46 protein-coding genes are annotated in these 47811 nt (G+C 41.1%); 19 read left to right on the top strand and 27 right to left on the bottom strand.

All coding sequences use genetic code 11. The annotated features are described in order from the left end of the window. Positions 1-117 precede the first annotated feature (117 nt). The 6 genes from UYI_RS0129000 (at position 118) to ureC (ending at position 6087) form a co-directional block, all read left to right on the top strand. The gene (locus UYI_RS0129000) at positions 118-1038 is read left to right on the top strand and encodes an SDR family oxidoreductase (protein ID WP_016870194.1); all 921 of its coding nucleotides are present in this window, start codon (positions 118-120) and stop codon (positions 1036-1038) included. A gap of 293 nt (positions 1039-1331) precedes the next feature. Then, on the top strand, positions 1332-2063 hold the full coding sequence (gene aqpZ / locus UYI_RS0128995; protein ID WP_026086245.1) for an aquaporin Z: 732 nt from the start codon (positions 1332-1334) through the stop codon (positions 2061-2063). A gap of 323 nt (positions 2064-2386) precedes the next feature. Then, positions 2387-2938 carry a DUF421 domain-containing protein gene (locus tag UYI_RS0128990; RefSeq protein ID WP_016870192.1) on the top strand — a complete coding sequence of 184 codons (552 nt, stop codon included), beginning with the start codon at positions 2387-2389 and terminating at the stop codon, positions 2936-2938. A gap of 57 nt (positions 2939-2995) precedes the next feature. Continuing rightward, on the top strand, positions 2996-3301 hold the full coding sequence (locus tag UYI_RS0128985; RefSeq protein WP_026086244.1) for an urease subunit beta: 306 nt from the start codon (positions 2996-2998) through the stop codon (positions 3299-3301). Between the two features lie 80 nt (positions 3302-3381). Next, entirely contained in the window at positions 3382-4194 is an 813-nt protein-coding gene (locus tag UYI_RS0128980) for a DUF3800 domain-containing protein (RefSeq protein WP_016870190.1), read from the top strand. A 162-nt stretch (positions 4195-4356) separates the two neighbouring features. Then, positions 4357-6087 (top strand): urease subunit alpha, encoded by a 1731-nt coding sequence (gene ureC / locus UYI_RS0128975; RefSeq protein WP_026086242.1) that lies wholly within the window; start codon positions 4357-4359, stop codon positions 6085-6087. 32 nt (positions 6088-6119) lie between these two features. Here the strand turns inward: ureC and UYI_RS0128970 are convergent, their stop codons facing one another. Together UYI_RS0128970 and UYI_RS39355 are read right to left on the bottom strand one after the other, a co-directional pair. Beyond that, positions 6120-7262 (bottom strand): histidine decarboxylase, encoded by a 1143-nt coding sequence (locus UYI_RS0128970; protein ID WP_016870188.1) that lies wholly within the window; start codon positions 7260-7262, stop codon positions 6120-6122. A 478-nt stretch (positions 7263-7740) separates the two neighbouring features. After that, positions 7741-7947, bottom strand: coding sequence for a hypothetical protein (locus UYI_RS39355; RefSeq protein WP_016870187.1), 207 nt, complete (start codon positions 7945-7947; stop codon positions 7741-7743). 276 nt (positions 7948-8223) lie between these two features. On the opposite strand from UYI_RS39355, the gene UYI_RS0128960 reads away from it, so the two are divergent. Next, a complete protein-coding gene (locus tag UYI_RS0128960) occupies positions 8224-8424 on the top strand; it encodes a hypothetical protein (RefSeq protein WP_016870186.1) in 201 nt (66 codons plus the stop codon). A 56-nt stretch (positions 8425-8480) separates the two neighbouring features. Here UYI_RS0128960 and UYI_RS37840 read toward each other — a convergent pair whose 3' ends face one another. The 6 genes from UYI_RS37840 to UYI_RS0128930 all read right to left on the bottom strand — a co-directional run bounded on the left by UYI_RS37840 (position 8481) and on the right by UYI_RS0128930 (position 13475). Then, positions 8481-8687 carry a hypothetical protein gene (locus UYI_RS37840; RefSeq protein WP_016870185.1) on the bottom strand — a complete coding sequence of 69 codons (207 nt, stop codon included), beginning with the start codon at positions 8685-8687 and terminating at the stop codon, positions 8481-8483. Between the two features lie 127 nt (positions 8688-8814). Beyond that, positions 8815-9222 (bottom strand): hypothetical protein, encoded by a 408-nt coding sequence (locus UYI_RS0128950; protein ID WP_016870184.1) that lies wholly within the window; start codon positions 9220-9222, stop codon positions 8815-8817. Next, positions 9219-9488 carry a DUF2281 domain-containing protein gene (locus tag UYI_RS0128945; protein WP_016870183.1) on the bottom strand — a complete coding sequence of 90 codons (270 nt, stop codon included), beginning with the start codon at positions 9486-9488 and terminating at the stop codon, positions 9219-9221. The genes UYI_RS0128950 and UYI_RS0128945 overlap by 4 nt, the downstream gene beginning before the upstream one ends. Before the next feature lie 99 nt (positions 9489-9587). Then, positions 9588-9782, bottom strand: a complete 195-nt coding sequence (locus UYI_RS0128940) for a hypothetical protein (RefSeq protein ID WP_016870182.1) — start codon at positions 9780-9782, stop codon at positions 9588-9590. Positions 9783-9796: 14 nt separating this feature from the next. Next, entirely contained in the window at positions 9797-12712 is a 2916-nt protein-coding gene (gene uvrA / locus UYI_RS0128935) for an excinuclease ABC subunit UvrA (RefSeq protein WP_016870181.1), read from the bottom strand. Positions 12713-12935: 223 nt separating this feature from the next. Continuing rightward, a complete protein-coding gene (locus tag UYI_RS0128930) occupies positions 12936-13475 on the bottom strand; it encodes a DUF2267 domain-containing protein (RefSeq protein WP_016870180.1) in 540 nt (179 codons plus the stop codon). 1301 nt (positions 13476-14776) lie between these two features. On the opposite strand from UYI_RS0128930, the gene UYI_RS0128920 reads away from it, so the two are divergent. The 3 genes from UYI_RS0128920 to UYI_RS0128910 all read left to right on the top strand — a co-directional run bounded on the left by UYI_RS0128920 (position 14777) and on the right by UYI_RS0128910 (position 18273). Beyond that, the gene (locus tag UYI_RS0128920; protein WP_016870178.1) at positions 14777-15883 is read left to right on the top strand and encodes a septal ring lytic transglycosylase RlpA family protein; all 1107 of its coding nucleotides are present in this window, start codon (positions 14777-14779) and stop codon (positions 15881-15883) included. Between the two features lie 260 nt (positions 15884-16143). Continuing rightward, positions 16144-17748: a bifunctional pantoate--beta-alanine ligase/(d)CMP kinase gene (locus tag UYI_RS0128915; protein ID WP_016870177.1), complete on the top strand. Its 1605-nt coding sequence runs from the start codon at positions 16144-16146 to the stop codon at positions 17746-17748. Between the two features lie 153 nt (positions 17749-17901). Then, on the top strand, positions 17902-18273 hold the full coding sequence (locus UYI_RS0128910; protein ID WP_016870176.1) for a hypothetical protein: 372 nt from the start codon (positions 17902-17904) through the stop codon (positions 18271-18273). A 60-nt stretch (positions 18274-18333) separates the two neighbouring features. Here the strand turns inward: UYI_RS0128910 and UYI_RS0128905 are convergent, their stop codons facing one another. From UYI_RS0128905 to UYI_RS37320, 13 genes are all read right to left on the bottom strand, one after another. After that, positions 18334-19512, bottom strand: coding sequence for a response regulator (locus tag UYI_RS0128905; protein WP_026086241.1), 1179 nt, complete (start codon positions 19510-19512; stop codon positions 18334-18336). Positions 19513-20122: 610 nt separating this feature from the next. Next, positions 20123-21049, bottom strand: a complete 927-nt coding sequence (gene murQ / locus UYI_RS0128900) for an N-acetylmuramic acid 6-phosphate etherase (protein WP_016870174.1) — start codon at positions 21047-21049, stop codon at positions 20123-20125. A 141-nt stretch (positions 21050-21190) separates the two neighbouring features. After that, the gene (locus tag UYI_RS0128895) at positions 21191-21583 is read right to left on the bottom strand and encodes a DUF3110 domain-containing protein (protein ID WP_016870173.1); all 393 of its coding nucleotides are present in this window, start codon (positions 21581-21583) and stop codon (positions 21191-21193) included. Between the two features lie 246 nt (positions 21584-21829). Continuing rightward, positions 21830-22327, bottom strand: coding sequence for a hypothetical protein (locus UYI_RS0128890; protein ID WP_016870172.1), 498 nt, complete (start codon positions 22325-22327; stop codon positions 21830-21832). Between the two features lie 24 nt (positions 22328-22351). Continuing rightward, a complete protein-coding gene (gene csx2, locus UYI_RS0128885; protein WP_016870171.1) occupies positions 22352-23602 on the bottom strand; it encodes a TIGR02221 family CRISPR-associated protein in 1251 nt (416 codons plus the stop codon). A gap of 2 nt (positions 23603-23604) precedes the next feature. Then, the gene (gene cas6, locus UYI_RS0128880; RefSeq protein WP_016870170.1) at positions 23605-24375 is read right to left on the bottom strand and encodes a CRISPR system precrRNA processing endoribonuclease RAMP protein Cas6; all 771 of its coding nucleotides are present in this window, start codon (positions 24373-24375) and stop codon (positions 23605-23607) included. Then, positions 24375-25664: a type III-A CRISPR-associated RAMP protein Csm5 gene (gene csm5 / locus UYI_RS0128875; protein WP_016870169.1), complete on the bottom strand. Its 1290-nt coding sequence runs from the start codon at positions 25662-25664 to the stop codon at positions 24375-24377. Before csm5 ends, cas6 begins: the two co-directional genes overlap by 1 nt. Positions 25665-25668: 4 nt before the next feature. Beyond that, positions 25669-26721, bottom strand: coding sequence for a type III-A CRISPR-associated RAMP protein Csm4 (csm4, locus tag UYI_RS0128870; protein WP_016870168.1), 1053 nt, complete (start codon positions 26719-26721; stop codon positions 25669-25671). A gap of 1 nt (position 26722) precedes the next feature. Continuing rightward, complete coding sequence (gene csm3 / locus UYI_RS0128865) at positions 26723-27703, bottom strand: type III-A CRISPR-associated RAMP protein Csm3 (protein ID WP_016870167.1); 981 nt, start codon at positions 27701-27703, stop codon at positions 26723-26725. 2 nt (positions 27704-27705) lie between these two features. Next, positions 27706-28185 carry a type III-A CRISPR-associated protein Csm2 gene (csm2, locus tag UYI_RS0128860; protein ID WP_016870166.1) on the bottom strand — a complete coding sequence of 160 codons (480 nt, stop codon included), beginning with the start codon at positions 28183-28185 and terminating at the stop codon, positions 27706-27708. Positions 28186-28193: 8 nt separating this feature from the next. Next, positions 28194-30554 (bottom strand): type III-A CRISPR-associated protein Cas10/Csm1, encoded by a 2361-nt coding sequence (gene cas10, locus UYI_RS0128855; protein ID WP_016870165.1) that lies wholly within the window; start codon positions 30552-30554, stop codon positions 28194-28196. After that, complete coding sequence (locus UYI_RS0128850; RefSeq protein ID WP_016870164.1) at positions 30554-31471, bottom strand: hypothetical protein; 918 nt, start codon at positions 31469-31471, stop codon at positions 30554-30556. The genes cas10 and UYI_RS0128850 overlap by 1 nt, the downstream gene beginning before the upstream one ends. Positions 31472-31736: 265 nt before the next feature. Then, positions 31737-31895, bottom strand: a complete 159-nt coding sequence (locus UYI_RS37320; RefSeq protein ID WP_157226410.1) for a hypothetical protein — start codon at positions 31893-31895, stop codon at positions 31737-31739. Positions 31896-31973: 78 nt separating this feature from the next. Here UYI_RS37320 and UYI_RS0128845 point away from each other — a divergent pair, with 78 nt between their 5' ends. From UYI_RS0128845 to UYI_RS0128835, 3 genes are all read left to right on the top strand, one after another. Then, a complete protein-coding gene (locus tag UYI_RS0128845) occupies positions 31974-33353 on the top strand; it encodes a TIGR03985 family CRISPR-associated protein (RefSeq protein ID WP_016870163.1) in 1380 nt (459 codons plus the stop codon). Then, on the top strand, positions 33353-33922 hold the full coding sequence (locus UYI_RS0128840) for an HD domain-containing protein (RefSeq protein WP_016870162.1): 570 nt from the start codon (positions 33353-33355) through the stop codon (positions 33920-33922). The genes UYI_RS0128845 and UYI_RS0128840 overlap by 1 nt, the downstream gene beginning before the upstream one ends. 486 nt (positions 33923-34408) lie before the next feature. Continuing rightward, on the top strand, positions 34409-34603 hold the full coding sequence (locus tag UYI_RS0128835; protein ID WP_016870161.1) for a hypothetical protein: 195 nt from the start codon (positions 34409-34411) through the stop codon (positions 34601-34603). 29 nt (positions 34604-34632) lie between these two features. On the opposite strand, the gene UYI_RS0128830 is transcribed toward UYI_RS0128835, so the two are convergent. The 4 genes from UYI_RS0128830 to UYI_RS0128810 form a co-directional block, all read right to left on the bottom strand. Beyond that, positions 34633-35343, bottom strand: a complete 711-nt coding sequence (locus tag UYI_RS0128830) for a LapA family protein (protein WP_016870160.1) — start codon at positions 35341-35343, stop codon at positions 34633-34635. Between the two features lie 236 nt (positions 35344-35579). Beyond that, positions 35580-35885 carry a hypothetical protein gene (locus UYI_RS37835; protein ID WP_162140429.1) on the bottom strand — a complete coding sequence of 102 codons (306 nt, stop codon included), beginning with the start codon at positions 35883-35885 and terminating at the stop codon, positions 35580-35582. Then, positions 35882-36541 carry a flavin prenyltransferase UbiX gene (locus UYI_RS0128815; protein WP_016870157.1) on the bottom strand — a complete coding sequence of 220 codons (660 nt, stop codon included), beginning with the start codon at positions 36539-36541 and terminating at the stop codon, positions 35882-35884. The genes UYI_RS37835 and UYI_RS0128815 overlap by 4 nt, the downstream gene beginning before the upstream one ends. 186 nt (positions 36542-36727) lie before the next feature. Continuing rightward, complete coding sequence (locus tag UYI_RS0128810) at positions 36728-39076, bottom strand: ribonuclease R family protein (RefSeq protein ID WP_016870156.1); 2349 nt, start codon at positions 39074-39076, stop codon at positions 36728-36730. 1363 nt (positions 39077-40439) lie between these two features. Between UYI_RS0128810 and UYI_RS0128800 the strand changes: the two genes are divergently transcribed. Further along, positions 40440-41303, top strand: coding sequence for a hypothetical protein (locus UYI_RS0128800; protein ID WP_016870154.1), 864 nt, complete (start codon positions 40440-40442; stop codon positions 41301-41303). A 442-nt stretch (positions 41304-41745) separates the two neighbouring features. Here the strand turns inward: UYI_RS0128800 and clpP are convergent, their stop codons facing one another. After that, a complete protein-coding gene (gene clpP / locus UYI_RS0128795; protein WP_016870153.1) occupies positions 41746-42351 on the bottom strand; it encodes an ATP-dependent Clp endopeptidase proteolytic subunit ClpP in 606 nt (201 codons plus the stop codon). A 284-nt stretch (positions 42352-42635) separates the two neighbouring features. Between clpP and UYI_RS38185 the strand changes: the two genes are divergently transcribed. The 5 genes from UYI_RS38185 to ilvN all read left to right on the top strand — a co-directional run bounded on the left by UYI_RS38185 (position 42636) and on the right by ilvN (position 47114). After that, a complete protein-coding gene (locus UYI_RS38185) occupies positions 42636-42791 on the top strand; it encodes a hypothetical protein (protein WP_016870152.1) in 156 nt (51 codons plus the stop codon). Between the two features lie 149 nt (positions 42792-42940). Further along, positions 42941-44998, top strand: coding sequence for a thioredoxin domain-containing protein (locus UYI_RS0128785; protein ID WP_016870151.1), 2058 nt, complete (start codon positions 42941-42943; stop codon positions 44996-44998). Positions 44999-45336: 338 nt separating this feature from the next. Continuing rightward, positions 45337-45717: a bleomycin resistance protein gene (locus UYI_RS0128780; protein ID WP_026086239.1), complete on the top strand. Its 381-nt coding sequence runs from the start codon at positions 45337-45339 to the stop codon at positions 45715-45717. Then, positions 45701-46312, top strand: a complete 612-nt coding sequence (locus UYI_RS0128775; RefSeq protein WP_016870149.1) for a molybdenum cofactor guanylyltransferase — start codon at positions 45701-45703, stop codon at positions 46310-46312. The genes UYI_RS0128780 and UYI_RS0128775 overlap by 17 nt, the downstream gene beginning before the upstream one ends. Before the next feature lie 280 nt (positions 46313-46592). Further along, entirely contained in the window at positions 46593-47114 is a 522-nt protein-coding gene (gene ilvN, locus UYI_RS0128770) for an acetolactate synthase small subunit (protein WP_016870148.1), read from the top strand. A gap of 38 nt (positions 47115-47152) precedes the next feature. Here the strand turns inward: ilvN and UYI_RS0128765 are convergent. Beyond that, the coding region (locus UYI_RS0128765) for an RNA-guided endonuclease InsQ/TnpB family protein (protein WP_016870147.1) at positions 47153-47811 on the bottom strand (659 nt) is incomplete at its 5' end.

Genomic DNA, 47811 nt, shown 5'->3' with positions numbered 1-47811 from the left:
AAGGCACAAAGATACTAAGAAAAATAGTCAGATAATTGATAAACCCTGCGACTGATGAACCTCCGCGTTTGCTCTGACTTATTTGATTGGTAGGAGTAATAACAAGGAGTAGGAATCATGCAGATACAACTTAAGCCAATTAATCAGCAAGTCGTCGCGGTAGTTGGGGCTTCTAGTGGGATTGGGCGCAATGCGGCTTTGCAGTTTGCCAATCGAGGTGCAAAGGTAGTAGTTGCCGCTCGCAGTCAGCCTGGGTTAGAGTCTTTAGTGGCAGAAATCCGGGGTATGGGCGGCGATGCAACTGCGGTAGTCGCTGATGTGACGGTGTTAGAGCAAGTAAAAGCGATCGCAGATCAGGCTGTTGAGCAATACGGACGTCTTGATACCTGGGTACACAATGCAGCGGTGGAACTCTACGCTGCTTTTGAGGTGACAACACCAGAGGAATTTAAGCGCATTATTGATGTTAACTTAATGGGGCAGGTATATGGTGCGATGGCGGCGTTACCCCATCTCAAGCGTGAAGGACGTGGAGCATTGATTCATGTTACGTCAGTGGAGGCGCGGCGCAGTCTGCCGTTACAAAGTGCCTATGCTGCATCAAAACATGGTCTGGATGGCTTTTTGGAAACTCTGCGGGTGGAATTGATGCATGAGAAGCTACCTATTAGCGTTACTAATATAATGCCAGCTTCCATAAATACACCTATATTTAATAAGGCGCGTACCAAGTTGGGAGTCAAGCCTATGGGAGTACCGCCAATCTACGAACCTAGCTTGGTTGCTAAAGCGATTGTTGAGTGCGCCGAACGTCCAAAACGCGATGTTGTTGTTGGCGATGCTGGTAAGGCAATTCTTGCAGCTCAAAGAATCTCGCCGAGTCTGGTTGATGCTTATATGGTGCGTACTGCTTTTGATGGGCAGCGGACAAATGAGCCGAAGTCAGAAACTGCACCTGACAATCTTTACGAACCCATCGAAGGTTACGACAAAATACAGGGCGATTTTAGTGACCAATCACGGTCGTGGAGCTTTTAGATTAATGTTGGGATATTGTAGCGGTTTTCACTTCTTTTAATACACAACTTTTGGGACGGGCAAGATGCCCGTCCTAAAAGCAAATTATAAATTGAAGGCTTTTTCATTCAGAGTTGCTCAGAAGAAAATGTTTAATTTGTATACGATAATCAAAGTTTTGAATAGCCATCATAAAGAAATTTAGAACAAACTCATCAATATTGAATGCTCACTGGTAATATTCACTCATTCAAGCATTTACCGTGTTACCAGTTAAAAATATGTCACTTGTAAAACGTTGTTTAGCTTAGTTTATCGGTACATTCTGGCTGGTTTTTGGTGGTTGTGGCAGTGCGGTATTAGCAGCTGCATTTACAGCCGATGGCGCAAAAATAGCGGATGGTACAAAATTTCCTTTAGGTATCGGGTTAGTTGGAGTTTCTCTGGCGTTTGGTTTGACAGTCTTGACGATGGCTTATGCGATCGGTCATATTTCTGGCTGTCACCTCAACCCTGCTGTTTCCGTTGGTTTATGGGCTGCTAAACGCTTCCCTGGTTCAGAATTATTTGTTTATATTGGTTCCCAAGTATTCGGCGCAATTCTAGCTGCTGGCATTCTCTATCTCATTGCTAGTGGTAAACCAGGATTTGATGTAATTGGTAGTGGTTTGGCAGCTAACGGCTATGGAGAACACTCTCCGGGAAATTTTTCACTGGTGGCTTGTTTTCTTGCTGAACTAGTTCTCACTTTCATGTTTTTGGTGATTATCCTGGGTGCTACTGATCGCCGTGCGCCCCAAGGATTTGCACCCATTGCGATCGGTTTGGCACTAACACTAATTCACTTGATTAGCATTCCTGTTACCAATACCTCAGTAAATCCTGCCCGTAGCCTTGGGCCAGCAGTTTTTGTTGGTGGTTGGGCGCTTCAACAGTTATGGTTGTTTTGGGTAGCGCCACTTTTGGGAGGACTATTAGCTGGGTTCTTCTACTCGCAAGTACTAGAAGTGCCTACGCCAGAAAGACAATTCTCGGAAGTAAGCTAACTTCAATTAATCAATTTTGATGCGATCGTTCAAAGTTTGAAACCAGGTTATGGCTGGTTTTATTTCTAGTAATTGACTCGCCCGCAAGTAAACTGCGGGCTAATAGCCTAAGTCTAGTTCTAATTTTCATCACACAGGACTTATTCTTGCGTAGCGATAATTCATGCATTACCGCTACTTTCGTTATGTTTTGCGTAAGCCCTGTTACGTTTTTACTACTTTAGTTAGTATATATATCAGTCTTGTGGGTTTTGCAATAATTTTAATTTTTGCTTTCACTAATGATAGGAAATATCAAATATTAGTGATCAATAAAAACTCTAATGGATATATGGCTTCATATTAATTGGCAAGAAATGTTTATTCCTAGCATTTCCATTGCTGAACTGATTATACGTGCTTCGATTGTTTACTTGGCATTGTTTTCTGTTTTACGCTTGCTTCCTAGCCGACAACTAGGGACACTCGGTATTGCTGATTTACTTGTAGTTCTACTGTTTGCGGAAGCGGCTCAAAATGCGATGGCAAGTAACTATACATCAATTACAGAAGGTGCTATTTTAGTCGGAACAGTTATATTTTGGAGTTATTTTTTAAACTGGTTGGGGTACAAAGTTCCCTCTTTTCAGCGCTTTTTGAATCCACCGCCATTACTACTAGTAAAAAATGGTCGTATAATTGATCGCCACATGAAACGTGAACTCATTACTGAACAGGAATTAATGAGCCAGTTGCGTCAACAGGGTGTGGAATCTCTCAAAGATGTCAAAAGAGCGTTTATGGAGGCTGATGGTAGTATTAGCGTCATCCGCCAAGAATCACAAACTAATTCTATGCCTAAGCAAGATGAGCAAAAAGTTAGTGGTAATTTTTAACAGTTATCAGTTACCAGTTATCAGTTATAACTTACGCATGATTTTGGATTAAGTATGATGATTCCCGGAGAAATAATTACACCACAAGGCGAAATAGAACTTAACGCGGGGCGTCCGACTGTAAAATTGCGAGTTTCAAATACAGGCGATCGCCCCATCCAAGTAGGTTCCCACTTCCACTTTTTTGAAGTCAACACCGCCTTAAACTTTGATCGAGAACAAGCGCGAGGAATGCGCCTCGATATTCCCGCCGGAACAGCAGTTAGATTTGAACCAGGCGATGAAAAAGAAGTCACCCTAGTTTCCCTTGCTGGTACACGCCAAGTATACGGATTCAACGGCAGAATTAACGGACAACTTTAGATAGATTGCATCTACCGATACCAGTAGTTAGTGATTAGAAGTATCATACATCAAGGAATCGCTAACCAAACTGTCAGTTAATGATCAAACAAAATACACAAAAGGAGTTTGCTTTCTACATAGATGAGTCGGGAAGTCCTAAACCTGTTCCAAATGACTCAGCACTTTTTTTTGCTATGGGTGGTGTTCTTATTGAGCGAAGTAATGAGTCTATTATTAAAAAATATGTAGCAGACTTTAAAAGTCGTTGGAATATTGCTCAAGAAATTCCATTACATGCTAATGAAATACGTTCTCGAAAAAAAGGCTTTGCTTGGCTAGGAAGACTTTCTGAGAAAGAACAAGCTAATTTTATGGAAGACCTTACGGACACTATTGTCAAATGTCCCATAATTATTCATGCTTGCGTTGTATCTCGCACTGGTTATCTAAACCGCTATTTACAGCTTTATGGTGCAAATACGTGGGAAATGATGAAAAGTGCCTTTTCAATTGTTGTAGAACGTGCAGCTAAGTATGCAGAATTGAAAAACGGTACATTAATGGTTTATTTTGAGTCAGCAGGCAAAAAAGAAGACAATCTGCTCAAGCAATACTTTAATGAATTACGCTCTCAAGGTCATCCTTTCGATAATGCTAGAGCAAATAAATACTCGCCTTTATCCAATGAAGATTTATCTGTTTTACTACGTGGAATTGACAGTAAGCAAAAAGGGAACTGTATTATGCAACTAGCAGATCTTTGCTTGTACCCAGTTGTTAGGGGTAAGCAGCAACCTGATAATCAAGCCTTTGTGGCTCTTAAAGATGCAAATTTACTTGTAGACTGCAACTTAGAGCCTAACCAATTGAATAATTTAGGGATTAAGTACTATTGCTTTGATAACACGTAAAAACAACAAAACCACCCAACAGAGTGGTTTTTGTGCGGCAGTCATACGACTACCCCCAGGTTGTACCTAATATCATAATAAATTCTGAGAATAACATTGTCAAATGCTTGCTTCTAAAAGCAAAACAACTCAAGAATAAAGTTCAAACAAAAAATAAAAATTATGAGTTACAGAATGGATCGCCGCGCTTATGCGGAAACCTATGGCCCCACAGTAGGCGATCGCATCCGCCTAGCTGATACAGAACTATTTATCGAAGTCGAACAAGACTTCACTACCTACGGCGATGAAGTTAAATTTGGCGGGGGTAAAGTTATCCGGGATGGAATGGGACAATCACCCATCTCCAACGCTGATGGTGCTGTAGACATGGTGATTACCAACGCTTTGATTCTCGATTGGTGGGGTATTGTCAAAGCAGACATCGGCATTAAAGACGGCAAAATATTCAAAATTGGTAAAGCTGGCAATCCCTATATTCAAGACAATATAGATATTATTATCGGTCCTGGAACAGAAGCCGTCGCTGGCGAAGGCATGATTCTGACTGCTGGTGGAATTGATGCCCATATTCATTTTATTTGTCCCCAACAAATTGAAGTTGCGATCGCTTCCGGTATTACTACAATGATTGGTGGCGGTACTGGCCCAGCTACTGGAACAAATGCTACCACCTGTACACCCGGGCCTTGGAATATTTACCGTATGCTACAAGCTGCCGATGCCTTCCCCGTGAACTTGGGATTTTTAGGCAAAGGTAACACTAGCAAACCGCAAGGACTTGTAGAACAAATTTTAGCTGGTGCAATGGGGCTAAAACTCCACGAAGATTGGGGAACAACCCCAGCAACAATTGATACTTGCCTCAACGTTGCTGATGATTATGACGTACAGGTAGCAATTCACACTGACACTCTCAACGAAGCTGGTTTTGTAGAAGATACGATCGCCGCCTTTAAAAATCGTGTCATCCATACCTACCACACCGAAGGCGCAGGCGGTGGACATGCACCGGACATTATCAAAGTCTGCGGTGAGGCGAATGTCTTACCATCCTCCACCAACCCCACCCGTCCTTACACCGTTAACACCCTTGATGAACACTTGGATATGTTGATGGTTTGCCATCACCTCGATCCAGGAATTGCCGAGGATGTGGCATTTGCTGAGTCACGCATCCGTCGGGAAACCATCGCTGCGGAAGACATTTTGCATGATTTGGGTGCGTTTAGCATGATTTCTTCTGACTCCCAAGCAATGGGCAGAGTAGGGGAAGTCATAATTCGTACTTGGCAGACTGCACATAAAATGAAAGTGCAACGCGGATTTTTACCCCCCCCTTACCAAGGGGGGGAAACAGGGGGGGTTCAGAATGATAACTTCAGAGCAAAACGTTATGTTGCAAAGTATACTATAAATCCAGCTATTACCCACGGTATTTCTCAGTATGTGGGTTCAGTGGAAGAGGGTAAACTTGCAGATTTATGTTTGTGGCGTCCGGCATTTTTTGGTGTGAAGCCAGAGATAGTCATTAAAGGTGGAATGATTGCATGGTCGCAAATGGGAGATGCTAACGCCAGCATTCCCACACCCCAACCTGTGCATATGCGTCCGATGTTTGGTAGTTTTGCAGGTGCGCGTCATGCCACATCCTTAACTTTCGTTTCCCAAGCAGCATTAGAAAGGGAAATTCCCAATCAATTAGGGTTACACAAGCAAGCAGTTGCAGTTTCTGGGATACGCCAGTTAAGTAAGCAGGATATGAAGCTGAATGATACATTACCGCGTATGGAAGTAGATGCAGAAACTTACGAAGTTACGGCAGATGGAGAGTTGTTGACTTGTGAACCAGCAACGATTTTGCCAATGGCACAGCGTTATTTTTTGTTTTGATTCCGATATTGTGCATCTAATCAGGTCGGGATTTACAAGCAAGAGGTTGAGAAACAAGAAAGTTTATTCTTAACTAATAAATTGTCTATAAATTGGTCAATTTTTTGGGTAGAAATGTGCTGCATGACGACAATGTGGGCAAGATTTCCCTCTGTGGCTAATTGCCACTTGCGGCACAATTCGATGTCGGGTTTGTCAAAAACGACTGTGGTTGAAAAGTCATTAAGTAGAGGATGGTAATTTATTTCCAAGAGGCGATCGCGTAAATAGCGCGCATTTTGCAAGCAGGTAGCAACCTCCCTATGGAACTGCTGATTTCTCGTCTGGATAGCATACCACAAAAGTAAAGCAGCAAGTCCGCTACGTGAACCCAAAATAGTCATATCTTTACTGCCAATATATTCAACACTTGTCTCAATTTTTTTGACATAGGGTTGACGGGTGAGAACAATTCCGTAAGTGATTGGAGAACCGATAAACTTGTGGCCGCTAACAGAAATACTTCCAATCGGATAGTCTCGAAAACTAATTTTTGGTGCTTCCTGAATAAAAGGAAGTAACATTCCTCCGAGTGCACCATCACAGTGGATATAAAAGCGAATTTCTAACCTTTGCGTGATATCAATAATTCGCTCTATATTATCTACTGCTCCTTTCATAGTAGTGCCTAAATTTATATTGATGATGGCACTTTGCTGTTTTCGCTGTGATAGCTCATACTCTAGATGTTCATAGTTGATTTCACCATTAAATTGTGAACAAATCACAACGTGAGGTATTTTCAATAAACGTGCTGCTTTAGCAACCGAATAATGAGTATCGCGAGAAGAATAAAGAATCGCATCAGGGTAGAGTTCTCTACCCAAGAACATACCGTAGATATTGCCTTCCGTACCACCACTGGTGAGATATCCCCAGTATTCTTCTAGTTCATAAAGCTGGGCAAACCAGTTAAGAGATTGTCGTTCAAATTCTTTAGAATGAAGAGCAAAGTTGCCCTCGACAAATGGATCACCTGCATTATTAAGATTATATTGAAAGAATGGCAGCAGTAAAGTGTAATCAAAGTCGAGGTTAGCAGGATAGCCTATAGAATGTTTTGCACATTCAGCTATATGCTGCTGTAGTCTTTTAAGACTTAATGAAGTATTTGTATCAACTAATGGGGGAAACATAAGTTTATTTTTCTACTTAAACTTGCTAATTTTCTTATGCTTTCTCTGTTATGAACTGATGATGGGTAGCAGAGAACAAAAAAACGAAAAGATTGGATTCAGGCTGAAATACTTACTGCACGCTCTTTTTATTCGTGCTTTTTTTCGCCTTCATCACATGATGTTTGGGATAAAAATGTGAATTACAATGAATTGATCAGTTTGGTTATGTCTAGCTTGTAGCCAAGTATCTCTGTTTTACGCTTTTGCAGCTATGTAATAAGTACCTAAACATAAATAAATTTTTTTGAGTTGAGAGAGGTTTGAATAGGATTAAATATTCATATAGCAAGCTTGTCAGCTAAATTAGTCTCTACACTAATCACATCATTTATTTATGTCTTTTTGCTTATTAAGTTGCTACAGCCACTAACAATTTCATTCTAGCTCTTTGTCAAATGCTGCCGTGTCATTTAGCCAAACAGATCCCCGACTTTTATCAAAAGTCGGGGATCTTGTTTGGAGTTTCAAGTTCTAAACTCGAAGTTTCTCGTTTCAACCCTGGAATTTCTCGTTTCAACCTTGGAGTTTCAAGCTTTGAACTCGAAATTTCATGTTTCAAGCTTGGAATTTCTCGTTTGAAACGAAAAGTTTCTTGTTTAAAACTTGAAGTTCCGGGTTTCAAACTAAAAGTTTCACGTTTCAAACTTGAATTGTCTCATTTTAAACTTGGAGTTTCTTGTTTGAAACGCGTAGACGCGCAGTGGCTTGTCGTCAGACATCGCTCAATCATAGAGAATCACCAACAAGCGATCGCACTTTATACAGATAATTTTATCCTAAACTAAAAATTTATAGCTTGCAAACTAAAAATTTTTAGTTTATATTAAAGATATAGAGAAGGCGCTCTAGACTAACAACCTCAAGCGCCTCTCTATTCCAAAACAATTGTTCATCGTTTTGATATTCAAATATTGTAGCAATGACACAACCAATTTTTTGCCAAACACCTACCAGAGGCTTTGTAAATTTAGCTTACGCTCGCAAAGTTTGCTTTCGGGAGATACACTATAACATGGCTTGGCAACTTGCCTGCGTCATCATTTGGAGTAATGGTGAAAAGGAAAGTTTTTTTGGCAAAGACGCTAAAGTTATAGTCCAAACATTAGAAAAAATGAAATAAAAGTAATATTGCAAGGGAAACTCAAGTGCGATCGCACTTGAGATCCCCGACTTTTATCAAAAGTCGGGGATCTTGTTTGGAGTTTCAAGTTCTAAACTCGAAGTTTCTCGTTTCAACCCTGGAATTTCTCGTTTCAACCTTGGAGTTTCAAGCTTTGAACTCGAAATTTCATGTTTCAAGCTTGGAATTTCTCGTTTGAAACGAAAAGTTTCTTGTTTAAAACTTGAAGTTCCAGGTTTCAAACTCAAAGTTTCACGTTTCAAACTTGAATTGTCTCATTTTGATCTTGGAGTTTCTCGTTTAAAACGCGTAGACGCGCAGTGGCTTGTCGCCAGACATCGCACAATCATAGAGAATCACCAACAAGCGATCGCGCAATTCTCGATGATACTATTTAGACCAAATCGAGATAACTTTCACAGTCTGAGTACGGTGAATAGATTTTTCTGGCTTCTCATTTGTGATGAACTCGACTGCACCCACTGACAATGCTGCTGTAACATGAAGTGCATCCATTGCTCCAAGTCCTGATTCACAAACTTCACTATAAGCACCTTGGATAATTTTATCAATGTCGGTTGCCCAATAAGAAACAGCATTGAAATACGCTTCATAAAAGCTAACTTCACTGATGCGATTGTTATAAATTGCTTTTGGTAATACCTCTAATTTGATAAATATACTTGATGCAAACTCTCGATTTGGATCTTCAAGAATTGTCAATGCTCTTTCTGCAACAATCCCCACACCTCTTGCTGCTGCAATTAATACGCCTGCGTCGATAAATGTACGAATCATTCAGCTTCTTGTTGATATCCACCTCGACGTTCAGCTTTTTCGCGTTCAATACCGTTCCAATCCAACATCGGCGTACCAGAAGCAATAATTTCTTCCCGGATTTTTCGCAAGTGTTCACCTAACTTAGACTTCGATGTAGATTCGACTGGTTGTCTAGTTGTAGAGGTTTGCCTAAACTCTAAAAACTCAACAAAATCAAGAACTTCTTGTTGCTTGTCCAAGGGAAGCGATCGCCATTTTTCCAGTAGTAATTGTTCAGTACTCATATACGATGGTTTTTAACTAAACTAACCGCTAAATCTAGCTTACTGCTTTACTTGATGAGAATGCGTAGACGCGTAGTGGCTTGTCTACGCACCACCTGTTTAATTTTTCTTAGCTAAAAACTCTCGTATCTCAGGTGTGGCTAGTAGATTTTTCGTATCAGCAAGCAGGCGATCGCTCCATAAGTTTTTCTTGAGAAAAGCTAAATCGGCGTATTGTTTATCAATACTCAGCGCCTGTTTTGCCTTAGTAATCGCTTGTTGTTTTTCACGATGGTGCGTTGCGCTGCGCGACAACGCACCCTACCTATTTAATTCGTCAAAGCCACTGGTGGATATTGCTGCAACACCTGCTTTAAATACTGTCCAGTATACGACTTAGGATTCCCTGCAACTTCTTCTGGTGTACCCTTAGCTATGACTTCTCCGCCTTTATCGCCACCTTCTGGTCCCAAATCAATCACCCAATCAGCACAACGAATTACATCTAAGTTGTGTTCAATCACCAAAATAGAATTACCTTTATCTACTAATCTTTGCAACACATCTAATAATTTGTGGACATCATAAAAAGATAAACCTGTGGTTGGTTCATCGATTAAATAAAGAGTTTTACCTGTGGCGCGGCGTGATAATTCTGTTGCTAACTTGACTCGCTGTGCTTCCCCACCAGATAAAGTCGTCGCCGGTTGTCCCAGTTGAATGTAACCTAAGCCAACATCTACTAAAGTTTGCAAGCGAGTAACTGCTTTGGGAATATTTTTGAAAAACTCCAAAGCTTCCTCAACAGTCATATTCAAAACATCAGCAATCGATTTGTCTTTGTATTTTACTTGCAATGTTTCGCGGTTGTATCTTGCACCTTTGCACACTTCACACTGCACATAAACATCCGGCAAAAAATTCATCTCAATAACATTCACACCTTGTCCACCACAAGCTTCGCAACGTCCACCTTTGACATTGAAAGAAAATTGTCCCGGTTTATAACCTCTAGCTTTCGCTTCGATTGTTTGGGCAAAAGTATCACGAATCACATCAAAAATACCTGTGTAAGTTGCTGGGTTTGAACGAGGTGTCCTACCGATGGGTGATTGATCAATGACGATCGCTTTATCAATCGCATTCAATCCCTTAATTCCATCGATTTCTTTCGGGAAAGGAACCTTACGCAAAAGGTGATGTTGCAATGCTGGGTAAAGTAATTCATTAATTAAAGTAGACTTCCCAGAACCAGAAACACCAGTCACTGCGACGAGTTTACCCAGTGGTATCTCCACATCTATATTTCTAAGGTTGTTACGACGAGCATTTTTGATAACTAAACTTACCCCATTCCCTTCTCTTCTCTTCCCAGGAGTTTGAATAACTCGCCTTCCCGACAAATAAGCACCCGTCAGTGAATTTTCCGCCTCTAATAACGCTTGTAAGTCACCCTCAGCAATAATATTACCCCCGTGAATACCTGCACCCGGCCCAATATCAACAATATGATCCGCAGCCCGAATTGTTTCTTCGTCATGCTCCACTACAATTAACGTATTTCCCAAATCCCGCAACTTAGTTAAAGTCCGCAATAACCTTCCGTTATCCCGTTGATGCAAACCAATACTCGGTTCATCTAAAACATATAACACCCCAGTCAACCCAGAACCAATTTGAGTCGCCAAACGAATACGCTGCGCCTCTCCACCCGAAAGCGTCATCGCTGGACGATCTAAAGTCAAATAATCCAACCCCACATCCAACAAAAACTGCAACCTGGCGCGAATTTCCCGCAACACCAAATCCGCAATCTGCATTTGGCGATCGCTTAACTTTAATTGATCAACTCTCTGGCGACACTCGCGAATCGACACCCCCGTCAAATCCAACACTCGGTACTGTCCCAACCGTACCGCCAACGCTTCCGGCTTCAAACGCCTTCCCTCACATACCGGACAGGGTTGATCAATTAAATACTGTTCCAACTTTTGCTTAATTAACTCCGTACCCCCCTCATATTGCCTCTGCAATATCGGAATCACCCCTCTAAAACTCTGCTTCCTCTGCGCCTCTGTGGTTCTTTCTTCACCCTCCCCCTGTAAAATAATCTGCCGCTGTTCCTCCGTCAACTTCTGCCACTGCGTCTGTAACTCAAACCCGTAAGCTTGCCCCAAACCATACAACAACTCCAAATAATAAGAATTATCCTTTTCCGACCAAGGGGCGATCGCAGCATACACAGGTGCTTCCGGGTCAGGAACAACCAACTCCGGTGAAAATGTTTTTAAACTGCCAATCCCATGACAATGAGGACAAGCACCATAAGGTGAATTAAACGAGAACAAACGCGGCGATAATTCCTCCATCACCGCACCGTGTTCTGGACAGGCAAAGTTTTCGGAAAAGATTAATTCTTGGTCGTTTGTTGGTTGTTGATCGTTGGTTGTTGGTTGGACGTCGGAAATAGGAGTAAATAAAATTACAGCTATGCCTTCGGATAACTTTAAACAAGTACTAAGTGAATCGACTAAACGCTCTTGAATACCGTCTTTTTTCACCAAGCGATCAATCACTACTTCAATAGTGTGTGTAAAATTTTTATCTAACTCAATGGCATCTGAGAGTTCTCGCACTTCCCCATCAATACGCACACGCACAAAACCTTGAGAAGCGAGACTAGATAATAGTTTTTTATGAGTACCTTTTTTACCCCGGACTACAGGCGCGAGAATTTGAAAGCGGGTGCGATCGCTCAACTCCATAATTCGATCCACCATCTCATCGATGGTTTGAGGCGCAATACAGCGATCGCAAATCGGACAATGAGGTTCTCCAGCCCGTCCAAATAATAACCGCAGATAATCGTAAATCTCAGTCACCGTTCCCACTGTCGAACGGGGGTTATGGGAAGTGGACTTTTGATCAATGGAAATGGCCGGACTCAAACCTTCTATTGACTCCACGTCCGGTTTGTCCATCTGACCTAAAAATTGCCTAGCGTAGGCGCTGAGAGATTCTACATAGCGGCGCTGTCCTTCAGCAAAGATAGTATCGAATGCTAAAGAAGACTTGCCAGAACCAGAAACACCTGTGAAGACAATTAGGCGATCGCGTGGTAATTCTAAGTCAATATTTTTCAGGTTATGCTGCCTAGCACCCCGAATTCTAATTTTATTAAGGCTGTTGGGGTTGGGGTGGGGGAGGTGTCCATTTAAGGATGCAGCAAACTGAGTTTCTGACATATCGACAGGCTAATGAATATGGGGCAGCACGAAACAGTCCTTAATAATACTAGCGTTGACTTGCACATAATAGAACAATCGTACTGTTTCATTCATGGGAAATCGAGGGATTGGGGAGTGTATGGAGTGTGGGGAGAATTTAGTCCTCCTTGTCCCCGATCCCCGTTGCCTCTAATCCCCACTCCCTACGGTCGTGGGGACCGGTGAGTTCCCCGATCCCTAACTACGCCTGTTCCCAAAGTTCACGCACATGGCCAGGAAGCCAGCTAGCAATCTCTTGAATTCGCTCCTCGGAAAGCTCTTCCTTAGTAGCAGAAAATACAGCTTTTACAACTTGTTCGCGATCAACTGTAGGTGGTAGTCCTCCTTCGTTAGCAACTCGGAAAAGGAAGCGATCGCTATCAATTTTGAAGATACCAGGGCCTTGCCAAGGTGGACGTACCCGGCTTAAAAAGCCTACAATTGGATTAGTGTCTCTCCAGAGTTCGGCTACTTCATTTTGGAGTGCTTTTTCCTCTGTAGTGTACATTGGTTCATGCAGTTCCGCTTCGACATGATCAGCGGCTTCTGTGGTCATTAAATCGCGCATGACCCGAAATACAACTTCAGTGATGTCTCTAGCATCATAAGGATCGGCGAGTCCACCTCTAACCATGACTTTTTCCAGAAATGATCTGTGTTCATCAGCGATCGCAGCTCTGGAATCTTCGATCTCGCTAGGGTCAACTTCCGGCAAGTCTTTTCTTAAAGTTTCGTCCGGCATATTTATTCCTGTGTTTTCTAGTATTTAGCAATTATGCTCATTTACTAAATTGCACTAGTTAAAAATGCTTAACACCGTTCAAAGGTTTGAGAAGCCAGGTAGCCAAAAGTTAGAGATTATTCTAGTTCCCAGGCTCCAGTCTAGGAACACAATCGCAGAAGTTCCGCCTCTGTTGACTTAAGAAGGCAAAACCATCATTGCAGTATTTTTTGCTGGAAGCATGTGACGAGGTGTGAAAAATGGAGTTTTAACACTCTACTACTCTACCACACAAGTTTTGACAGCTTGCAAGACGTCAGATCCCCGACTTTTTTAAAAAGTCGGGGATCTAGTCAAACTGTCAAAATCAATTTGGTGAACTACTATTCGTTTATTACTTCATGTTCTCAAGTATAGACACCTACCTGTATTTAACTGATTCATCCCGCATTTATGCAACGCCCACCCTTTTATTAATAACCCAGTTTAAAAAATAACGCGTTCTCAACTAACTAAGGCAAGATGTTATGTCTGTTTACTCTGGTTAAAAATAATTCGCATCGCACCAGCAAATCTGGTTAATTTATTTAATAATGAGTTTTGATTTTGTTGTAATAAATTTTTCATATACCTGAAACTACTTTCCAGTTCTTTATTCCAGAGAGATGTAAATTAATTTACTACATACCTGCTGTGTGTAATTAATTCACTGAATCCAGGTACTTGTTGCAACAACCACATTCATATAAAGATAATCAATATCAAAATCACTGCAATGCTGATTGTAGATATCGACTTTATAGTCAGCGATCCCCTAATTGCTATCTTTGATGAGCTATTAGCAATTACTACTGAAAAATTGTTATAAAGATAACTTAAACTTTATGACTAATTATAATTTTTTATCTTAAGCATATCTACTTATTATAAGTATATTTATGGGAGAATCAGGTTTTTGAGAAACTAGATAACATTAATGAGCTTTTTAGGCAAGCCCATATGCAATTTCATTGATTTGAATACCAAATAGTGTCAAGTTTTCTTAATAAAATTTCTAAACAATAAAAAAAACTGTTACATCGCCAAAATCCGCATTTTAGAAAGGTTTTGACCTTGAAATACTAATTTAATTCTGATAAAGTTACCGAGTCTTACGCTAAAACCCTGATCCCCAAGTTCAGAGGTTTGTGTTAATGTGTTGCAGTTAATAGCAAAAAGTGAAAGCGGAACGAGTTCGATTGTTGGGGAAGGTAATTTTCATTAAATGCCTAACCCACGAACTGTCAAACCTCCGTTCTTCAGTAGCTTTAATATTCGGACGCATGAATCAAAAACATTTGTGGACTGTTGTCGCTGTGTGTAGCACAGTTTTGGGGATGCCCTTAGTTGGACGTACCGAAACAGCTAAGAAAACTGCTCCAAGCTCACCACTTCTGCCTTCAGGTGATGTGGAAAAAGTAGGAGAATACCAATCCCCAAAAGCGAATCTTGCTTCAGGTGCTGCGATCGCCAAGATTCACACACACCAAGTAGCAGGTCGCCCAGTGGCAACGCTCTATATCCGTGATATTCCCGTTCTCAGCTTTTTAGGACAGAAGTCAGTTGCCAATCAAGAAACAAAAGTTGGTGAAATTGGTAACGTCAACGGGGTATCGAAAGCTCTTGATAGCAGCAGTCCCACTCAAATAGCAGCAACCAATGGGACAGGCATAAGTTTGGCAACTCAGACTAGCTCGGCAACACAAGACCCAATTCAAAGGGCAAGTGTAGTAGCAGCAAAAATTAACCAGCTAGTCCTAGATAAAGTAGACGCCAGTAAAATCATCGTCAGCTGGAAAGCACCAAACGCATCTACAACATCCAAGCAAGACCAGAATAAAGGACTAACTGGTCAACAAAAAGCTGGCGATCGCTTCGTCATCAAGGTTAACAATCAAGAACTGGTAGAGATTGATCAAAACACAAAACTAGCGGATACAACCAACGATCCAGCTCAGGATGCATTGCAAGCAACCAACCGCTTGCGCCGACTCATAGGCAACGCATCGCCTATAAATCAGATCGCTAACTTACCTGCACCTTCACCAGTATCACTACCAGCTAAGCTACCACATAAGCTTGCCGTCAAAGTGCAAGACACTTTCAAAGGCATAGCTTCCTACTACGGCTATGATTTTTCTGGCAATAAAACCGCCACTGGTGAGAGGTTCAATCCCAATGGAATGACAGCAGCTCACCGCAGCTTGCCTTTCGGTACAAGGGTGCGTGTAACCAATACCCGCAATGGTCGGTCTGTAATTGTGCGAATCAATGACAGAGGCCCATACATTCGTGGTCGGGTTATTGACCTCTCTTTAGGTGCAGCGCGCGTCTTAGGTATGATGAGTAGCGGTATCGCACCTGTGCGAATTGAAGTTCTAGGAAGGTAGTTAGTAGTTAGTAGTTGCTAGTTAGTAGTTGGTAGTTGGTAGTTGGTAGTTGGTAGTTGGCATTTAAGTACCACTAACCACTAACCACTAACCAATAACCACTAACCACTAACCAATAACCACTAACCAATAACCACTAACCACTAACCACTAACCACTAACCACTAACAAATCTTCTTGTTCCCCTAGACTAGCCTCTTGCCTCACTTTCGGATATAAACTAACGGGGGAGAGCTAGATTCAAGACTAGGGGTATTTTTGTGCGCCTGTTGACAACTACTGTGGCATTACGCTGCTATTTAAATCAACGCCGTTCGGAAAATCAGCTTATAGAGCAAGAACGGCCATCAGAATTTGAGGTGACTGGCAGACCCTTGACGGCTGTTGGTCTAGTTCCTACTATGGGAGCCTTACACAAAGGTCATTTAAGTTTAATTCAACGGGCGCGGCAAGAAAATGCTACGGTTATTGTGAGTATTTTCGTCAATCCTTTGCAATTTGGCCCCAATGAGGATTTTCACCGCTATCCCCGCACCTTAGACCAAGACCTGCAACTGTGCAAACAAGTAGGAGTAGATGTAGTTTTTGCGCCGACTCCGGAAGAAATGGGAGTTGACCTGAAAAATATACAAGAATCAAAGGTTACACAAGTCAACCCACCATCTGGTATGATATCTGGCTTGTGTGGTCGCTATCGGCCTGGTCACTTTCAGGGTGTGGCTACGATCGTGACCAAACTTTTTAATTTGGTACAGCCTGACCGAGCTTATTTTGGTCAAAAGGATGGTCAGCAACTAGCTATTATCAAACAGCTAGTAGTTGATTTGAATTTTTTGATCGAAATTGTTGCTTGTGCAACGGTGCGGGAAACAACTGGCTTAGCCATCAGTTCTCGTAACCAATATTTGACTACCACAGAAAAACAGCAAGCAGCTGTGTTGTATAGTGGCTTGCAAAAAGCCCAAGCAGCTTTTCGCGCTGGAGAACGCAATGCTAACAAGCTCATTGCAGCAGTTCAGCAAGAAATAGCAATGGTCAGTTCTGTATCTGTGGAATATATTGAATTGGTTGAACCAAATACTTTAATGCCAATAGAAACAGTTCAGGAGGAAGGAATGCTCGCGATCGCTGCTCGTCTTGGTTCTACACGTTTGATTGATAACACCATTTTGCGCGATCGCCAGCCAATTATTGCTATTGACGGGCCAGCCGGGGCTGGCAAATCTACCGTTGCCCGACAGGTAGCAGCAAAACTAGGTCTGGTATATCTAGATACAGGAGCCATGTACCGTGCGGTCACTTGGCTGGTACTGCATGAAGAAATCGCCCTAGATGATGAATGTGCGATCGCAGAATTAGCCAGCAGGTGTGTAATTGAACTGGCTCCGGGGCAAGACTTACAATCTCCAGTACAAGTGTGGATTAACCATCATGATGTTACCCAAGCAATTCGCTCAATTGCCGTGACATCCAATGTTTCGGCTATAGCTGCACAAAGTGCTGTACGTCAAGCATTAGTCAAACAACAACAAAGGTGGGGCAAAAAAGGTGGTTTAGTTGCAGAAGGACGGGATATCGGTTCCCACGTTTTCCCCGATGCAGAAGTGAAAATCTTTTTAACCGCTTCTGTGCAAGAACGTGCCCGTCGCCGCCTACGTGACTTTCAGAAACAAGGTCAAAGCGAAATATCTTTGGAACAGCTAGAAAAAGATATTGCCGAACGTGACTGGAAAGATAGCACCCGCAAAGTTTCTCCTTTGAAGAAAGCACCAGATGCGGTTGAAATTAGCACAGATGGTTTGTCAGTAACCGAAGTCACAGAAAAAATTGTTGACTATTACCAGCAACGTTTATCTCAGTTTTAGTAATCAATGGTCATTGGTCAATTGTCAATTGTCAATAGTAAAAATATTGCCCGTGCCAATGACCCTATGCAGCAGAAGTTAATTTAGATTAAGTCAATGAATCTGAGAATAAACTCGTTATCCTAGAGGAAGAGCAGGACGATACTTTAACAAATGAGCTTTAAAAACTTTCAGTTAAGTCTGTATCAACTCCGCCCTTGGCTTACCCTCGTAGTAATTGCGTGGTTACTAGGATCATTAGGCTTGAGCTGGTTGGTAAATTCGTTGCTGATAATCGTTGGGCTACTTTTGCTCACGCCTATTCTGGCGTTTTTTGGGTTCCGTTGGTGGTTACAACGTAACCTAGTTACTGATCGCTGTCCCGTTTGTAGATACGAATTTACGGGTTTAAATCAGACTCAGTTGCAGTGTCCTAATTGTGGAGAACTGTTGTCAGTGCAACAGAGCCATTTTCAGCGCATTACACCCGATGGGACAATTGACGTGACAGCCGTTGAAGTACCAGCACAATCACTCGAAGATTAATCAATGGTCATTGGTCATTGGTCATTAGTAAACAAGCAACAAATGACAAATGACAAATGACTATTTAATATTGACTAATTCTGAAGTGGTTTGTGTGTATTTACGTACTATAGCCATCACCTTTTCAGAGGATACAGGTTTGCCGAGCAAATCTGTAGAGCCTACCATTTTAGCTCGAACTCGGTCTAAAAGACTATCACTGTCTGTCAAAATAACTATAGGTGTATTAGCAAATAGGGAAACACGCCTGATTTGAGCGCAGATTTCGTAACCACTGGTAACTGGCGACACCAAATTCAAAAAAATCAGGTTTGGTCTATGCTCAATTAGGATTGATAGCGCATGAATGGTATCTTGAATATTAATAAATCTAAATCCATTAGAAATGAGAATATTCTCTAGTGTTTGACTAACCGCAGGGTTGTTATTGACATAAGCAATAAGTGGACTATTGTCAGTTGTGAGTTTTTTTATTAAAGAGTTATTATTAACTTCAACAACTCGTAAAGGTAAATCAAAAACTTCTACTAATTCAACTGTTCCTTTGGATATATAAGGAAGCAAAGAATGGGTAACTGTAAGTACGCTTTGCTTCATTTTTGCGCTTAAATCCCATAGAGTATATTTGCCATTGATTAAAGTCACAAAATTCTTGTATACTGCTGAACTTACCTGTTTATGGAGTTGATCTGGTTTTCGTACTGTTGGGGCTAAATTAGGTGATATATTCTTCAAACCAGCTTCTAACCAATGTTTCCAAGACTCTTGCATCAGTTTGAAAGATATATCTGCACCTGCGATACTGATTGGTGTTTCTAATATGATCTCTTGGTTGCGATCGCAACTTATGGAGTAAAAATTTGCTTGTTGAGCGATATCAAATAATAATTCTGCGATTGTGCTTTCTATAACAGCAATTATTTGTTCGCGCTTAATTTTTTGTTGCTTGTATAGAGAATCTAGCAGACAATAATCCCAGTAATCGATAGATACTTCTTGAGAGTGCAAAGATATCTTATCAACATCAATACTAGGGCAGTGTTGAGCAATTTGTCGACGCCAACGCCGAAAAGGATGAGTGCCTCCGGTTGCCCAAATTATTCTACCAAAATAATAATATAAAATCCATTTTTGACCATTGGCACTTTTAATATTTAATCTACCACTGTATTGTAATTGATTACAAAGTTTCAATTCATTAATTAATTTATCTGCTACCATCATGGGCGGATGGTTCATATTTTTTTCCTTGATTAATGTCATTGGCAAATTAATTTGATTTTAGAGATTTTTTATCTACACAGTATTAATTCACTACATTTTTAGAGTCCAAATCAAATGAATCAGCAAATGATTATTGCTGTATTGATTTTGCTATTTGTAGCAGTTTTCAATTGATTAAATAACCAGTAACAATTCCAAGCTTCTCTCTTTTAGGTAAGAGAGTAGCGATTCTTTCTCCTACACAAAGGAAAGTTTAGAGAAAGATGAGGATGGTTGATTAGTTTGAAAACAGCTGTATTTTATGTGTTGGTATACAGATTTCCTAAGTTCAAAATCAAACTGTTCTAGGAATTATATATAATAGTATACTTTGGAAATTAAGTTTGTATCCGTATTAATTCTGATTTTATTATTATGTTAATTTGTAGAGATAGGTAGTTTGTCGCTGAGAATATTGTAGAGAAATAGCTTCGTAGTAAGCAATTCAATTTCCTGGAGTATACCTGCACTCACTACAAAGCCGACCAAACTAACACGGCATCTCAAAATTTATTTTTATACTAAATAAAATAATTGATACCAAAACCCTACTTAATAGAAAAGCTAAAAGTCTATACTCCGACTTTTAGGACTTGTTGTAATTTTTACCGCTAGCGATCGCTGCTCTGAGATTACCTTGGTTTTGAGAAAGAAGTTGTAGACCTTGTTCTTTGTCCAAGCCAGTCCAGTGCATTAGGAGTGCCAACTTTACCCATTTACCACTGCGTTCTAATAAAAAATCTGATGCTTCACGACTCAAACCCGTCAGGTCTTGCAAGATTCTTAAAGCGCGATCGCGTAATTTGTTATTAGTTACCGCTACATCTACCATGCGATTTCCGTAGACTTTGCCTAAGCGCACCATCACACCCGTAGACAAAATATTCAAAGCTAGCTTAGTTGCGGTTCCAGCTTTGAGGCGAGTAGAACCAGCAAGCACCTCTGGGCCTGTTAATAGGCGAATATCAATATCTGCTTCTACACTCACTTGCTCAGCAGGTACACAGGCGATAAAAATTGTAGTTGCTCCCCGTTGACGAGCAGCATTGATCGCACCATGAACATAAGGTGTTGTCCCACCAGCAGTAATACCAACTACTACATCTAGTTGCGTCACTTGTCGCTGTTGTATCGCCGCCTCTCCATCTTGAAAGCGGTCTTCTAAATCTTCAGAACTGCGTAGTAGCGCCCCAGCACCACCAGCAATAATTCCTTGTACAAGTTCTGGAGGGGTACAAAAAGTTGGTGGACACTCAGCAGCATCTAATACTCCCAACCTCCCGCTTGTCCCTGCACCAACGTAAAACAGCCGTCCTCCCTTTTGCAAACACTCGGCGGTACGTTCAATTGCTTGAGCCAACTGGATCTTTGCAGCAGCAACCGCAGCCACTGCTTTTTCGTCCTCGCGATTAAAGATTTCTACTAACTCTAAACAACTGAGTTGGTCTAGGTTCTGGCTATTAGGGTTAACTTGTTCTGTGAGCAGATGTCCGCGTTCGTGTAAATCAGTCATTTGTTTGTTGTCCTTGAACCACTATGTGGAGTCAAGTGTCAATTGTCCAGAGTCAAGTGTCAGTTGTCCAGAGTCAAGAGTTTTTTAACCATTGACAATTGACCATTGACAATTGACAATTGACCATTGACTAATGACTATTTATAGTAATCCTTCTAATCGGCGACGAATACTATCTAGTTCCGAATCAGACAATTCTGCTTCTGGTGGTGATTCTTGGGTATCAGTGTCTGGTTTCCAGTCGGTTTCTTCTACATTGATTTCTGGGGGAACCACCAAACCACTATTTTCTGTGACGATTTCCCAATCATAGCCAGCACTTTGACAAAACTCTTTGATCTCTTCAGCATCAATTGGCTCGACTGCGGGTGTAGGGAAATCTTGGGCTTCTAGCATCAAAGCAAAGCGGGTGGCGTCGTCTTCTGACTCAAACATCAAAATTTTATTGCGATCGCCTTCTCGAACTGTGTGGATTCCTTCGTTGTCTGTGCCAGCATTGAAGATTAACACAAAAACACGCATGGGTGTAATCATCTTTCCTTTTTTTGGGGTCTATTCTTAATTAAAGTTCTAGCTGGTGTCTAAAGAAAAGATTACGAAGCTCACCCGGGAGCTAATTGGGATGTGTGGCGATCGCGGTTTCGTGGCTTCTGACTTGAAAGCAACCTCACCCCGTCCTGTTGGACACCCTCTCCTTGCTAAGGAGAGGGGTAGCGGGTGAATTTTTTTTCATCGGGACTGACCTCAGCCCTCTGCCTCCTGAATCAATACTACAAAATATTATTTAAAGCTGGTGTCTACCTTTTGGGTTAACTCTCCCCGTTCCACTTTCACGAGATTATCCCTAGCTGCAATAGTAATATACAGAGAAATTCCGCAGTCAACAGCAGCCATTACCAATGCCGCGGACAAGGTTTTGGTTCCACCAGTGTAGTCAGCCATGATTTGGTGTCCGCTTTCTTGTTGTAATTTGCGGATACAATTGCAAATTTTGGAATAGCATTCGGCTAAATTATCGGGATTTTGCACTAAAATCAAATCCCGTTCTGGTTGAAAGTTTTCTCCTAAATTTACCTGTGTGGGAATGTTGGGTAATCTTTCGATCACCTCTGCACCCCGACGCACTTCACAAGGAGTTCCTTCGCCAATAACTTGTGATTTACTTCCTTTCTCACCATCGGAAGCAATAAAGATAACGCGATCGGGTTGTAAGCTGCGGATAGCGGTGATGATGGGTTGAAAGGAACCACCGACGGTAACAAGGAGAATTTTGGACATGAATGTGACTTAATATGATGAAGTTTAATAATTTTCTTGTGGAGGTAGTAGTGATGCTACTAATTCTGAAAGAGATGGATATATCTTTTCAAAACGATCTTTAAGTGTTTTGGCTAATTTAGGATCGGGATTCATGCCAACATGGGCAATATCATTTCTTAACTCTCTAACTTGCTGCCAAAGGTCTATTAGTTCGTCTTTGTTTGCTAAGTTTTTAAGCTTTTCATCGCAACTACTAATAGTATCAACAGTTTTTTTTGACTGTATTATTACTCCATTATTTAAAGCTCTTTCTACTTCAGAACGTCCATTTTTATTAGAGAACATTGGTTCTCCAAACTTGAGAGCTAAAACAGAAACAATCCATTCACGTGTTAAAGTTACTGCTTGTACGATTTGCTGTCTTTCACGGTACCACTGAATCATTTTTAGTTGCAGCCATAAATTATTAGCTAATTGCGAATTTTCTCTTGGGTTTTCAAGGGCGAATTGGCCGTATTCTTTGACTACTTGTTCACCTAAAATACTAAATGGTTGTGCTTGTTTAGCAATACTAGGTGCAGCTTTTTTTAAAGCTTGTTCTAGCTTAGTTGCTTCCTCCATAGTTTCTATTGGTCGAGTTAGGCGTAATGCTAGAGAAATAGATTCAATTGCCTTAGACGCTGCTTCAAGATCCCTTTTAAGTTCTCGTGCTGAAATACTATCACGTAGTTCGATTTTGGATGGCATTCCTTTTTTTAATAAATCAGCTAGTGGCTGTCCATCTCCTATTTCCACAAAACGCTCAGTTGCAGTTAACCAGTCGAGCATTCCAATAAATTCAGATAAATCAATAACTGGTGCTATTCCATTATTGGAAAATCCTAATTCCCAGGCTCCGTAGTAAATAGCCTCAATTGTAACGTTTTTAGCTGCTTTAAGGTATGCTGCAAATAAAAATACTAAAAATGGTAAAGAACGCAAACCATGAGTTATATCAAATATAACGCTGTCATTTTCATTTACTTTTTGATTAATAATTTTAAAAGTTTCCCACATTTCTTCGGTGCTTTGCCCAGTGGGGATTTCAACTGCTTGTATGCGTTTTTCTTCTAATTTCTCTAAAATAGGAAAAGTTTTTTCTTTGGCTTCACTTGTCACACAAACTAACATCGAGTCATAATTGCAAAACTTATGTAAAGCTTCTGCAAATACTTCTCCGTCATAATTTTGACCTTGAAAACAATATGTTGTTTTCTTAGCCTGAATACCCAAAAATGTAATAATCTTTTTCATAATTATCTACTTGATATATTAATTAATGTCTGTCCCATCCCCAACCTTGTCTTCATCCCCGTACCAGCAAAACGCGCATATTGAACTAATAAATTAGCCACATTTGCCAATAAAGAGTCAGCACGATTAAAAATGTGTAGCGTTACATCACCCACAAATCCATTCACATAACCTCTATGTAATTGCCAACTTCTGGTTTGAATTTTGTGATTTTTCAGCAAAATCGCATTGCTGAGGTAAGCAATTAATTCATCACCTCCCAAATAAACAGGCGCAAAATTATTCCAGCGTTCTAGCCAACTGTGGAACATTAAATTTGGTACAGGTAGAGGTAGATTTGTTCCACCCTGAGAAAAAGCTGTGGGAGTGATAAACTGCAACTCAAACCGTCTGATTGCTTCTGGTTCATTTGCTACTAAAGTAGTATACAATTCTTCATAACTAGTAATTTCATCTTCACGGTTGATAACGTTAAATTTAGCTCCAAGGAATTCTAAAGAGTCTGAGAGATTAAGATGAGAAATTGTTTTTGTTGAAACTTCCTGCAATCCACACAGAGATAATTTGTAAAATTCCTCTGGATGGAAGGTGAAAAAATCTCTAGAAGTTGAGCATGAACCGATGATTCCTGAGTATGAAATGGAAGGAATCGCTTCGTTTCCCATTTCTAAACCTAGTTGTTGATGCAGTTGTTTTACCAGTTCCAAGCTATAGGAACGGGGTAAAATTGTCGGTTCTGATACACTTAATATCCAGGTAGAACGAATTAGCATTAGTCTTGTAGATTTTTGAATTTAACCCATCCCGGTACAAACTTAATTTCACCTTTGGTATTCATCACAGTTCGCCTAGACTTTGGTGCTTCAAAACCAGGCGCTTTTAAACCACAAGTATCGCGAATATCTTCCCGCAGTTCATCATCAAGACACAAGCCAATAGTAGTCCCATTCATTCCACTACCCCAACCCAGTCTCAAACTATAGGGACATTTTTCTGGTTCGTAAAATTCGCGGATATAATTAAAATCTAAATTTTTCCCTGATGCTTGAGGATTGTTCTTAATTTCTTGCCAGTAATCATGCTCATAGTCCCATTGTTCTTGAGTAAATTCTTGACATATTTGTAAGAGTTCATCTAGGTTACTAAAGGGTAACTTCATCCCCTGTTTATGTGTGAACCATGAAAGCATTTCTGTATCTAATGTAATGGTGAATTCTGTTTGGATATTTCGCACCATTTCAGTATAGATAGATGCTTTATATTTAGCTAAGTAATCTGGAAATCTGCTAGAAACTACTACCTCGGCGACAACAGGTATGTTAACAGGTATTTCTTGACCTTTCTTAGTTTTGATTGTGCTTTCTAAGAGTGGTGCTGAATCTGTAATTTTGATAGCTCTGAAAAAGTCTGTATTTGGCCCTTTACCAGGAAAGTTTCTCTCTTGATATGTGAGGTGGAATTCTGAGAATAAACTATCCATGAATAGCTCATCATCGAGAAATTTCTGCTGATTTTGGTTAATTTTTCCTAATTTTTCTCTCAATTTTTTCTCAATTTCGCTCACCCGCTTTGATGAAGGTAATTGAAAAAGGTCTGCGTGTTTCAATAGATAATATGTGATGGCAGTTCTAATTGCTCCTTTAATTGAAGAACCAGGAATAAATAATTGTCCCATCCCATTCCGAATCATGGGACGCAAATCTGTAATTCTCTCAGATGTCAACTTTTGGCTGACGGCTTCTTTGGAAAAAATTGGACAACCTTCTGCATCTTTAGCTTTCCACCACTCGGAACCAAAGGCTTGTTTTAAAAGTCCTGTGATGTCTTGGCGTTCTTCAATTGCTTGAATATAGTCATTGAAAAATCGTCCTCCTTGCGCTAATAAACCCTTTGCTAAGGCTTCTTGGCTGGGGAGATATACTTTTCTATCTGTCTGTACATATTCAAAAGGATTTAATCTTGATACTGATGAGCCAATATGTAAAATTGGACTTGTCAAGAGAATCTTTTTTGATTGATAAAAATCAGGTTTCTTGAGAGTAAAATCGGGAGAAACCACCATAATATTATTTATCCTGTGCTTTAATTGGCAGACTCAAGCTAATACCACTACGGTAAATGCGATGTTTATTAAAACCGTTGGGTGTAACATCTACTAGCTTTCCTTGTGGTGGTACTAGAAAAACTGAACCTTCGCTAAACATTCGCACCATTTTACGTCGGAGTTGATTTTCTGCTATCCAACCACCCCGTTCTTGAATGTCATAGCTAGCTTGATTTAAAAAGTCAGTTGTTATGGGTGTATCCCAAAACAAACTCATCAGCGCGTGATGATTTCCAGCGGAAAAATCTACCACTTTTTGCCACGTTTCTGGTAATTCTAACCACTTAACTTGAAATCTTCCTGCACCACTCGAACGTTCTCCTCCCAGTCCTTCTTCTCCTAATAGATACAAAGCAGCTTTTAGCTTGTCTACTAATTTCTCTCCTTCTGGAGATAATTGTATGAGAAAGTATAAACCAGCCGGATTTTTCTCCCACTCAAATTGAACAAAACCAGTATGGTAAAAGTTTGTTGCTCTGGTAACGCGGTCTACAGCAACTTTCGGAACTTTGTTAATTTTAAAGGCTTTTTTGTAGTCAAAGGTTCCTGCTGCTTTGAGTTTTCCCTCTGATTTACCAGTAGTTTGAGCAATTAATTCTTGGCGATCGCTCTCTTGAAACCCTTCTGTTTGATACCATCTTTGCCATATTTCTAAAGGCAAATAATTAAGCTTTTTGTAGGTTTTGAAAAAAGCTAGATCGTCATCAGGATAGTTGATGGGAAACTTCAGGGGACGGGGAAGATAGTAAATTGTTTCTTGTCCAACTTCTCGGTAAATAAAGGTGGAACTGATACGGAAAGGGGGAGTTAATTCAGGTTGCTCTTTTGAAGGAAATATCTGCAATAATTCCTCAACTGCATTTTTACCGAATAACCGCGCATAGACACTAACCCATGCACTAAATAAAGCATCGGAACGGACGCGATCGCTCGTTTTTTCCATGCCAATTCCCACTTCCCCAAAATGCGCGGGGCTACGGTCAAAGTTGAGTTTAACAAGTTTCCAGACACTCATATCAATCTCCTGGCAGTAATCGTTGTTCGATGTACTCGCGTAAATTTCCAAAGTTATCTAAGAGTACTTGGGTGTTAGGAATGGTTTCTAATGGTTGTAAACCTGATGTACCAGGAGGAGTACTGGTAATTTGGCGGTACTGTGCCAAGCTACGATAGGAAAACTGAAAGTTCTGAAATCTGACTTTACCGTAACCTCTAGAACCATGTCCGCCAAGTGCATCATCTTCTAAAATGGCGAGTGCGATCGCAATATTTTGCAAGTCTTCAATGACTTGGTTTTTGTTTTCAACGGTGTAAACTAATTCAAACTGGAATTTTGATCCAGCGGGTACACGTTCTAACTGTCTGGGATTTGCTGCTGCTGTTACTCGGTCAATACCGTTTTCAAATTTCCACTCAGTCATGTATAAACCAGTGTCGACTTGCTTGAGTTTTTCTGCTGATTCTGGTACTAAATGGCAATCTCGAATAATCAATCGAGCTGGCGCGTTACGTCCGCGATTGATTCTAATACAATTTTGATTTTGTATTGTAGAAGTAGGATTATTTTTATTTTCTTCATATAATCCTTCTTCTCTAGCAGTTTCAATTGGCATCCAAAATTTGGAACCCCCGGTAGAACCAAATAGACGACTAATTTGACAGGTGTTAGCACCTTCGTAGGCAATAAATCTACCTGCTTCTACTTCAGTAAAACCATCTTTTAAATCGTCACTTTCGTAGCGCCAAGTACCGCTTCCTCCTGTACGATTTAGGGGTTTATTTAATAATCTTTCTAAGGTAGAACGTAGTTTGCCTTTAATTGAAGAACCAGGTAAATAAGGATATTTTGTGAGAGGATCACGAATTACCGGTTTATCCAGTCCACCGATATCCAAATTTTCGCCACCACCACCAATATGCAATCCTGTTTCAGCAGAAAGTTGACTAGTGAGGGTTAATTTACCAAGTAAGGGTTTTTGTGCGTATGATACTGGCATATTTACTTTCCACCTTCAGCTTTGTGATAAGCAATAATTGATTCAAGTAATTGAACTAGCCGTTCAAAATCTTCTTTGCTGTGAACTTTGTCAATAGCAGCTGACATAACTTCACCTAATGGTTTTGCTGCTCTTTGTCTAGCTGCGGCGTATGCTAATTTTGGTTTAAGCAGAACTATTTCTGTCTCAACTTTGGCAAATTCACCTGTTTCTGCTAAGTCAGCTTTTAAGCGATTTACAGCATCTAAAAATTTGCGAACTTGGTTTGTTTCTAATCTTTGTTGCTTGAGATAAGGGCCAAATTCTTCAGCATGTTTAACCAAGTCTCGAATGGGATATGTTTTTAATCCATCAGGTAGGTCGTTAATAGTTTTAACAATTTCCTCAACGATATTTTGTGTTTTATTCACATGAGTTTGAGGAATTGATTGCCTAGAATTTAGAGGTGGAATTGATAATTTTGGTTTAATCGGTTCTGGCATATAAATTACTAGCGATTTAAAAGTTCAATCCAAGTAGCGATCGCCCGAAAATAAGGCGCATTATATGGACTTTTTAAGGAAGTCCGAAAATCACTGTCATCTAGTACATTTTTGGGTAATCTCGCTAAAGTATAAGCAATCTTGGGTAGATGCAAATAATAGCGAGTTCCTAAAGCCTCCTCTGATTTTTTGTTGTCTTCAAACTTTTCTAATGCTTTTTCTTGTATTTCTGCGGTGATGAGTAAGTTACGCACAAAATTACGGGAATAATTAACACCAATTTCTTGTTGTTCTAATTTCTCAACAAATGGTAATATACCTAGTAGCTTTGGTCTAGTTTCTGAATGTAAATATTTTTGAATTTCCGAATCAATCATGCTGATATCTTCTATTCCTAGCCATTCATTACACTTAAATACTTGGCTAAATAGACCTAAACTATCTTTACCATTACCTTTAGCTTTTTCTTCCGCTTCTCCTGATTCCTCAGCTGCTTTGTAAAGGGGAAATTTAATATCATGAATACTAATACCACCTGATAACGTAATGTCTGGATTATTTCCTGTATAAGCACGAAAGCATTGGTAGATATCAAAGGCAAATTCAACCACTTCATTCCATGCACCACTAACAAATAAATCATCACCACCAGCATAGATAAATAGTAAATTATCTCGCCTATTTGGAGTTAAAAATTCTGCTTTTTTCTGTAAAATATCTGCAATTAATTTATTTTGATTAAGGAAATTTTCTTGCCTAAATTCAGCTAAACTGTTGAGATAAACTTTAAAAAAATAACTCATCTGGCGCGAAAGTCCAGCAATTCTTGGCAAAGTTTTATTTTCTCCTAAACCCTCAGCAAAGATTCTCCCCAAGTTGTCTACATCCATTCGCAGGTATCCAATTCTATTTATACCTTTGGCTTTTTCCGCCATTTCGTTAGCACGGATAATCAAACCTTTTTCTTCACTACTTTCTTGAGCATAGTTTCCCAGCAGTAAAGGAAAAGATTTCTGAAACTGGGAGAATTTATAATGCTCTATGTTCCAGTCATTTATCAACAAAGCTGTGTCATTATCTGGAACTATTTGTTTCCATCTGCGAAACAAATGATAGTAAACATTTTTAGCATCACGTTTATCAGTAGCAGGAAGTTCAAAGGTAAGCGTGTCAAACTTATCCTCAAAGTTTTCACTTTGCGATCGCACTATCACTTCAACTCTTAATAACTGTCCTCCTAACTCAAACATTCTGCAACAAGTTTCACAAGCAAGCACCGAATCTGGCTCGTTCTTATTAAGCTGCTTTAATTTTCCTGGTTCCACATCATCACGATGACAAACTTTACAAGGTTCGTGACTTTCACTTTCTTGAATAAATTTGCTAACATTTTCAGCAAACTTACGAGACTTTTGTGCAGCTAGTTTTTTACTTGTCAGTTCTGACCAATATTCGGCAAATCTTGCAGTGGTAATATCTGTGATAGGGAAGTCTAAACAATCAAGTGCGAGAAAAACTTTGCCTTGAAGCTCACCCAAAAGCCATTCATTAAACTGTTGACGAACTTCTGCAACATTGATTTTAACTGATTCTATTGCAGGAGCTAATATATATAAATTACCACCACCTGCATAAATAACATTTGTACGTGGTAATTCTAACGCTTCCAAAAGTTGCTGTACTACTTCTTCCGTAACTAATTCCAAGTAAAAACTGCGCGCACGCAAAGATTTCAGCGCACCATCAGAAGATATAGTGTAAATAAATTTTTGAATACCTGATAAATCACCTGCAATTAAAGTTAGGTTATTGCTTTCAGGATTATTTGCTAATGCAGCAGCAACCGCAGCAGTGCTTTTAGCTATATCTATTAATGCAACATCCGCATCACCAAAACTGATAAAAGAACCATATTTTTCTAGAATCAAAGTCAGCAAAGATAGGTTATTTAAATCTCTATCGTCATCGAGTTTATCTAATTCTTGTTTAATTTCATGTTTCAGTTTACTGAAGTCTTCTAATGAAGGTTCTTTTTCTACGGGGTAAGGTATTTTAGGATTACAATCGCCAATAAAATCTGGCTTCCAATAATGTTGTTGATGCTGATTTTGACTCTTTTTCTCTTCGTCTTTTTCCAAGTTTACTAAGTCAAATAACAGACGCAAGGCTTTTGGGTTTTCCTCGCTATTCCAAGAAAGTAATCTCTGTGCTTCTGCAACGGCTTTTTTGATTACATCCTGATTACCATTTGCTGCTATTAACTTTGGTAAATTCTCTTTTAATTTCGAGTTTGTCCAATCCGCTAGCACCCTAACGGCTTCTTGGATGACTTGCAAAGCAGCTCGTTCAGCAACACGTAATTGTTTCATTATTTACTACCCAACCTTACTAAAACTTTTGCCAACATCTGCACCATCTCCCTTCCGGAAACATCCTTTCCTCGCTCAAGACAGTGAACCTTACCAGTCAATACAGGCGACTCAGATTCAATCACATCCTCTTTATCCTCAAGATCGCTGTGTATGATTGCAACTATCCGCAACCCCAGCGATTCACAAAACTCTTGCCATTCGGGAATTTTATCGTTTTTCCCAGATAAAATTACTGCGTGTGTTGCTTCTCGCATAATGATCCGATTTTCATTAGTTATTCTTCCGCCAACTTCAATGATGTTTAGGGGTGTGTTTGCATTCCGCACCCAATTTGCAGCTTTGGTTGCAAACTCTGGGGTAAATTTCGCCTTGTATGCTGCTTTTAACTGTTGTGCTAATTTTAGGTCGCGCTGTGCAGCCTCGGAATACCATGCACCCTCACCATCTGGACAAGCGGTAATCACATAAGGATAGGGTGCGCCTGCAATGTTAGAAATTGCTTGCTTTAAACCTTCGCGCAAACAAGATTTTCCCGATTGGGAAGGGCCGCAAATTACAACTTTTGGGTTAATTTTATCCTTTTGCGGTTCGTCTGTTTCGATCAGTTCGCCTATCTTGTATGCCGGAGTATGAGAGACTGCTACAATAAAGGATTTGTAGCCTTTTCTACCTATTTTGGGGTCAAAAACTGCGATCGCACTATATAAATGAGATATCTTATGTGCGATCAAGTAACTAACAGCTACAGATGCAGGCCCATCAATTTTAAGTAGTTTGCCCCCAGCAAGTTCCCCCAGTGTTATCATCTCATCTAAACGTGCCGCCGCATCCCGCACTACTTGGTCGCCATTTGCAGGTTGACCAAACCTGACTTTTAAAACGTCACCTTCAAGGTTTATCTGATACGAAGTCATATAAATTTACAGTATTTATACTTAATCTATTAGTTGTCAAATATCAATCAATTAAGTGTCCCTTATACGCATAATTATATGTGATTTGTATCACATATTTTCCTAACTTGGGGTCATACCAACTTTGGATTTTAGATTTTGGATTGGGAATCTTTGCTAAGTAGTCATTATTTTGCCTGATTGCATGGATACATCATAAATCCTGCTGGAAGAGGCTGCTTCCAATTAGGATTAACCTAGAGGTAATGATGGATTGCAGTTGAGTTCAATGGCGTTGCAGAGAAAGCGGGATGATTTTATTTTCTCTTTTAATTGAAAAACTCAATTCTTGGTGTTCTACCGTTCCGGAAGCCGCTGCGCGTCTATGGCGTCTTGGTGGTTCATTCTCCATCCCCTTTTTATGCAACGCCAAGTTCAGAACCACTGAGTCTCCTCTTCCCTTGTAGAGTTAACCAAAGGTAGGAGAGAAATCAACACGTAATACACAGCAAAGGTTAAAATTGTGCTTGAGCCAGTTTTCCAAGATATTCCCAACGTCGAACTGTTGCAGTGGTTAGCACGTGGTTCTCTCAAACAAAATCTACAGCGAGCAGTTCGTTTATGGGTGTGGTTGTCTTCGCTTTATGGTGAAAACCGCTTGGCTTTAAATGACGCTTTCACCTATGCTCAATGGCGGGATGTGTTTTTTACTTCCACGCACCCCAAAGGTGAAACTGTTCCCAAACTACACGATGAAAACTGTCCCTGTGCTAAAACTACCGCACAATGGCTATTTGATCCAAAAATAGGAATTTCGGAAATCGAATGGAAAAAATCAGTTGTTTTCCACGCAGGTATAAATAAATCTCAACTGGATGAATTGCTCAAAGCACGTTTGTTCGGCGTAACTCGTCGTTCCCTACAAGCTGATTTGGAAACTTTAGCTGAGTTGGGATGGTTGGTATACAAAAACCAAAAGTATGATCGCGTAACTGAATTACCATTACGCCCTACAACTATAAATAATGAAGTCAATATAGCGAAACTTGGTGCTTACGAATTAAATTTTCTCGAGGAAGATTTGAGTGCGATCGCTGAAAACCATTCCCAAAAAATCAACGGTGTACAACGCTTTTTCCTGAAACTTGATTACGTTATTCCCCGTAGTACAATTGATTTAGTTGAAGACTGGCAATACAAATTAAGACAACTTTGGACAAAAACTCCAGTTCCACCGATCAAGCTAACCTACAACAGCGCTAAGGTAAGAGATACCGTTGGTTGCATCGTTTATCCGGTATGCATCTACTACATGCAGAGAGCAGTTTATCTGTGTGCTTACGGTGAAAGTCCCCTACGACAAGGTGATTGGTATAATTTTCGCCTTGATCGCATTCAAAACATGATCCCCTTAGACTGGACAAACCCCCAGCTTCCCCATATTTTGCTACAGCGTTATCAACAGACATCCTTACCCACTCCAGATGACATTGCTGTTGCAATGAGCAAAGCATGGGGTTTTGATTTCTATTTACCTGCTCAACTGATGCTACTCAGATTTGAGCGAGAATTTCACGATCGCTACGTTAAAGGTACTGAACGTCACGATACTTTTGCGAAAATTACTTACCAACAAGCACAACATTTAATTCGGCGCGAGGTTCAACAAGCGGAACCACAGCGAGCACTGTTGAAGATTTTGGCGAATCGTTCACCGAATGATGCCTATTATCAAGTAAGTATCCGATACCAAGATCATAAATATAGAGATAATAACGTCATTATGCGCCTGCGAGCTTGGCGTCCTAAATGCGAAGTCTTGCTTCCCTTTGATTTACGACAAAGTATCGCTGCTGAGGTAGCAAAAGAATTCCTGTTTTACCATCAAAATTCCCTGTTGTGATGAATACATTGAAACTAACAGATAAATTTGCAGAAGCACTAGTTTATGCAACCCGTCTCCATGCTCATCAAACCCGTAAAATTAGCGGTGTTCCTTATGTCACACACTTATTAAGCGTTACAGCACTGGTACTAGAAGCAGGAGGGACTGAAGAAGAAGCGATCGCAGCTTTGTTACATGACGCGATCGAAGATCAAGGCGGAAGTCAAACCCGCGAGGAAATTCGCCAAAAATTTGGAGATGCAGTAGTAGCAATCATTGATGGCTGTACTGAATGCGACATTTACCCAAAACCACCTTGGCAAGAACGCAAAAAAAGATATTTGCATAACTTGCGTCATGCTTCACCTTCTATCCGACGCGTGTCTTTAGCGGATAAACTACACAATGCCAGGTCATTAGTAGCAGACTGGCGACAATATGGCGACAGCATTTGGAATGAATTTAAAGCTGGTAAAGAAGGAACTTTGTGGTTTTACCAGGAACTTTTACGAGTTTACCGTGAAAATGGTTCAGACTTGATGACTGAGGAGTTTGCACGGGTAATTGAGGAACTGTGTCAGGTTTGATATCCCTGCATTAATTTTGGCGACAGCGTGCGATCGCCCTCTTAATTATTTCATGCAACCCCCTGCTACTACTTGGGTGATGACAATCTTTGCAGAAAATTCACATAAATCAATTAGTATGGCTTATGTTAAGGTAAATTTAATAAGATTTGATTGAGCTTGATTGAAACTTTATCGAAGCTTTGTGCGTCTACCTAAGTGGCTCAAACTCACTAGTGATAGAGCTGTATACAGCACTGTGTTTCTACCAGCACAATGTGCTTACCTCAGTACTTACATATAAACTGCTCTACTTATTCTTAATATTTAGTGAGTTTCTCGATTAGCACAAATAGCAATTTTTCAATACAAGGTGTAAAAAATGACTTACTTTTTTCTTCGGTTGAAAAAAGCCTGGCCAACTTAATGCTGGAAAAACACCAAAATCCTGCATATCTGGCTTGAATAAGCCAAATACATTAAGTGTGGTCGTTTGAGGATTCAAGCATGATTCGGATTAGAGATGTTGTGCAAAAGGCTTTATCAACAGGGTACTTGACTGTAGAAGCTGAAAATCAGCTACGACAATTACTGAGTACACGCTATGATCTAGAAGATTTTAATGCTTTCATGGCTTTACAAGAAGCTGCCATGACAGGTAGGGTCAAGCAGGAGTCTCGTGAGCGTTGTGGGATCAAGTAGAGATTTGGTCGGTGATGTCTCTATAATTATTAACGCTTACGCTGATCATCATCCTCAAAATCCTCTAGAAACCCCCAATCATCATCATCAGCTTGATTCTTGTTCTCGCTTAGATTATCTTCATCAGTTAGATCATCGCTCGGTGGTTGATATGGGGGAATAATTACTCGATAGTCAGCATCATAAACTGATTCAGTTTTTCCTACTCCAGAATTTTTGGGTTCGCGATAGCTATAGGAATATGAAGAACCTGAACGAAAGCTGTCTGTAGGTTCTTGGCGACGTTCATAGCTTTTCGAGTCTCTAACTTCCGTATCTTGAGCTTTTGTTGCGTCTGATTTCTCCTCAAAATCCCAATTTTCACTGTTGCCGATGTCCCAATCATCGTCTGGATTGGATTGAGATGAAGATTTAGCCGCTGATGGTGGGGGACTGGTATAGCTGTCAGCATATTTTTCTCGCGGGGGAGGGCTACCACTTACTGAAGTTCTACGAGACTTGGATGCAGAAGAGGCTGGTCTTTGTGGTGCTGCCAAAGACGACAATTGAAATAAGCCAGAGATCAGCAAAGAGGTTGCAGCACCAGCAGCAGTGCTGAACAAAATCCATATTGCCAATGGCAATGGTCTACTTTGCATACCGAAAAAGACTAATGGGAGGATAGGAGACCAATTTTGCACTAATAACAGCGCTAGTCCTCCCATAATTGCTACTAATAAAATTAATCGGAAAAGAGCCATAGAGATTAGCGACTGAAGACTAGGAACTGGGTATAGGGGCAATAGGCACTGGAGACTGAGAATTGGGAATTAGACATTGAGATATTAGATGAAGAATGAGAAATTAGTTTCATACTAGCTCTTACCCTCTCACCCCTGTCTTGAAAATGGGTGTAGGAGTGTAAGGGTGTAGGGGTGTAGGAGGAGTTAAATTTTCATTCCCTCGTTGTGTGATTTATCACATGACCGTCTAGCTTCTATTCTCCAGTTCGTAAACCTAGCCTCTTAATATTATTAGCAATCAACAGATCTAATATTCCTTCTGGCGTTGCACAAATTAGGGATGAATAATGAACCACTAAGTCACCAAGACACCAAGTATTGAATTTTTTATTTGTAATAGAAAATAAAATCATCCCGCTTTCTCTGCAACGCCTTCCTCCTGCCTCCTTCCTCCTGCCTCCTTCCTCCTGCCTCCTGCCTCCTGCCTCCTGCCTCCTGCCTCCTGCATAGCTGCCTCCTGCCTCCTTCCTCCTGCCTCCTGCATAGCTGCCTTTCTTCAATATTCCTTCTGCCTCCTGCCTCCTGCCTTCTGCCTTTCTTCAGAACCTTGCCAACGTTGAATAGGAATACAATCAATATCGAGTTGATCCAAAGCACGGGCAACTACAAAATCAACTAAATCCTCAATAGTTTGAGGATTGTGATACCAAGCAGGAATCGCAGGTACAATTCTTACTCCGGTTTCTGCAAGGGTAGTTAAGTTCCGCAAATGAATCAGACTAAAAGGAGTTTCACGGGGGACTAGGACTAGCTTTCGCCCTTCTTTTAGCTGTACGTCTGCGGCACGTTCTAACAAGTCGGAACTCAACCCTGCTGCTAACTTAGCTACCGTACTCATACTACAGGGAATTACAATCATTCCTAGAGTACGAAAGGACCCACTAGCGATATTAGCCCCCACATCTCCCCAAGGATGACAGTGCAGCTTTCCCTTCGTTTCAACTCCTGCTTGTTGTCGCCAAAATTGTTCTTGTTGAACAGGTTCTACTGGCATACGAATATTTTGCTCAGATTGCCAAACCATGTAGGTTGACTTAGAAGCAACTAATTCAATTTCATAGTCGGCTGTAAGCAAATATTTCAAAGCGCGAACTGCGTAGATTAAACCAGATGCACCTGTAATTCCTAAAATGAGTGGCTTGTTATTGTTTGACACGTTTCTATTATTTGGGAAGAGTTAGTAGGGTCGTTCGCGTAGCGTCTCCCTTCAGGGAGATAGCATTTGTATGAGTATCTTAAATGCAAAACTAAATATTTTGGTACAAATGCACGCGGCCTACAGTAGTTAGTAGTTAGTGGTTTTTTACTACTAACTACTATCCACTAACTACTAACCAGCTTTTTATTCATCCTCTTCATAGGATTCTAAATCGTCCGGTTCCATGTCGTCAGGTAAGTACATATCTGGTTCTTCACCATTGGCACTGATATCCTGGCGATAGGGAATACCATCGCTGCCAACTGTGACTAGATCAATTTGTTGACGGTAGTAATCGACGCTTTTAACTTGGACGGCGACGCGATCGCCTAATCGATAGGAAGCGCGATTTTTCCGTCCAAACAACGCTTGTTGTCTGGCGCGATATTCGTACCAATCGTCTTTGAGGGAACTGACGTGTACTAATCCTTCTACTCGTAAAGGTACGTTATGATCATCAGTTCCATCTTTTGGTGGTACTTCAATTTCGACAAAGAAGCCGTAGGATTGGACACCTGTAATTACACCATTGAAAACCTCACCGATGCGCTGTTTCATTAAAGAGGCTCTTTGCAAGCCTTCTAAGTCAGTTTCGGCTTCTTGGACTTCCTTTTCTCTGTCGTTGATTTGGGTAATTACTCTTGTCAGTTCGCTTTGCAACTCTTGTTGCAATTCTGGTGGTAGGACGTTCCAGTTAATTTCTCCGTGGCTGGTAGAAGAACGCAAGTTCACACGCTCTTTCACACGAGTATTGCGGCGATCGCGTCCGTGTTCAAGCAGCGAGTGATATACCCTCTGCATCAGCAAATCTGGGTAACGTCGTAAGGGTGCGGTAAAGTGGACATATTCTGGCAGTGCCAAACCAAAGTGGGGTGCTTTATTGGTGCTGTAAAATGCTTGTTTGAGGGTATCTTGCAACAGATAAGTCAAAACTTGTTCCGAGGACGACTCGGCAAATACCCTCGTCAATTGTTGATAATCCAGAGGTTGGATCTCAATATCTGGTTCTAGTGACAATTCAATGCCCAAATTGATCGCCAGTTTCAGCATTTCTTGCACATCTTCGGGATCAGGCGCGCCTTGGACTCGCCAAATGCTGGGAACACCTAAAGCACTCATGTGATTGGCCATGATTTGATTCACCAGCAACACAAACTCTGTCAGCAGCGATCGCACAGGTGAATCTTTTTCGACTACGCATCCAAGAATACCTTCATCATAGAAGGGGTTTTTATTCGTGGGCAGATTTAACTGCAAACTGCCGCGCGCAGTGCGTTGTTGTTTCAGAGCAATCTGTAACTTTTTCAACTGTTGCAGTATTTCTACTGCTTCGGTAGGCACTTTCGTAACTTTTTTACCCAGAAGAATAGTTTCTACTTGCTGAGCATTCACTGAAGCGTCTATTTTAACTACACTGGGTTGAATTTCCCACTCCAGTACTTCTCCTGATTCTGGATCAAAGGTAATTAAACAAGAGATACTGAGGCGATCGCTTCCCGGTACTAGAGAACAACGTTCTACCACATTGTCCGGTAACATTGGCAGAACCAAATCTCCCAGGTACACTGATCTACCCCGTCTGAGTGCTTCCCGGTCAAGTGCTTCATCTGGCTGCACGTAGTGGGAAACATCAGGGATGTGAAAGCCTAGCTGCAAATTGCCAGCGCTAGTTGTTTCCAAGGAGAAGGCATTTTCTACTGTTTTAGTGTCAACATTATTACCCAGTATCGTAATAGTAAACTTGTTACGTAAATCTAACCGGTCTTTTAAATCTGCCTTTAAAATCCTTTTTGGTAGTTTGGTGGCTGCTTCTTGAACGTTTTCAGGAAAACTACGGGAAAGGTCATGCTTGCAGGTGACTAAATCTATATCAGCTGCTGCTTCTGCATCGCTACCAAGGATTTGTACAACCCGCCCTAAGGGGGGATATTGTGCTAGTGGGTAACGTAGAACTTCCACATGGGCGAGATGGTCGATCGCTTCTTGCAATTTTAGCCCGTTAGCGTACAGTTTCAGTTCAAATAGCAGGCGATCATCTAAAGGTACAGCACGATAGCCTCCTTCTACTTGTTTGATCCGTGCCAACAAAGTGTGGTTGGAACGTTCTAAAATTAATTTCACCTCTCCTTCTGGAGAACGACGCCGACTACCTTCTTTGAGAACTCGCACTAAAACGCGATCGCCATTCCAAGCATTACTTAAATGGCTTTCTCGAATGTAAATGTCTTCAGTTCCCTCTACATCTTGAATTGCAAAGCAAAAGCCTTTGCTGGAACAACGCAACTTAGCTTCTATTAATCCTTCTTCAGTAATGCGGCGATATTTACCGCGTTCTTTCACTAAAATGCCAATTTTCTCTAATACCTCTAAGATGATGTGAAGTTTCTGTAAACTATCTTCATCTTCACAACCAAGTTTCTTTTCTAGAAGTTTACGAGCTACCAATTTATCATCAGTGAAATTGGCAAGGAGTGTAGCGATTGAAAATTCCATGCAGTGAACCGACCTTTGGTCAAAACATCTTTTTTTGTTGAGAGTTAAGAACACTTGCGTGTGGGGGTTCCCCCCCGTCCTTGCAACATGTCCATTGTTTGAATCTGGTTCTTGGTTGATTACCTCACGACCCACAGACACTAGCGGTAAACGAACTTCCCAACAGGTAGGGCGCTACACAATCATCTTTTGAGTACCAGTTCGTTCAAGTCCTTTCACTTGGTCAATCCGACAAAGCAGTCCTCATACCGGATTTTACCCTACTAGTAGTCTGCCAAAGTTCCTTTGGCGGATGGGGAAAGGTGAAGAAGTAGGGGGAGGAAGGAGTAGATTCTTTGCCCTTTAACCTTTACCTTTACCCTTTTCCCAACCAACACCTGCCAAGTTGGGTTGGTGAATTACTAGGTTTTTACGCAACGGGTTTTTGAGAGGCTGTGTTTGGATCGCTCTCAGTAGAACTGCCCAAACGCGCTACGCACCTTAAACCGCAGGTGTTCGATTGCTTAGTTGAAAGGTACTTTTCGCGATGAGACTCTGATTGTTAACTAGGAAAAACTGCTGAACAACCTAAATGTTCCATATGTAGAATCAGTCACAACTAGGTCAGCAGCTTAACAAGCTGTGAGGACGAACCATTACTTCATTATTGTAAATTTAGTCGTACTTCCAGAAAAGATTTCTGGATGTTAAATTGGTTAAATAGTATAGCATTGCTAGCAATAACACTTAAACTTAGTTAGTTGTAACCAATATTTACTCAAAAATCTTAATTTTACAATCAGTGTACTTAAGTTTTAAATAGCATTTTAGTAACTAAGGGTTTAACTATGAGTATAAATAAAGGTTTAAGAAGGCAGAAGTAGGTAGACGCGGAGCGGTGAGGGGGTCGCAGTCTTGGCGCTTTCCGTCACGATTGCGAACCCCCGAACCCGGAGGGCTTGGTGTAGGTAGGTAGATGGCGGAAGAGAATCCTCACGAATACATTCGGGGGATTTAACAAAGTTGCTACGCGTTTATTTATTTTCCATAAATAAATTCAGGGGCTTTAAACCATATGGCAGAGAACAGAGGACTAACTTTTGTATGAAAAATATACTTTCTTTGCTTGTGCCTTCTGCCTTCTGCCTTCTGCCTTCTGCTTTCTGCCTTTGCCTTTCTTCGGTAAAATAGAGCCATACCCAAAAGTGAATCCACAACATAATCAAACAAAAATGGGTGGGCAACTCAAAAGCAACACTTAACAGTTACCAGTTATCAGCTTTATCACTTGGGTAAAATTATCCTGCTGATTGCATATCTTAGCTTCTTTGTTCTTCCCTGTTGCTTCCTTTAATAGTTAAAACGTAGATTTGGTGAAACTATGATGTTGGCTCAACTTCAGAGCTTGTATCCTACAGCTAGTTTAATCTCTGAATTAGTGCAAATTGATCACGGCAAATATATTGTTCGGGCAAGCGTACAAATCGAAGGTATCACCCGTGCTACTGGTATGGCAGCAGCCCCAACAGTAGAGGAAGCAGAAGATCAAGCTAGAAGTAGGGCTTTGATGGTTCTGGGAATCACTACTACGCCACAGGTACAGATGGAAAGTTTGAGTGAGGCGAAGAGTGTGACTGAGGCGAAGACGACTAGAAGTAGTGATGCAGCGAAGACTGAGGAAAATGTCCCCGCACCACCACCTTTGCGTGTCTCTGTCTCTGCTTTCACCCCATCTCCCATAGATACCCCCAATCTGGAAACACAACCAAGCACACCCATTCCACCAACTGTTTCCGCAACGCCTACAATTGATACCTACAGCCAGGACTTTGAACCAAGCTTAGCTGTGAGTGCAAGCCCTGAATTGCCTTTGGATATTCAACCAGAAGACTTCGGGGTAATTTCTAACAGCCAAAGTGAAAATCAACCTTTACCAGAGATTAGTTCTAGTAACGTCACACCATTTCCCCAACGCAGTCATAACAATACCCCAACCGAAGCAGTAGCTGCGCCAGCACCCACAGCCAGGAAAAAGAAGAAAAGCGAACCTGTGGATCAATCAGATGATATCGCCAAAATCGGGGTCGAAATGCAGCGCTTGGGTTGGACAACAGAACAGGGTAGAGACTATTTAATTCAAACCTATGGCAAGCGATCGCGCCATTTACTCGATTCAGAAGAATTACGTGATTTCCTCAAATATTTAGAATCCCAGCCTACACCTATAGATCCGCTAGCGGGATTTTGATTAGTCAATGGTCAATGGTCAATGGTCAATGGTTATTAGTTATTAGTTATTGGTTATTGATTAATAGTTACTACTTCTCACAATTGACAATTGACAATTGACAAACAACTACTAAAAACTGTAACTAAAAATATGGAATCTTAGATGAGACTGGTATATAATAAGTAAAATTAATACAATAATCATCCTTAGACTTACCAGTAAAGTAAAGGCTGGGATATCTAGAAAGTAATTATCTTAGTTAGATTACTCTTTACTTACTGAAAAGTGATTGCTGGAATTCTGGTTACTTAGAATTCCAGCTTCCAACTCAACAGCTTTCAGGGGCGTCTACACTCTTGTAAACAAAAAATAAAAGAGCTTCGTCTGGGAAAAGGGCAAAAGTTAAAGGATAAAGAAATTTTTATTTCCTTTCACCCTTACCTTTTACCCTAATTTCTGACTACACAACCGCCATTGGACGGCTACCAGCTGCATGACGGTCAATCACTTGGTCAATTAAGCCATAGTCTCTGGCTTCTTCTGGTGACATAAAGAAGTCTCTTTCTGTGTCTTCGGCGATTTTCTCCAAGGGCTGACCTGTATGTTCGGCTAAATATTCGTTGAGCCGTCGCTTGTGGTAAAGAATTTCGCGGGCTTGGATTTCAATATCAGTTGCTTGCCCACGAGCGCCGCCCAAAGGTTGGTGAATCATGATCCGAGAATGAGGAAGACTCATTCTTTTACCCTTAGCACCTGCACTAAGGAGAAAAGCACCCATACTCGCTGCTAATCCAGTACAGATTGTACACACATCTGGGCGAATGTGCTTCATAGTATCAAAAATACCCATTCCTGCTGTTACCGAACCGCCAGGAGAATTGATGTACATATATATGTCTTTCTCCGGGTCTTCGGCATCTAAAAACAGTAGTTGGGCAACAATCAAGTTAGCAACGTTGTCATCAATCGCTTGTCCTAAAAAGATAATACGCTCACGCAACAGGCGTGAGTAGATATCAAAGGCGCGTTCGCCACGACCTGATTGTTCAATAACGATAGGAATCATGTAGCCAGCTTGTAACTAATATAGATACATTCTATCGATTACAAAGGCTGATTGTTTTCCGAAACCATCTCAACCACTGTGTAGTCATATATAGCAGATGGTGCTTACCCTATTAACTCGGCAATTCATCGGTATTATTTTTCATAGTTTTGTAAAAAATCCCATAAATTTACTGAAAGAAATCCGGTTATATCTACCTAAAGGGGTAGATCCTTACTACAAGGTGTATCTAGAAGATTCGATCCCTAATGTAGAAAACATCCACCGAAAGAGAGGAAACCGCCATGCTGGAAAAATTTGTACAAGCCGCTATCATTACCTTCTTACTGCACCTGATCGTCGGACTCAACCCAAGCACTACAATTAGTACCAAAGCCGCACCCCCCTCTACTACAGTCTTTACACCAGTGGCTAGTTCATTTTTGCGTTCTTTAGAGTAAAAAATCACTGGTTGCATCATAATGTATGTTGATTTGGTTATCAGTTACTAGTTGATAGTTGGTTGTTAAATTTTCCAACCAACTACCAACAATCAACAAAGAACATTCGAGGTAGACTGAACAGAGAAGGCAAATACTAGTGTCTAATCATGACTAACCGCCTTGCTGAAGCTAAGAGTCTCTACCTCCGTAAACACGCTGAAAATCCGATTGATTGGTGGCCTTGGTGCGAGGAAGCACTCTCCACCGCAAAAGCACAGAATAAACCTATATTTCTCTCTATTGGTTACTCGAGCTGCCACTGGTGTACAGTCATGGAAGGAGAAGCATTTTCTGACCCAGGCATTGCCGAGTACATGAATGCCAATTTTATCCCGATCAAAGTAGACAGGGAAGAAAGACCAGACATCGACAGCATTTACATGCAAGCTTTGCAAATGATGAGTGGTCAAGGGGGTTGGCCTTTAAATGCTTTTTTATCTCCAGATGATTTAGTACCGTTTTACGCAGGTACTTACTTCCCAGTGGAACCACGCTACGGTCGTCCTGGCTTTTTACAAGTTTTACAAGCGATTCGCCACTACTACGATACAGAAAAACAAGACCTGCACGATCGCAAAGCAGTCATTCTCGAATCACTCCTAACCTCCGCAGTCTTGCAGCAACAAGGTACTACCGCAACTCAAGACAACGAGTTACTACATAAAGGCTGGGAAACTAGCACGGGGATCATTACTCCGAATCAATATGGCAATAGTTTCCCCATGATCCCCTATGCAGAACTAGCATTGCGCGGAACACGATTTGAAGTGACATCTAAATATGATGGCAAACAAATTTGTACCCAACGGGGATTAGACTTGGCATTAGGTGGTATTTATGACCATGTAGGCGGGGGCTTTCACCGCTACACAGTTGATCCCACCTGGACAGTACCACATTTTGAAAAGATGCTCTACGATAACGGTCAAATTGTGGAGTATCTGGCAAACCTTTGGAGTGCAGGTATAGAAGAGTCTGCTTTTAAAAGAGCGATCGCTGGTACTGTCCAATGGCTCAAAAGAGAAATGACCGCACCAGAAGGTTATTTCTATGCTGCTCAAGATGCTGATAGTTTCACCTCCCCAGGGGAGTCAGAACCAGAAGAAGGAGCCTTTTACGTCTGGACTTTCAGTGAACTAGAACAACTGCTCACTGCTGAAGAACTTATAGAATTGCAACAACAATTTACAGTCACCGCCAATGGTAACTTTGAAGGTAAAAATGTCTTACAAAGACGCCGTAGTGGGGAACTGAACGCAACCGTAGAAATAGCCCTGAAAAAATTATTCGTGGCACGTTATGGTGCAACTCCTGAATCACTAGAAACATTTCCTCCCGCACGTAACAACCAAGAAGCTAAATCTCATAACTGGCCTGGTCGGATTCCGGCGGTGACAGATACTAAAATGATTGTTGCTTGGAATAGCTTGATGATTTCTGGCTTGGCAAGAGCGTATGCTGTTTTCCGAGAACCTGTGTATTTAGAACTAGCAACCACAGCCGCGGATTTCATTCTGAATCATCAGTTTGTGCATGGGCGTTTCCACCGACTTAACTATGAAAATCAACCAACTGTATTAGCTCAATCAGAAGATTACGCCTTTTTTATCAAAGCACTGCTAGATTTGCAAACTTGCAGCCCGGAACAAAATAAATGGTTAGAAAGGGCGATCGCTCTCCAAGAAGAATTTGACGAATATCTTTGGAGTGTAGAATTAGGGGGTTATTATAACACATCAAGTGATGCTAGTCAAGATTTAATTGTGCGCGAACGTAGTTATGCAGACAATGCTACACCATCGGCAAATGGAGTAGCGATCGCCAATCTCGTACGTCTTGCCCTGTTTACGGATAATCTACATTATTTAGATTTAGCAGAACAAGGCTTAAAAGCATTCCGAAGTGTAATGAGCAACCATCCGCAAGCTTGTCCGAGTTTATTTACAGCCTTGGATTGGTATCGCAACAGTACTCTGATTCGCACCACCACCGAGCAAATACACTCGCTCATGTCTCAATACTTACCAAGCGTTGTGTTTGCGATCGCGTCAAAACTACCAGACAACAGTGTTGGCTTAGTTTGTCAAGGGTTAAAATGCCTACCAGCAGCAGAAAGTGTAGAACAGATGTTGCAGCAAGTCCGCCAGAGTCAGGTGAGAGGGTGATGTGAGAGTGGAAGGAGGACAAGGGGGAGGATTTGTATCAGGAATTAGCCCTTTCAAGGTGACTCATAAAACCTCTTTTTTTCTCTCTGCTAACTCTGCGTCTGTGCGTTTTAAAAGTAATTTATTTAACCACAGAGGAAGCAGCGAAAAGTTTGAGCGCCGGCTTCCGGCGCTCAAACTTTTCAAGAGAGAGAACACAGAGGTAAGAGGTGGTAGAGGAATTTGTTGTCGAGAATTTTTACCCAGTTCATCAAACTCAGGTGGCAATTGTTGCTTGAGATATTAGTAATTTTGTACTATAAAATTGATGAGTCTACAACGCTATCAATCGCATGACAATGAACAAACCAGCTGTACTCAAAAACATTAACCCGATGATTCCAGCAGGAAGCGACATGGAAAAAGCGATCGCGTTTTATGAGCAGCAGCTTGGGTTTAAAACGATACATAAAGAAGGCAACCCTCTTAGCATGGCAATTGTCCAAAGAGACGGGGCGACAATTTTTCTACTCCAGAATGATGATAAACAGCTGGCAGAATGGACAACTTTTCGCGTCTTAGTCGATGGTGTTGAACAACTTTACACCGAATTTCTGGCTAAGGGAGGACAGATGATTCACCCAAACGGTAAGCTAGAAACCAAACCTTGGGGAATGAAAGAGTTTGCCATAATCGATCCAGCGGGTGTGTGCATTACGTTCTATGAACCAGCAAACTGATAAAATTGGGCAACTCAGATTGACGGCTATCATCTTAGCGGGTGGTAAGAGTACGCGCATGGGTAGGGATAAAGCCCTGATCACAATTGAAGATGTGCCGATGTTGAAACGTATCTGTCAAATTGCTGAGACTTGTACTGAGCAAGTTTACGTGGTGACTCCTTGGCCAGAACGCTATCAGCATTTGCTACCGCCTAAAAGTCAGTTTATCCAGGAATTACCTTTACCAGATGAAACTGGTAATGAACTCAAAACCCACGGGCCATTGGTGGGTTTTGCCCAAGGACTAACGCAGGTAACGACAGATTGGGTGTTGCTGTTAGCTTGTGACTTACCCAAATTGCGAGTAGAAGTTTTACAAGAGTGGATTTCTAGATTACAGCAAGTACCAGAAGAAGCGATCGCAGCCTTGGTTTATAGAAACAATAGATGGGAACCATTATGTGGTTTCTATCGCCGTCGCTGTTTACCAGAATTAAATAAGTATATCGGGCAGGGCGGGCGATCTTTTCAGGAGTGGTTGAAGCAATATCCCGTGCAAGTATTACCTTTGCTTGATCAACAGATGCTTTTTAACTTCAATAGTATTATTTGAGAGTAGCTCCACTGGCAGCAATCGCCACCCGCTATGAATAGAACAAACAAGGCAAATCCGTCAAATCCTCTTAACTTCTGCCTTCTGCGGGGCCCCCACAAATTCGCGATTCGGAGAGCGAATTTGTGGGGAACCCCTTCTGCCCTCTGCCTTCTGCCCTCTGCCTTCTGCCCTCTGCCTTCTGCCTTATTTCTTAAAAGGGGCGTTTAAGTTTAAAATATATAATCCAGGCTTGCAATCTAAAAACCATACAATCCTCTCCCTAGCCTCTGTTGGCGACATGAAACATACTCTGTCAGTACTTGTAGAAGATGAAGCGGGTGTTCTTTCCCGCATTTCTGGTTTATTTGCCCGTCGTGGCTTTAACATCGAAAGCCTTGCTGTCGGACCAGCAGAACAGTCAGGAGTTTCTCGGATCACAATGGTTGTACCAGGTGACGATCATGTGATTGAACAACTCACCAAGCAACTATATAAGCTAATAAACGTTCTCAAAGTGCAGGATATTACTGAAACTCCCTGTGTAGAACGTGAATTGATGCTACTTAAGGTGAATGCTACCAGCAGCACCCGTTCGGAGATAGTCGAGTTAGCCCAAATTTTCCGGGCGCGAGTGGTAGATGTCGCAGAAGATTCTCTAACTTTAGAAGTTGTCGGTGATCCAGGAAAAATGGTCGCGATCGTGCAGGTATTGCAAAAATTTGGCTTGAAGGAAATTGCCCGCACTGGCAAAATTGCCTTAACTCGTGAATCGGGAGTGAACACAGAGTTGCTAAAATCTTTGGAAGCAAAGGTTTCTTAGCAAGTGGTAGATATAGCTACCAAAACATAATTAATGAACTACCCCGCCTCATAGGAGGACGGGGTTTCTAATTCCCCATCCGATTTGAGATTAGGTTTTTGACGTTTCTTCTGCCCAAGTTGCCGCATCGAGCCAGTATGCTTACCTTGCACTGCCGTGCGGGGGTTCTCCCCGTTGAGGCAAGTGGCGTGCTTTCCGTCCGAATTGGTAGAGCTTAGACATCCACAGTCTGCGAGGCTAGTTCCTAACCCCGGTTGCTTATTGGTTGCAACGTTGTACATGACCATCACGGAACCTCTATCACGTGGTATTTCAAATCCACATGCATCGCAAATATGATATCGGTTTGACAATTCTGCCCAGTGCTTATGGATTTTCCCGCAATTAGGACAGCGTTGTGATGGTTTGATTTGTTTAGTAGGTAGCGTCAGCATCAAGCCCCCCTTCTGTTCAATTTTGTAGGCAATCATTTGATTGAGTGTTCCAAAACCGACACAAAGGATGGATTTATTCAACCCGGCTTTCTGCTTTTTACGCTTACTACCTTTTTTGGCTTTGCGCGTCATCCCCTTTGTATTGAGTTGTTCAGTTACACCGATGTCATGACGACTTGCAATATCTGATGTAACTTTGTGCTGCCAATCTTTACGTTGGTTAGAAACTTTTCGTTGTAGCTTAGATATTTGTTTTCTAGTAG

Source organism: Fischerella muscicola PCC 7414, assembly GCF_000317205.1.
Taxonomy (GTDB): Bacteria; Cyanobacteriota; Cyanobacteriia; order Cyanobacteriales; family Nostocaceae; genus Fischerella; species Fischerella muscicola.
This window is presented reverse-complemented; position numbering and strand designations above follow the sequence as displayed.

Bases quoted from the DNA above. Each gene is read 5' to 3' on its own strand.
- UYI_RS0128920 (WP_016870178.1), top strand. From the start codon at position 14,777: ATGAATCAAAAACATTTGTGGACTGTTGTCGCTGTGTGTAGCACAGTT.
- UYI_RS0128910 (WP_016870176.1), top strand. From the start codon at position 17,902: ATGAGCTTTAAAAACTTTCAGTTAAGTCTGTATCAACTCCGCCCTTGG.
- UYI_RS0128890 (WP_016870172.1), bottom strand. From the start codon at position 22,327: ATGTCCAAAATTCTCCTTGTTACCGTCGGTGGTTCCTTTCAACCCATC.
- UYI_RS0128945 (WP_016870183.1), bottom strand. From the start codon at position 9,488: ATGAGTACTGAACAATTACTACTGGAAAAATGGCGATCGCTTCCCTTG.
- UYI_RS0128990 (WP_016870192.1), top strand. From the start codon at position 2,387: ATGGATATATGGCTTCATATTAATTGGCAAGAAATGTTTATTCCTAGC.
- UYI_RS0128800 (WP_016870154.1), top strand. From the start codon at position 40,440: ATGTTGGCTCAACTTCAGAGCTTGTATCCTACAGCTAGTTTAATCTCT.
- UYI_RS0128850 (WP_016870164.1), bottom strand. From the start codon at position 31,471: ATGACTTCGTATCAGATAAACCTTGAAGGTGACGTTTTAAAAGTCAGG.
- UYI_RS0128895 (WP_016870173.1), bottom strand. From the start codon at position 21,583: ATGATTACACCCATGCGTGTTTTTGTGTTAATCTTCAATGCTGGCACA.
- UYI_RS0128835 (WP_016870161.1), top strand. From the start codon at position 34,409: ATGATTCGGATTAGAGATGTTGTGCAAAAGGCTTTATCAACAGGGTAC.
- cas10 (WP_016870165.1), bottom strand. From the start codon at position 30,554: ATGAAACAATTACGTGTTGCTGAACGAGCTGCTTTGCAAGTCATCCAA.
- UYI_RS0128785 (WP_016870151.1), top strand. From the start codon at position 42,941: ATGACTAACCGCCTTGCTGAAGCTAAGAGTCTCTACCTCCGTAAACAC.
- UYI_RS0128950 (WP_016870184.1), bottom strand. From the start codon at position 9,222: ATGATTCGTACATTTATCGACGCAGGCGTATTAATTGCAGCAGCAAGA.
- csm3 (WP_016870167.1), bottom strand. From the start codon at position 27,703: ATGCCAGTATCATACGCACAAAAACCCTTACTTGGTAAATTAACCCTC.
- UYI_RS0128840 (WP_016870162.1), top strand. From the start codon at position 33,353: ATGAATACATTGAAACTAACAGATAAATTTGCAGAAGCACTAGTTTAT.
- csm4 (WP_016870168.1), bottom strand. From the start codon at position 26,721: ATGAGTGTCTGGAAACTTGTTAAACTCAACTTTGACCGTAGCCCCGCG.
- UYI_RS0128780 (WP_026086239.1), top strand. From the start codon at position 45,337: ATGAACAAACCAGCTGTACTCAAAAACATTAACCCGATGATTCCAGCA.
- ilvN (WP_016870148.1), top strand. From the start codon at position 46,593: ATGAAACATACTCTGTCAGTACTTGTAGAAGATGAAGCGGGTGTTCTT.
- UYI_RS0128970 (WP_016870188.1), bottom strand. From the start codon at position 7,262: ATGTTTCCCCCATTAGTTGATACAAATACTTCATTAAGTCTTAAAAGA.
- UYI_RS0128960 (WP_016870186.1), top strand. From the start codon at position 8,224: ATGACACAACCAATTTTTTGCCAAACACCTACCAGAGGCTTTGTAAAT.
- murQ (WP_016870174.1), bottom strand. From the start codon at position 21,049: ATGACTGATTTACACGAACGCGGACATCTGCTCACAGAACAAGTTAAC.
- UYI_RS0128775 (WP_016870149.1), top strand. From the start codon at position 45,701: ATGAACCAGCAAACTGATAAAATTGGGCAACTCAGATTGACGGCTATC.
- csm5 (WP_016870169.1), bottom strand. From the start codon at position 25,664: ATGGTGGTTTCTCCCGATTTTACTCTCAAGAAACCTGATTTTTATCAA.
- UYI_RS0128905 (WP_026086241.1), bottom strand. From the start codon at position 19,512: ATGAACCATCCGCCCATGATGGTAGCAGATAAATTAATTAATGAATTG.
- csm2 (WP_016870166.1), bottom strand. From the start codon at position 28,185: ATGCCAGAACCGATTAAACCAAAATTATCAATTCCACCTCTAAATTCT.
- UYI_RS0128985 (WP_026086244.1), top strand. From the start codon at position 2,996: ATGATTCCCGGAGAAATAATTACACCACAAGGCGAAATAGAACTTAAC.
- UYI_RS0129000 (WP_016870194.1), top strand. From the start codon at position 118: ATGCAGATACAACTTAAGCCAATTAATCAGCAAGTCGTCGCGGTAGTT.
- csx2 (WP_016870171.1), bottom strand. From the start codon at position 23,602: ATGAAAAAGATTATTACATTTTTGGGTATTCAGGCTAAGAAAACAACA.
- UYI_RS0128930 (WP_016870180.1), bottom strand. From the start codon at position 13,475: ATGCCGGACGAAACTTTAAGAAAAGACTTGCCGGAAGTTGACCCTAGC.
- UYI_RS0128830 (WP_016870160.1), bottom strand. From the start codon at position 35,343: ATGGCTCTTTTCCGATTAATTTTATTAGTAGCAATTATGGGAGGACTA.
- clpP (WP_016870153.1), bottom strand. From the start codon at position 42,351: ATGATTCCTATCGTTATTGAACAATCAGGTCGTGGCGAACGCGCCTTT.
- uvrA (WP_016870181.1), bottom strand. From the start codon at position 12,712: ATGTCAGAAACTCAGTTTGCTGCATCCTTAAATGGACACCTCCCCCAC.
- cas6 (WP_016870170.1), bottom strand. From the start codon at position 24,375: ATGCTAATTCGTTCTACCTGGATATTAAGTGTATCAGAACCGACAATT.
- UYI_RS0128810 (WP_016870156.1), bottom strand. From the start codon at position 39,076: ATGGAATTTTCAATCGCTACACTCCTTGCCAATTTCACTGATGATAAA.
- UYI_RS0128980 (WP_016870190.1), top strand. From the start codon at position 3,382: ATGATCAAACAAAATACACAAAAGGAGTTTGCTTTCTACATAGATGAG.
- UYI_RS38185 (WP_016870152.1), top strand. From the start codon at position 42,636: ATGCTGGAAAAATTTGTACAAGCCGCTATCATTACCTTCTTACTGCAC.
- ureC (WP_026086242.1), top strand. From the start codon at position 4,357: ATGAGTTACAGAATGGATCGCCGCGCTTATGCGGAAACCTATGGCCCC.